This window comes from uncultured Jatrophihabitans sp., assembly GCF_964246335.1.
GTDB lineage: Bacteria > Actinomycetota > Actinomycetes > Mycobacteriales > Jatrophihabitantaceae > Jatrophihabitans.
Genome location: NZ_CAXTQF010000031.1, coordinates 1 through 41,130, shown reverse-complemented (window position 1 = coordinate 41,130; position 41,130 = coordinate 1). Strand labels below are relative to the sequence as shown.

Annotated in this window: 40 protein-coding genes and 4 pseudogenes; 21 read left to right on the top strand and 23 right to left on the bottom strand. The window is 68.9% G+C overall.

Annotated elements, in window-relative coordinates:
* From ACFFCN_RS10715 to nudC, 3 genes are all read left to right on the top strand, one after another.
* On the top strand, nt 1-1,052 hold a 1,052-nt coding region (locus ACFFCN_RS10715; RefSeq protein ID WP_375491433.1), incomplete at its 5' end, for a M16 family metallopeptidase.
* Nucleotides 1,049-2,374 carry a M16 family metallopeptidase gene (locus tag ACFFCN_RS10710; protein WP_375491431.1) on the top strand — a complete coding sequence of 442 codons (1,326 nt, stop codon included), beginning with the start codon at nt 1,049-1,051 and terminating at the stop codon, nt 2,372-2,374. The genes ACFFCN_RS10715 and ACFFCN_RS10710, both read left to right, overlap by 4 nt.
* 9 nt (nt 2,375-2,383) lie before the next feature.
* The gene (nudC, locus tag ACFFCN_RS10705) at nt 2,384-3,295 is read left to right on the top strand and encodes an NAD(+) diphosphatase (protein ID WP_375491429.1); all 912 of its coding nucleotides are present in this window, start codon (nt 2,384-2,386) and stop codon (nt 3,293-3,295) included.
* Between the two features lie 50 nt (nt 3,296-3,345).
* On the opposite strand, the gene ACFFCN_RS10700 is transcribed toward nudC, so the two are convergent.
* The 4 genes and pseudogenes from ACFFCN_RS10700 to ACFFCN_RS10685 all read right to left on the bottom strand — a co-directional run bounded on the left by ACFFCN_RS10700 (nt 3,346) and on the right by ACFFCN_RS10685 (nt 6,113).
* A complete protein-coding gene (locus ACFFCN_RS10700; RefSeq protein WP_375491438.1) occupies nt 3,346-3,573 on the bottom strand; it encodes a DUF2283 domain-containing protein in 228 nt (75 codons plus the stop codon).
* Between the two features lie 32 nt (nt 3,574-3,605).
* A pseudogene (locus tag ACFFCN_RS10695) lies at nt 3,606-4,616 on the bottom strand (IS110 family transposase); the annotation flags it as partial.
* 468 nt (nt 4,617-5,084) lie between these two features.
* On the bottom strand, nt 5,085-5,546 hold the full coding sequence (locus ACFFCN_RS10690) for a hypothetical protein (protein ID WP_375491427.1): 462 nt from the start codon (nt 5,544-5,546) through the stop codon (nt 5,085-5,087).
* A gap of 69 nt (nt 5,547-5,615) precedes the next feature.
* Complete coding sequence (locus ACFFCN_RS10685) at nt 5,616-6,113, bottom strand: DUF4265 domain-containing protein (RefSeq protein ID WP_375491426.1); 498 nt, start codon at nt 6,111-6,113, stop codon at nt 5,616-5,618.
* 521 nt (nt 6,114-6,634) lie between these two features.
* Here ACFFCN_RS10685 and ACFFCN_RS10680 point away from each other — a divergent pair.
* Complete coding sequence (locus ACFFCN_RS10680) at nt 6,635-8,488, top strand: putative bifunctional diguanylate cyclase/phosphodiesterase (protein ID WP_375491425.1); 1,854 nt, start codon at nt 6,635-6,637, stop codon at nt 8,486-8,488.
* Between the two features lie 68 nt (nt 8,489-8,556).
* Here the strand turns inward: ACFFCN_RS10680 and ACFFCN_RS10675 are convergent, their stop codons facing one another.
* Nucleotides 8,557-9,405: an alpha/beta fold hydrolase gene (locus ACFFCN_RS10675; protein WP_375491424.1), complete on the bottom strand. Its 849-nt coding sequence runs from the start codon at nt 9,403-9,405 to the stop codon at nt 8,557-8,559.
* A gap of 238 nt (nt 9,406-9,643) precedes the next feature.
* On the opposite strand from ACFFCN_RS10675, the gene ACFFCN_RS10670 reads away from it, so the two are divergent.
* Nucleotides 9,644-11,161: an MFS transporter gene (locus ACFFCN_RS10670; protein ID WP_375491422.1), complete on the top strand. Its 1,518-nt coding sequence runs from the start codon at nt 9,644-9,646 to the stop codon at nt 11,159-11,161.
* A 71-nt stretch (nt 11,162-11,232) separates the two neighbouring features.
* Here the strand turns inward: ACFFCN_RS10670 and ACFFCN_RS10665 are convergent, their stop codons facing one another.
* The 3 genes and pseudogenes from ACFFCN_RS10665 to ACFFCN_RS10655 form a co-directional block, all read right to left on the bottom strand.
* Entirely contained in the window at nt 11,233-12,165 is a 933-nt protein-coding gene (locus ACFFCN_RS10665) for an SDR family oxidoreductase (protein ID WP_375491420.1), read from the bottom strand.
* A gap of 103 nt (nt 12,166-12,268) precedes the next feature.
* Nucleotides 12,269-12,622 (bottom strand): nuclear transport factor 2 family protein, encoded by a 354-nt coding sequence (locus ACFFCN_RS10660; RefSeq protein ID WP_375491437.1) that lies wholly within the window; start codon nt 12,620-12,622, stop codon nt 12,269-12,271.
* 9 nt (nt 12,623-12,631) lie between these two features.
* Nucleotides 12,632-13,246 (bottom strand): annotated as a pseudogene (locus tag ACFFCN_RS10655) (NADPH-dependent F420 reductase); the annotation flags it as partial.
* A 127-nt stretch (nt 13,247-13,373) separates the two neighbouring features.
* On the opposite strand from ACFFCN_RS10655, the gene ACFFCN_RS10650 reads away from it, so the two are divergent.
* Nucleotides 13,374-14,282, top strand: a complete 909-nt coding sequence (locus tag ACFFCN_RS10650; protein ID WP_375491418.1) for a LysR family transcriptional regulator — start codon at nt 13,374-13,376, stop codon at nt 14,280-14,282.
* Between the two features lie 121 nt (nt 14,283-14,403).
* Nucleotides 14,404-14,775, top strand: coding sequence for a VOC family protein (locus ACFFCN_RS10645; protein WP_375491416.1), 372 nt, complete (start codon nt 14,404-14,406; stop codon nt 14,773-14,775).
* A gap of 93 nt (nt 14,776-14,868) precedes the next feature.
* On the opposite strand, the gene ACFFCN_RS10640 is transcribed toward ACFFCN_RS10645, so the two are convergent.
* On the bottom strand, nt 14,869-15,441 hold the full coding sequence (locus ACFFCN_RS10640; RefSeq protein ID WP_375491415.1) for a TetR/AcrR family transcriptional regulator: 573 nt from the start codon (nt 15,439-15,441) through the stop codon (nt 14,869-14,871).
* A 143-nt stretch (nt 15,442-15,584) separates the two neighbouring features.
* Here ACFFCN_RS10640 and ACFFCN_RS10635 point away from each other — a divergent pair.
* From ACFFCN_RS10635 to ACFFCN_RS10625, 3 genes and pseudogenes are all read left to right on the top strand, one after another.
* A pseudogene (locus ACFFCN_RS10635) lies at nt 15,585-16,318 on the top strand (SDR family NAD(P)-dependent oxidoreductase).
* Nucleotides 16,319-16,403: 85 nt separating this feature from the next.
* Nucleotides 16,404-17,027 (top strand): NADPH-dependent F420 reductase, encoded by a 624-nt coding sequence (locus tag ACFFCN_RS10630; protein ID WP_375491413.1) that lies wholly within the window; start codon nt 16,404-16,406, stop codon nt 17,025-17,027.
* Between the two features lie 595 nt (nt 17,028-17,622).
* Nucleotides 17,623-19,755: a DEAD/DEAH box helicase gene (locus ACFFCN_RS10625; RefSeq protein ID WP_375491435.1), complete on the top strand. Its 2,133-nt coding sequence runs from the start codon at nt 17,623-17,625 to the stop codon at nt 19,753-19,755.
* A gap of 74 nt (nt 19,756-19,829) precedes the next feature.
* Here the strand turns inward: ACFFCN_RS10625 and ACFFCN_RS10620 are convergent, their stop codons facing one another.
* From ACFFCN_RS10620 to ACFFCN_RS10610, 3 genes are all read right to left on the bottom strand, one after another.
* Nucleotides 19,830-20,249, bottom strand: a complete 420-nt coding sequence (locus ACFFCN_RS10620; RefSeq protein ID WP_375491412.1) for a DoxX family protein — start codon at nt 20,247-20,249, stop codon at nt 19,830-19,832.
* A gap of 108 nt (nt 20,250-20,357) precedes the next feature.
* A complete protein-coding gene (locus tag ACFFCN_RS10615; RefSeq protein ID WP_375491411.1) occupies nt 20,358-21,053 on the bottom strand; it encodes a dienelactone hydrolase family protein in 696 nt (231 codons plus the stop codon).
* Between the two features lie 48 nt (nt 21,054-21,101).
* On the bottom strand, nt 21,102-22,085 hold the full coding sequence (locus ACFFCN_RS10610; protein ID WP_375491409.1) for an LLM class F420-dependent oxidoreductase: 984 nt from the start codon (nt 22,083-22,085) through the stop codon (nt 21,102-21,104).
* Nucleotides 22,086-22,266: 181 nt separating this feature from the next.
* Here ACFFCN_RS10610 and ACFFCN_RS10605 point away from each other — a divergent pair, with 181 nt between their 5' ends.
* Nucleotides 22,267-24,117, top strand: coding sequence for a family 43 glycosylhydrolase (locus ACFFCN_RS10605; protein WP_375491407.1), 1,851 nt, complete (start codon nt 22,267-22,269; stop codon nt 24,115-24,117).
* 27 nt (nt 24,118-24,144) lie between these two features.
* On the opposite strand, the gene ACFFCN_RS10600 is transcribed toward ACFFCN_RS10605, so the two are convergent.
* Entirely contained in the window at nt 24,145-25,656 is a 1,512-nt protein-coding gene (locus tag ACFFCN_RS10600) for an MFS transporter (protein WP_375491405.1), read from the bottom strand.
* A gap of 172 nt (nt 25,657-25,828) precedes the next feature.
* On the opposite strand from ACFFCN_RS10600, the gene ACFFCN_RS10595 reads away from it, so the two are divergent.
* Nucleotides 25,829-26,320: a MarR family winged helix-turn-helix transcriptional regulator gene (locus ACFFCN_RS10595; protein ID WP_375491403.1), complete on the top strand. Its 492-nt coding sequence runs from the start codon at nt 25,829-25,831 to the stop codon at nt 26,318-26,320.
* A gap of 18 nt (nt 26,321-26,338) precedes the next feature.
* Here ACFFCN_RS10595 and ACFFCN_RS10590 read toward each other — a convergent pair whose 3' ends face one another.
* The 4 genes from ACFFCN_RS10590 to ACFFCN_RS10575 all read right to left on the bottom strand — a co-directional run bounded on the left by ACFFCN_RS10590 (nt 26,339) and on the right by ACFFCN_RS10575 (nt 32,273).
* On the bottom strand, nt 26,339-27,094 hold the full coding sequence (locus ACFFCN_RS10590) for a YqjF family protein (protein WP_375491401.1): 756 nt from the start codon (nt 27,092-27,094) through the stop codon (nt 26,339-26,341).
* A gap of 33 nt (nt 27,095-27,127) precedes the next feature.
* Nucleotides 27,128-28,531 carry a pyridoxal phosphate-dependent decarboxylase family protein gene (locus ACFFCN_RS10585; protein WP_375491399.1) on the bottom strand — a complete coding sequence of 468 codons (1,404 nt, stop codon included), beginning with the start codon at nt 28,529-28,531 and terminating at the stop codon, nt 27,128-27,130.
* Between the two features lie 6 nt (nt 28,532-28,537).
* Nucleotides 28,538-29,587 carry a class I SAM-dependent methyltransferase gene (locus ACFFCN_RS10580; protein WP_375491397.1) on the bottom strand — a complete coding sequence of 350 codons (1,050 nt, stop codon included), beginning with the start codon at nt 29,585-29,587 and terminating at the stop codon, nt 28,538-28,540.
* Nucleotides 29,588-29,666: 79 nt separating this feature from the next.
* Entirely contained in the window at nt 29,667-32,273 is a 2,607-nt protein-coding gene (locus tag ACFFCN_RS10575; RefSeq protein ID WP_375491396.1) for an AAA family ATPase, read from the bottom strand.
* Between the two features lie 104 nt (nt 32,274-32,377).
* Between ACFFCN_RS10575 and ACFFCN_RS10570 the strand changes: the two genes are divergently transcribed.
* The 4 genes from ACFFCN_RS10570 (at nt 32,378) to ACFFCN_RS10555 (ending at nt 35,060) form a co-directional block, all read left to right on the top strand.
* Nucleotides 32,378-33,370: a Gfo/Idh/MocA family protein gene (locus ACFFCN_RS10570; protein WP_375491395.1), complete on the top strand. Its 993-nt coding sequence runs from the start codon at nt 32,378-32,380 to the stop codon at nt 33,368-33,370.
* A gap of 92 nt (nt 33,371-33,462) precedes the next feature.
* Entirely contained in the window at nt 33,463-33,837 is a 375-nt protein-coding gene (locus ACFFCN_RS10565) for an iron chaperone (RefSeq protein ID WP_375491393.1), read from the top strand.
* Between the two features lie 63 nt (nt 33,838-33,900).
* Nucleotides 33,901-34,626 (top strand): SDR family NAD(P)-dependent oxidoreductase, encoded by a 726-nt coding sequence (locus tag ACFFCN_RS10560; RefSeq protein ID WP_375491391.1) that lies wholly within the window; start codon nt 33,901-33,903, stop codon nt 34,624-34,626.
* Nucleotides 34,623-35,060: a MarR family winged helix-turn-helix transcriptional regulator gene (locus ACFFCN_RS10555; RefSeq protein ID WP_375491390.1), complete on the top strand. Its 438-nt coding sequence runs from the start codon at nt 34,623-34,625 to the stop codon at nt 35,058-35,060. The genes ACFFCN_RS10560 and ACFFCN_RS10555 overlap by 4 nt, the downstream gene beginning before the upstream one ends.
* On the opposite strand, the gene ACFFCN_RS10550 is transcribed toward ACFFCN_RS10555, so the two are convergent.
* Nucleotides 35,057-35,887: a hypothetical protein gene (locus ACFFCN_RS10550; protein WP_375491389.1), complete on the bottom strand. Its 831-nt coding sequence runs from the start codon at nt 35,885-35,887 to the stop codon at nt 35,057-35,059. The genes ACFFCN_RS10555 and ACFFCN_RS10550 overlap by 4 nt on opposite strands.
* A gap of 82 nt (nt 35,888-35,969) precedes the next feature.
* Nucleotides 35,970-36,461, bottom strand: coding sequence for a LuxR C-terminal-related transcriptional regulator (locus ACFFCN_RS10545; RefSeq protein ID WP_375491387.1), 492 nt, complete (start codon nt 36,459-36,461; stop codon nt 35,970-35,972).
* On the opposite strand from ACFFCN_RS10545, the gene ACFFCN_RS10540 reads away from it, so the two are divergent.
* Nucleotides 36,414-36,713, top strand: a complete 300-nt coding sequence (locus tag ACFFCN_RS10540) for a hypothetical protein (protein WP_375491386.1) — start codon at nt 36,414-36,416, stop codon at nt 36,711-36,713. The two genes, ACFFCN_RS10545 and ACFFCN_RS10540, sit on opposite strands and share 48 nt — an antisense overlap.
* A 20-nt stretch (nt 36,714-36,733) precedes the next feature.
* Here ACFFCN_RS10540 and ACFFCN_RS10535 read toward each other — a convergent pair whose 3' ends face one another.
* Both ACFFCN_RS10535 and ACFFCN_RS10530 read right to left on the bottom strand, forming a co-directional pair.
* Nucleotides 36,734-36,970 (bottom strand): hypothetical protein, encoded by a 237-nt coding sequence (locus ACFFCN_RS10535; protein ID WP_375491384.1) that lies wholly within the window; start codon nt 36,968-36,970, stop codon nt 36,734-36,736.
* Between the two features lie 79 nt (nt 36,971-37,049).
* Complete coding sequence (locus ACFFCN_RS10530; RefSeq protein ID WP_375491383.1) at nt 37,050-37,880, bottom strand: helix-turn-helix domain-containing protein; 831 nt, start codon at nt 37,878-37,880, stop codon at nt 37,050-37,052.
* Between the two features lie 86 nt (nt 37,881-37,966).
* Between ACFFCN_RS10530 and ACFFCN_RS10525 the strand changes: the two genes are divergently transcribed.
* Both ACFFCN_RS10525 and ACFFCN_RS10520 read left to right on the top strand, forming a co-directional pair.
* A complete protein-coding gene (locus tag ACFFCN_RS10525) occupies nt 37,967-38,647 on the top strand; it encodes an SDR family NAD(P)-dependent oxidoreductase (protein WP_375491382.1) in 681 nt (226 codons plus the stop codon).
* A gap of 55 nt (nt 38,648-38,702) precedes the next feature.
* Complete coding sequence (locus ACFFCN_RS10520; protein ID WP_375491380.1) at nt 38,703-39,722, top strand: LLM class flavin-dependent oxidoreductase; 1,020 nt, start codon at nt 38,703-38,705, stop codon at nt 39,720-39,722.
* Between the two features lie 107 nt (nt 39,723-39,829).
* On the opposite strand, the pseudogene ACFFCN_RS10515 reads toward ACFFCN_RS10520, so the two are convergent.
* Nucleotides 39,830-39,973: pseudogene (locus ACFFCN_RS10515) on the bottom strand (phophatidylserine decarboxylase associated domain-containing protein); the annotation flags it as partial.
* A gap of 20 nt (nt 39,974-39,993) precedes the next feature.
* Here ACFFCN_RS10515 and ACFFCN_RS10510 point away from each other — a divergent pair.
* On the top strand, nt 39,994-40,146 hold the full coding sequence (locus tag ACFFCN_RS10510; protein ID WP_375491378.1) for a hypothetical protein: 153 nt from the start codon (nt 39,994-39,996) through the stop codon (nt 40,144-40,146).
* 5 nt (nt 40,147-40,151) lie between these two features.
* The gene (locus ACFFCN_RS10505; protein WP_375491377.1) at nt 40,152-40,814 is read left to right on the top strand and encodes a haloacid dehalogenase type II; all 663 of its coding nucleotides are present in this window, start codon (nt 40,152-40,154) and stop codon (nt 40,812-40,814) included.
* Here the strand turns inward: ACFFCN_RS10505 and ACFFCN_RS10500 are convergent.
* Nucleotides 40,811-41,130, bottom strand: a 320-nt coding sequence (locus tag ACFFCN_RS10500; protein ID WP_375491375.1) for a helix-turn-helix transcriptional regulator, incomplete at its 5' end; no start/stop codon positions are given. The genes ACFFCN_RS10505 and ACFFCN_RS10500 overlap by 4 nt on opposite strands.

Genomic DNA, 41,130 nt, shown 5'->3' with positions numbered 1-41,130 from the left:
CGTTCAACGGCAGCACGCACTTCGACTACACGAACTACTTCGAGGCGCTGCCGTCCAACGCCCTGGAGCGCGGGCTGTTCCTCGAGGCCGACCGCATGCTCAGCCCGCGGATCACCGAGGAGAACCTCGCCAACCAGCTCGACGTCGTGAAGAACGAGATCCGGGTCAACGTGCTCAACCGGCCGTACGGCGGCTTCCCGTGGATCTACCTGCCGTCGGTGCTGTTCGACACGTTCGCCAACTCGCACAACGGTTACGGCGGCTTCGAGGACCTGGAGAGCGCGACCACCGACGACGCCAAGGACTTCTTCCACCGTTACTACGCACCGGCCAACGCGGTGCTCGCGCTCGCCGGCGACTTCGAGGTCGACGACGCCGTGAAACTCGTCGAGCAGCACTTCGCCGGCATCGAGAAGCGGCCGGCGCCGCAGCGGCCCAGCTTCGCCGAACCGGCACTGGAAGCGGAACGGCACGACACGCACCAGGACGCGCACGCGCCCATCCCCGCCGTCGCGATCGGCTACCGCGTCGCCGACCCGGTGACGTCGCTCGACGTGCTGCTGGCCAAGCTGCTGCTCGCCGAGGTGCTCAGCGACGGCGACGCGTCGCGGCTGCAACGCCGGCTCGTGCAACGCGACCAACTCGTCACCGACGTCGGTGCCTACATCGGTGAGTTCGGTGATCCGTTCGACGAGCGTGACCCCACGACGCTCACCATCACCGCGCACTACCCGGACGCCGCGTCGCTGCCCGCCATCCTGCGCGGCGTCGACGAGGAGATCGCGCGCATCGCCGAGGAGGGACTGGCGCGCGGCGAACTCGACCGCGTACGCACCCGGCTGGTCAGCGTGCTGCTGCGCGAGTGCGACGCCGTCATCTCCCGCACGTTGGAACTCGCGAAGTTCGAGCTGATCCACGGCCGCGCCGAGCTGCTCGCCGAACTGCCCGACCGGCTGGCGGCGGTCAGCGTCGACGACGTGCGTGCCGCGGCCGGTGCGCTCGCGCCGCAGCGACGAGCCGTACTCGAACTCGTGGCAGGGGGTGCGAAATGACGACGCCGACGGCGCTGCCCGCGCTCACCAAGGCGCGCACCGCACGCAAGCTGCGCAGCGAGCAGACCGTCCTCGACAACGGGCTGCAGGTCGTCGCGGTGCGCAAGCCCGGCATCCCGATCGTCGAGATGCGCCTGCGGGTGCCGTTCCTGTCCGCTAAGGCCGGCCATCCGGCACGCGCGAACCTGCTCGCCGAGACGTTGCCGACCGGCACCGAAGAACTCGATCGCGTCGCCATCGCGGAGACCGTGCAGGGCCTCGGCGCCTCGTTGTCGTCCTCGGTGGACGCCGACCGACTCGTGCTCAGCGGCAACGTGCTCGCTACGAATCTCGCCAAGCTGCTCGACGTCGTCGCCGGCCTCGTGACGCAGCCGGCGTATGCCAAGGACGAGGTCGCGATCGAGCGCGACCGGCTCGTCGAGCAGCTCGGCATGGCCCGCGCCCGGCCCGGCGTGCTCGCCGCGGAGGCGCTGGACCACCGCATGTGGGGCGAGCACCCCTACGCGCTCGACCTGCCGACACCCGAGGCGGTTGCTGCGGTGACACCGGCGCAGCTGTGCGCGCTGCACCGCGATCTGGTGCAGCCCGACCGTGCCGTGCTCGTGCTGGTCGGCGACCTGCCTCCCGCGCGGCTGGTCGAGCGGGCCGCGACCGCGTTGGCCGGCTGGACCGGCACGGCGAAGCACCCACGGGTGCCGGCGTTGCCCACGCCGCCCGGCGGTGCCCCGCTGCTCGTCGACCGACCGGGCTCGGTGCAGACGTCGGTGCGCATGGCCGGTGTGGGCCTGCGCCGCGAGGACGCGGGGTACCCGGCGCTGCAGCTCGCGAACCTGATCTTCGGTGGGTACTTCTCCTCGCGCTGGACGGAGAACATCCGCGAGGACAAGGGCTACACGTACGGCCCGCACAGTCGGGTCGATCACCACGTGCTCGGCTCGACGGTGTCGCTGGACGTCGAGGTCGCCACCGAGGTCACCGCGCCCGCACTGCTGGAGACGGTCTACGAGCTGGGCCGTATCGCCTCGCTGCCGGTCACGCAGACTGAGGTGGACTCCGTGCGCCAGTACGCCATCGGCGCGCTGGCGCTCTCGACCGCGACCCAGGCCGGGCTCGCGTCGACGCTGTCCGCACTGTCGGCGTTCGGGCTCGGCCTCGACTGGATCCGCGACCACCCGGCCCGGCTGCTGGCCACGTCGGTCGAGGACGTCAGCGCCGCGGCGACGCAGTTCTTCGCGCCGTCCGCGTTCACGTCCGTGCTGGTCGGCGACGCAGCGTCGGTCGCGGCGCCGCTGGCCGTGCTCGGCCCGCTCGAACGCGGGTAGGCCTCATACATGGTCGACGAGCCGCCGCTGTCCGGCACGCACTACGACCGCGCGGCGCTGCATCGCACCGACGACGCGTGGCTGGCCGACGCGTGGACGCGCGCGCAGGTCGTGCTGGTCACCCCGGACTCGAAGACGCCGGTTGTCGACGGGCGGCTGGCCGTGCGTACCGCCGGCGACGCGCCGGACGGTCCGCGGCGCTTCCTCGGGCTGGTCGGCGAGGTGCCGTATTTCGCGGTGACGGCGGCCGAGCCCGACTCGGACGGCTGGCAGACACCACGCGAGTTCGGCGCCCGCGCGGACGACCTGGACGCCAGCCTGATGATCAGCGCCGTCGCGCTCGAGCAGTGGCACCAGCGGCACGGGCACTGCCCGCGCTGCGGTGCGCCCGCCGAGCAGACGCAGGCCGGCTGGACGCGCACCTGCACCCGCGACGGGTCAGTGCACTTCCCGCGCACCGACCCGGCCGTGATCATGCTGATCACCAGCGAGGACGACGGGCAGGATCTCGCGCTGCTCGGGCGTGGTCAGCAGTGGGGACCCGGCCGGTTCTCGACGCTCGCCGGCTTCGTCGAGCCGGGGGAGTCGCTGGAGGCTGCGGTCGCGCGCGAGGTGTTCGAGGAGGTCGGTGTCGGCGTGCGCGACGTGCGCTACCTGGCCTCGCAGCCGTGGCCGTTCCCTGCGTCGCTGATGCTTGGCTTCGTGGCGCGGCTGGATGGCGATCCGTCGATCGTGCTGGACCCGGTGGAGATGGCTGAGGCCGGCTGGTTCACCCGCGACGACGTGCGCCGCGCCGCGGACTGGACGGACGAGCTCGTCGAACCCCAGCCGGGCGACGACAGCGTGCGCCTGCGCGGCATCCCGCCGCACTTCTCGATCTCCCGGTACCTGATCGACCGCTGGCTCGCGCACGACGTCTGACTTCACCCGAACGCAGAACGGCTCCTCTCTGTCAATGGCGAGGGCCTGACTTAGCCGTCGGCGATGTCTTCGGCCTGGTCGAGGAGATCTTGGTGAATGGCGTCCCTGGCGTCGAGGATTTCGATGCCGACGAGGCGGCCGTCTTTCCAGTCGAGGAAGACTTCGCAGGTTGCGTCATCGGGGACTTCGACGTCGATGGTGTCGCGACCGGGGGCGAGCCTGGCATCGGTGAGGTAGATGTAGGCGGCGTCAGCTTCGCGGTCGTAGGTGATTCGCACGTGGTGATTGTGCTCGCGCGGTCGGCGCGCAGCTGGCGATAGACCACGTCTGAGAGTCGGCGTTTGAGGCAGCGCAACGCTTCTTTGGGTGTCTTGCCCTCGAGCCGTTTGCGTTCGTAGTAGCCACGACCGGGACTGCCCGGCTGGCGGATCTGGGTCACAGCCATCATGTGCAGCGCGTGATTGAGGCGTCGGTTCCCTGCGCGCGAGAGCCGGTGGCGGATCTGGTCTCCGGAGGAGGCGTCGAGCGGTGCGGTGCCGTTGTAGGACGCGAAGTGGTCTTTGGTCGGGAACCGGCCGACGGTCTCGACCTCAGCAAGGATGCGGCCGGCGATCACCGGTCCGATGCCGTAGAGGTTGGTGAGACCGGTGCCGTTGTCGGCGACCAAGGTCCCGATCTGTCGAACAACAGTCTTGATCTTCGCGTCGAGCACGTGGATGTCTGCGATGTGCTCGTGCGCTAGCTGGACCCGTACCAGGTCGACCGCGCTGTCAGGGCGCAGCAACGCTAATGCTTGCTGGGCTTTGTCGGCTTGCAGTTTGCGGCGCATCCCGCCCGGAGTGAGCTCGACGAGCAACCGGTGCAAACGACAAACAGCTTGGGTGCGCAGCGCGACGAGCTCGGACCGCCGATCGGACAACAGCCGCAAGCTGACCAGCGCGTCGTCGACGTGCACCCGCGCGACGCCATCACCGAACAGCGCCGCCGTGCCGACCGAGACCGCGTCGGCGAGATCGGTCTTGCGGCCGTGACCTTGGGAGTAAACCCGCACTCGGGCGGCGAGCTTGGCCGGCACGTCCAGCACAATCTCACCACCGGCTACGAGCCGCTGAGCCAACGAGCGACCGGCGCCGTGACAGCCCTCAACCGCCCACCGACGTTCGCTCCACTGCTCGGCGAACGCGTGCAGCTCGCCATAGCCGTCCATGGTGTTGGCGAACCGTCTACTCGCGAGCACCACCCGAGTAGCTGGATCCATCACCGCGAGCGTGTTACTCGCCTTGTGCGGATCGACCCCTATCAACACGTCACTACCTTGCATCGCATCTCCCTGCTCGCGAGCGGACAACGGCAGACGAGGAGGGCAATGCAACTACCGGCAGCGCAGACCTCTCTTGAGCCACACCCTCGCCGGGTGGACCGGCAGGACCGCAGGCCGTTCGTGAGCCAGAACGCCACCAGGACGACGGCAGCCGATTCGCGAGCGAACCCGACCAAGTCCAACGCCCGAGCATCGTGCACCCGAGCTCCCAGCGTCGAGTCAAACAAGTTGCCGACTATGGGCGCTGACCGGCATAGAGCCGCCGTTGAAGCGTGCGCCGATATGCGCTGGGCTCACGTCAGCACCTGGCGGTGGAGCCCGGCGAGTGTCACCGGATGCTGCAGCAGCCTCTATTGCGAAACGTCGTGCAGTCGCGTTGAGATGCGCTCGTGCTCACCCGTCGCGTGGCGCTCCAAGCGACGTGTACCACGGGCCGGGGGATAAGGCGGGGCAAACGATCTACGGTACTCAGGCAATTGCTAGAGACTCCAGCTCCCCGAGTGCGTCGAGTGGAAATTCGTGTTCGCCCCAGAGCTCCCTGTATCCGTCTACGCCGTGCGCCAAGTAAGCCTGACGGGTTCCTTGCGCAACAGCCAACATCAAGTCTTCGACCCGACAGGTGGCGTCAAACACGACCGCGCCCCAAGCATCCGGCGCTATGCCGTTGTCCCAGTGCTCGAAGCGGCGGACCGCAACGGTGGCCTGCTGGTTTTCACGCGTGATGATCCAGCGATGCTCGGCTGGTTCTTCGATCCAGCTCAAGCGCACCCGCTCCGAACCGCGACCCATCGCCAGCACAGCGCGTAGTAGATCTCCCAGGGCGTCGCTGAGGTATGACGCGGTCAACCTCACCCTTGCGTCGCCGATCTGGAGGGTGCCCTCGGCCCAACCGCTACCGGTCAACTCGTAATAGAACCCGACATCGCTCACTCAGTAAGTATCGCCGCGCGCAAACATATCGACGGGTAGGTGCGCACTCGTCGCGGCGTGAGGGCGCGCTCAGCGCGCGGTCTCGTAAAGCAATCGGCCTGCTCGCTCGTCCGTTGCCAGAGCGTTGGCGACCTGTTGAGCTAACACAGAAGGGCACGACAGCCCGACGAGTTGGTTGCTGTAGCCCTCGATGAAGCAACCCATGTTGCCGTACGTCCGAACGATGTCAGCGAGTGAGGCGCTCGCGTTCTTCAGCCAGACGCGGAACCCGTAGTGGTCCCCCCGTTCAACGATGGCCGTGGCGACCAGCGGTCCCTCAGCCGAAGCGATTACGGATACGCGATCGCCATATCCCAGTCCGTACGCAAATAGAGGGACTGATCGGACGATGACCTGGTCCTGCCCTGCGGATTGGGCTGACAGACCCTCCCAAATGGCTTGCTCACCGTCGGGCGGGAGCGCGAACCACACGACGGTGTCTGCTTCGGCAGCGTCCGATACGGGAATCAGCTCGCCGTCGCGCATCTGACCAGTAGGGGACGGGTGCCCACGGTAAACATTCTCCACGTCACCGACCCTAGATTCATACACGCCCACGCTCATCGGCATGAGCGGTTGTTCAGTGCTAGCAGAACGAACTTTCTGCGCGCGGCCGGTCAGCCTGAGCCGGCGCGCATACCGACCGCTCTCGAGCGTGTGGCGGGCGGATGGGGCTGTTTCGATGGACCCAGGTCAGAAAGTGTGAGGCGACATCCGCTGGTGCGCTCTCGTCGGTCGGGTTGAGGTCAACGACGTACATCCAGCGGCTACCGCGAGCTCGATCGCGGCGGGCGCTCCGGTGCGCTCGGGGGCGGCGGCGGCCAATAGCCGTCGTGACCTCAAGTCCGAGGCTGCGATGCCGATGAAGAGGGAGCGAGGGCGCGGGGCTCTGCTTGGAGGCGTCAACAGTGCGAATGCGACCTCTTGCGCCAACTATGCTTCGACGACACAGGAAGCGCTCATTTATACCGCTCCTCCCGCTTTCGGACACGGCGCTCGCGCCGGCGAGTGGGGAACCTACCGCCGGTGCCCACGTCGCTGTTACGGACGTGCACGAAGAGTTGCAGTTGTTACGTCAGGAATGCGCGGAACTTGCGGCGGCCAATCGTCATCAGCAAGCGGTAATCGAGGCAACCCCGGATGCGATCCACGTGTATGACGTGGCGAGCGGCTCGTTGGTCCGCGGTAACCGCTCGGGGACGCCGCTGATCGGGTTCACCGAACCCATCGTCCGAGTGCTGAGTGGAACTGATGTAGAGGTGTTGGTGCCCGTCGAGGATCGTGCTGCTATGACGGGATTCTTCGCGGATGCGTCCGGCTTGGCGGACGGTGGCGTCGCCAAGATGCGACACCGCGTTCACCACGAAGGCGGGCGCGTTCGGTGGGTATCGCGGCGCGTGACACCGTTCACGCGCGACAGTCGCGGGGCCATCCGTGAACTGTTGGTCATCAGCCGCGATGTCACCGATGTAGTCGCCGTCGAGGAACAGCTTGAGCACGCTGCGCTGCACGACGAGCTGACCGGTCTGGCGAACAGGCGGTTGGCTCACGATCGGCTCGACCACTCGCTTCTGCGTGCGTCGCGTGGCGGTCAGGTTGCGGTGTTGGTCTGCGATCTTGACGGCTTCAAACGCATCAACGACACCTACGGTCATCACATCGGTGACGTGGTCTTGGTCGAGACAGCGGCGCGCATGAGCAGCTCGATCAGACCCGCGGACACCGTGGCGCGTGCTGGCGGCGACGCGTCCGCGCTAACCGACACGATCGCGCGCATGGGCGGCGATGAATTCACCGTCATCCTTGACATCCCACAACATGCGGACTCGGCATCGGTGGCCGCGCACGTCGCTCAACGTATCGCCGACTCGCTTGCGGAACCGTTCCGGGTCGAAGGGCGTGAACATCGGCTGTCCGCGAGCATCGGAATCGCCCTCGCCGGCGATCATTCTTGCGCCGAGACGTTGCTCAGTGATGCGGACGCGGCGATGTATCACATCAAGATCTGCGGCGGCAACGGTCACGCATTCTTCCAGCCGAGCCACCGCCTCGAAGACGCCGGGACAGACTACCTGGAACGACAGATTCGACACGCCCTCGACGTCGACGGCATCGAGGTCTATTACCAGCCGATTGTCGACCCACGCACTGACGTCATCCATGGAGTCGAGGCGCTGCTGCGGATACGCGGCGACAACGGGAATTTCCTGGATACCAGTCAGGTCGTGCGTGTGGCAGAGCGCACCGGTCTTATCGCCGCTATCGATTCCGAGGTGCTCGCGCAGGCATGCGTACAAGCAGCGGCATGGCGCCGCGAGCCGGCCTACGCCGATCTCATCTTGAAGGTGAACCGCAGTGTTCGTGACATCACCCGGCCCGGCTTTCACCAGCGCATCATCAACGCCCTAGATACAAGTGGTCTCAGCCCAGAAGCACTTACTCTGGAGATCACCGAGACTGTCTTGTTGGATGCCGCTCCGGCCGACCTCGCGGATCTGCGAGCGCTCAACGCGCTGGGCGTTGGTTTGGCCATCGACGACTTCGGCACCGGCTACGCGTCGCTTCGCTACCTCGCCGAACTGCCGATCACCTGCATCAAGATCGACCGAAGCTTCACCCGCGAGCTACCTATCGACCCCAAGGCGATGACCCTTGTCAAGACCACCATCAACCTCGCCGAACAGCTCGGCATCAACTGCATCGTCGAAGGCGTCGAGACGCAGCACCAGCTCGCTGCTTTGCCCGATGAGGCTCGAGTGCTGATTCAGGGTTACTTCTACGCCGAGCCCCAACCAGCCACCCGGGCTTTGACAATCATCGCTTCTAGAACTGCTGCTTCACGAGCCCAGTCCGCGCGCCGCGGCGACGAGGCGCACGGTCTTCTGCAGTCCACGGGCACATGAAGAGCTGCCGGCGGTGGACGCGCTCGGGGCGATGCCTGATTCTCCGGCATGCCGGGTTGCAAGACTGCTCAACTTTTCAACAGTGCGGCGGTGAGTTGCGCGGGGGCGTCTTCTTGTAGGAGGTGTCCGGCGTTGTCGATCCAGGTCAGGCTCTGGTGTCTGACGTGGTCGGCGAGCCATCGACCAAACGGTGGGGGCACGATGCGGTCTTCGCGTCCCCATAACAGACGCACCGGGATGTCGATGTCGGCAAGCAGATGGGCGTAGTCGTCGGTGTCGGCTTGGGCCAGCTGGCGGTACTGCCGGTAGAAGGCTGCTTGCCCGTCCTCGCCGAGCCAGGGCTGAAGGTAGGCCTCCATGACTCCTGGCCGATACCCGGCATGGGTGGCGTTGCGAAGATGACTGGAAACAAGCGCCTGATGCGCGTAGCCCGGCAGCTGGGCGAAGACCTCCGGGTTGTTGCGGATCTGGGCGAATAGACCGACCTCCCACTCGCCCCCGCTGACGCAGTCGAACAGGGTCAGGTTGCTGAAGCGCGCCCCCTCGACAAGCATGGCGCGCAGCGTGATTGCGCCACCGATGTCGTTGGCAGCAACGCTGACCGGGCCGAGGTCCCAGTGACGCAGCAGCTCTGCGAGACGGCGGGCTTGTGCGGCGATGGTCAGGTCCTGCCCGGCGCGCATGTCGGACTGTCCGTATCCGAGGTGGTCGAAGACGAACACTCGCCGCGTCGCCGCCAGAGCGGGCGCAATGTCGCGCCAGAGCAATGACGAGTATGGCGTGCCGTGCACCAGGACGATCGGCGCACCTTGATCTCCGAGCTGCCGCCACTTCACGTCACCGTCGTCGACGGTGTGGGTCTGGTCGAGCACCCAGGAGCCGGCGACCCCTGCGGCAGCCGCGTCGGGAGCAGTCATCGCACCACCGTATTGCGCAACGCCCAGGTGGACCGCCGGCACGGCGCGAACCCCAACGGCAAGCCACGTGGACGGACGGTCGCCGTACGAAATCGTCACCGGCCGGAGCTGGCTTTTATGCCCCAGAACGTGAACGTGTGAGAAAGCAAACGATGCAGCCGCGGACCCAAAACGCGGCCTGCGTTCATGGCACGGTTGAGGCTTCAGCTACGGGGCGTCCTCGCCCGTGAAAGGTGCCATGAACATCCCCAGCGGACCGCTCGCCGGGCGCTACCCCGCCGTGGCCACCATGGCGTTGCTGGCCCTCGTGCCCTACCTTGCGTTGTCGTCCGCGCTCTCGCCGTTGACGCCGATTATTTCGAAGGATTTGGGCATGGGCGCGCAGACCCTGTCGCTCGGGCTCGGCCTCGCGAACGCGGGCTACGCGGTGGGCACTGTCCTAGCAGTCGTGTTCGCCCAACACCTGCCGCAGCGCGTCATGCTCGTCGCCTACGCCACGGCGTCGGTGATCGGTTCGGTGTTGCTGGCGGCGGCGCAGGACCCGGCCATGTTCCTCGTCGGGCACATCCTGCAGGGCTTGTGCACCAGCCTGTTGTTGATCGCGGCCGTGCCGCCCCTCGCGCTCGGGTTCGGCCGCGAGAAGCTGGAACGCACGGCAGTGACGATGAGTCTTTGCATCTTCGGTGCGGTGGCGCTGGGCCCGGTCATCGGCGGCATCCAGGCCGACTTCCACCAATGGCGGCCATTGCTGTGGATCGTGGCCGGAGTGGCCGCGGCCGCCCTGCTGCTGACGGTCCTGACCTACGACCACACCCCGCCGGCCAACCGCAACGCGCCGAAGGACCCGCTCGCCATCTTGCTCGCGGCTGTCGGGTCCATCGCCGCGTTTTTCGGCGCCTCCGAGCTGACCTCGCACAAATTCCTGTCGTTCTGGACCGTGCTCCCGCTCGTCGGCGGTCTGGCGATCATCGTGGTGCTCATCGTGTACCAGACGCGCAGCCGTAATCCGTTGTTGCCGCTCGGCCCGTTGCTGCGCAGCACGCTGCCGGTCACCGGGATCACGATCGCGCTGTGCGCAGCGGCAGCGTCGGTCTCGGTAAGCGACCTGACCTTGAACCTGGTCACCGAGCGGTACGGCGCCCTGCGGGCCGGCGTGCTCTATCTGCCTGAACTCGTCGGCGCTCTGCTCGCCGCGGTGGCCCTGGGCAAGGTCATCGAGCGCAGGTCGCTGCAGTACCTGCCGGTCGTGGGCATGGCGTTTCTCGCTGCCGGGATCGCGGTGTTCCTCGTCAAGGTTCCCGCGAGCCAACCGTTCGCGCTCGTCGGCTCCGGTCTCACCGGCATCGGGCTGGGCGCGACCGTGGCGCCGGCGCTGTTCGCCGCGGGATTCTCCCTGCCGTCCATGACCCTGCAACGGGTGTTCGCGATGGTCGAGTTACTGCGCGCGGTCGCAGCCTTCATGGTCGCGCCGATCTTCGTGCACCTGGCGACGAGCGTCGGTTCGCCGGCGCACGGCACGCGGGTCGCGTTGTGGATCAGCCTTGCGATCGTCGTGGGCGGCACCACCGTGGCCGGGCTGCTCTACGCCAGCGGCGGCGCGCGACCGCACACGCCGCAGATCGGCACCTTCCTGGACGGCGAAGAACCAGCCTGGCCCTCGCCGCCGCTGTTCGACCGCCTGCGCTCCCGCGGTCGGCACGAGTTCACCTCCGACGAGGACGTCGACGTGCCCACCCTGGTCGATTCCTTCGACTGAAGCTCGCCAACCGTGTCCGCGGGGGTTTCCGGACCCCGTGAGTTGCTGAGCACGACACATGGGTTCTGTCCTCACGCGGCGGGAAAGTAGTGGCCGTTGTCGAGGTCTGCGAGCAGACGCGGCTGCGTCGGTTCCCAGCTGAGGGTTCGGCGGGTGATGAGGTTGGACGCCGGGTAGCTCTTCGTGACGACGTTCGCAAGGAACCCGAAGTAGCCCGGCACCATCAGTTCGTCGAGGGGGATGCTCACCGCGGGCAGGCCCAGATGGTTGCCGATCGCCTCGGCGATGTCACGGAACGAGGTGCCGTCGTCTTCGACGGCGTGCCAGTAGCGGCCGGCCGGCCCCTTCTCCAGCGCGAGGCGGAACAGCGTGGCGACGTCGCGGACGTGCACGGCGTTCCACAGGTTCGCACCGTCCCCGGGGTAACCGGCGAAGCGCTTCTCCTGTGCGAGTGCGATCAGCATCGGCAGGAAGCCGACATCGGTGGTGCTGTGCATGATGTTGGCGATTCGCACGACCGAGGAACGCACGCCCTGCTCGGCCAGGTCGAGGACGGCGGCCTCCACGACATTGCGGACGTGGAGAGTGCCCCGGTGCTCGTCGCCGACGGCCAGGGCCAGGTCCGCCTCGGTGGCCGGCCGGCCCAGCTGCCCGGGCGAGCCGATGCTGCCCGCCGCGACGAGCGGTTTGCCGGTTCCTGCCAGCGCCTCGCCGAACGCGAGCATGATCGGCAACTCAGCGAGGGCGACGGCGTCCATCCCGCCGGTCGGTAGCAGGTCCTGCCGGTGCGCGACGTGGATGACGCCGTCGGACTCCCGTGCCGCCGCCTTGAGCCCGTCCAGGTCCGCGAGCTCGCCGCGGCGAACCGTCGCGCCGAGCGCGGATAGCGCCGCCGCGGCCTCGTCCGACCGGGCCAGACCGGTGACCTCGTGCCCGGCGGCGATCAGCTCGGGAACGATGTGGGAACCGGAGTGGCCGGTCCCGCCGGTGACGAAGACGCGCATGTACTTCCTCCTCGTGGCCGACATGGCAAGAGATGGTGCGAAGACGTGCGCGAGCTACGCGGGCGACCTGGCGGTCTCGCAGCGCGGCTGCGTCGGAACGGTCCTAATAGGTCCGCAGGGACGTGATCTTGGCGTCCTTGTCGAAAGTCATCACGTCGATGACGTCGACGCGCTGGCCCGAGGCGCTGACCTGCACGTGCACGGCTGCTTCTCCGCCGGCCACCTTCAGCGAGACCACATCGACCTCCTGCTCCCGGCCGTCCCACAACGCGTGATAGGCGCTGCGGATCGCCTCGGTTCCGCGATGGACGCCGCCGCCGCTCTCGAAGACGGCGTCGTCGGCGAACAGGCCAGCCACCTCGTCGGCACTCCTGCTTCCCTCGGCGCTCCCGTGTCCCGCCAACTCGAAATACGATCGGACGACCTGGGTGATCTTGTCGGTGCTCAGCTCCGGCACGTCGTCGATGACGTCGATGCCGAGGGCGATGTCGAAGCCCGCACCGTGGCCGGCCAGCCCCATCATCAGCAGACCCGTCCCTTCCAGCCAGTGCGCCATCGCCAAACCGCCGACATCCAGCGGGCGCAGCCCGAGGCTCCGGATGAACGCCGACACGCTCGCCTTCGCCCGCTCGTCGTCGCCGGCGACGAGCACGTCCAGCGGGCCGCCGCGGGCCAGGATGTGGCCGAAAACGGTGTTGAACGCCTTCACGACGCGCGCTGTCGCCGGGACGGCCTTGGCGATCTCCTGCGCACCGGACGAGCCGGACGGAGTGACCAGTTCGGTGTCGTCGGGTGCGGTGAAGGTGTTGGAGATGTCGATGACGACCTTGCCGTTCAGCGCGTCCCCGTACTGGTCGACGACGCTCACGGCGCCGGTGTAGGGCACGGCGAGGATGACGAGGTCACCGGCCGGGATGTCGCCGAACGTGCCGACCGTGGCGCCCGCGCCCAACGCGGCGGCCAGGTCCTCGGCCTTGGCCGTGTCGCGGCCGACGACCTCGACCCGGTGGCCGCTCTCGAGCGCGCGGGCGCCCAGAGCGCGGGCCATGCCGCCCACGCCGATAATGCTGATGCTGCTCATGGAGTGCCTCTTTCCTCGAAGTCGGATCAGACGCTCGACTCCCATCGTGGCCACGGTGACGAGCCCGCGTCCAAGACCTCTTTCGGCTGCGGCGATAGCCTGAGGGCATCGCCGATCAGGAGGCTCCATGGATTTGGACCTGCGCAAGGTGCGGTACTTCATCGCTGTCGCCGACACGTTGCACTTCGGCCGCGCCGCCGACGACCTGCTTATCGCGCAGCCGGTGCTCAGCCGCCAGATCCGCGCGCTGGAGAAGGAACTGGGCACCCCGCTGCTGACCAGGGACAGCCACGGCGTGGCGCTGACCGACGCCGGTCGCCAGCTGTTGAGCGACGCCGGCCCGCTGCTGGCCGCCGCGCAGGCGGCCCGCCATCGGGTGTCCGTGGCCGCGCGAGGGAGCCAACGGTTGACGGTCGGCTTCCGCGCAGGCATCGCGGTCGCCCCGGCCGTGCAGCTCTTCGCCGCTCAGCACCCGGATGTCCCGGTCGACGTGCAGCGGATCGAAGGCGACGAGCAGGCCCAGATGCTGCTCGACGGCCGCATCGACCTCGGCTACGTACGGTTGCCCGTCGACGAGACCGGCCTGCGCATCGCGCCGCTCTACACCGAGTCGCGAGTGGCGGTGCTGCCCCTCAGCCACCGCCTGGCCGGCAAGGAAGAAGTCACCGAGGCCGACCTGGCCGGTGAGTTGCTGGTCTGGAACGCCGACCTTCCACAACCCACCGCCCGCCGGCACCCCAACGCCGGATACCGCGTGCGCGGCGTCGACGAAACGCTCGAACATGTCGCAGCCGGCCGGGGCATCTCGTTCCTGGCCCGCTCGGCGACGGTGTTCTACTCGCACCCGGACGTGGTCTATGTGCCTGTGCCGGACGTGGCGCCGGAACAGGTGTGCCTCGCCGTTGCGCAGTCTCGTGTCTCGCCGCTGGTCGACGCCTTCTTCACCGCGGCCCAATCAGCGGCCGAGGTCACCGCAGAATGCGGAAACTACGACATGTGGCAGCTTGGCGGCCCCGACGCATCGGGACGCGACTGACCGCTGGATCTCCGGCCGGCGGGCCGGCGTGCGTAAGCAGGCGTTCGCCGGCGACGTCGATGCGGCGCTGCGGGACGCACCCGCCCAGGTGAGCGCGACAAAAGGAATGGAGACAGAGCCCATGACGCTGCTCGACCACGTTGTCCTGCAGGTCGACGAACTCAACGCTGTTGGCGACTGGTATGACCAGGTCGTCAACCTGATCGGAGGTGCGCGAACCTTCGACACACCGACCGTGATCGGATACGCCCTACCGGGCCAGCCGACCCAGCTGTTGTTCTCCCTGGCGACCGACCCCGATGGTCGCCAGACCCACATCGCGCTCAGAGTCGAAGACGAGGCGACCGTCCGACGTGCCTACGAGCTCGCCGTTGCACTCGGCACCGAGATCCTGCACGAGCCTCGGTTGTGGCCGGAGTACGCGCCGGACTACTACGCGGTGTTCGTCCGAGACCCGGCCGGAAACAACCTCGAATTCAAGTACCAACCCTGAGCGGCACGGATCGCCGCAGCTGTAGGTGACGGTTCGAGCGCGATCCGCTCGGTCCGTCAGGCCATCGGCAAGTAGCCGACTCCGAGAACTGGATCAACCGGGAATGGCGTCGTCGATCAGCACGGCGGCGATGGCGGCGGCGGTGGAGAACGATTCGCTGTTGAGAACTCGGGTACGGGCCGAGGCGCCGTCGATGAGCAGCGCCAGTTGTTCGCCGAGCTGTTCTGGATCGGTGGCGCCGGCATCGCGGGCTGTCTCGGTGAGCCGGGCGGCGATCGTGTTCTTGTAGTCGCGCGCGAACAGCGAGGCCGGGTGTTGGGGGTTGTGCAGTTCGACGGCTGCGCCGATGAACGGGCACAGGGGCGTCGTGTCGGGCATGTCGAACGCGGCGAGGAGTCGTTCGCGCGGCGTGATGTCAGTGCGGTCGAACACGCCGGGCATGACGTCGGGATCGAACCGGCGCAGGTACTCGGCCACGAGTTCGTCCTTACTGGCGAAGTGCTGGTAGGCCGTGCGCTTGGACACCTGCGCCACGGCGCAGAGCTGGTCCATACCGGTGCGGTTGATCCCCTGATTGCGGAACAGCAGCTGTGCGGCGCTGAGGATGCGCTCGCGTGCGCCCCTGCCACGTCGCACGCCCAGAGGACCTTTCTCGAACTCGGACATGTGATCAATGTACGCCTCGTTGGTACCGATCGGTGTGGGTAACTTGCGCAGCTTCGAGCCGCGGGGTTACGTTACATACACAGATCGGTGTGCATACGGTCCGATCAGGGACCCGGCACCGTCGCAACCACTGAGGAGTGATCGTGGGAAAGCTCGATGGGAGGACCGCAGTGATCACCGGCGCATCCACCGGCATGGCACTGGCCGGCGCCAAGTTGTTCGTTGACGAAGGGGCGCACGTCTTCATCCAGGCCCGGCGCAAAAACGTCCTGGACGAAGCCGTCGCGAAGATCGGACACAACGTCACCGCAGTGCAGGGCGACGCATCCGACCTGGCCGATCTCGACCGGCTGTACGACACGGTCAAGCAGGAAAAGGGCTCGATCGACGTGCTGTGGGCCAGCGCCGGAATGGGCGAGCCCGGCGCCCTCGGCGAAATCACCGAAGACCAGTACGAGCGCGCCTTCGGGCTCAACGTGCGGGGCACGCTGTTCACCGTGCAGAAGGCACTGCCGTTGCTGAACGACGGCGCCTCGATCTTCATGACCGGCTCCAACGCTTCCCTCGGCGCCTTTCCCGGCTGGAGCCTCTACGCCGGAAGCAAGGCCGTCCAGCAGGCCTGGGCCCGCGTGTGGCTCAACGAACTGCGTGACCGCAAGATCCGGGTCAACGTCCTGACCCCGGCCAGGTCGCCACCGCCAAGCAAGAAGAACTATTCGACGAGGACACCATCGCCGCGTTCGAGTCCCTCATCCCGCGCAAGAAGATGGGCCGACCCGAAGAGATCGCCTCTATTGCCCTGTTCCTCGCCTCCGACGACTCCAGCTACGTCAACGGCCTGGAACTGGTCGCCGACGGCGGCGCTACCGCCCTGTAGCGCATCTGTTCGGCGGGAGCCGACAGCAACCCGACCGACAACACCCCAACGAGTGGCAACACCACTACAAGACGGAGAGGACACCATGAGCAACGTCACTCTGATCGGCACAGGAAACATGGCCCGCACCATCGGCACCCTGGCCGTGGCAGGCGGCAACACCGTCGAGGTCATGGGCCGCGACCACTCCAAAGCCGACGACCTGGCCGCGGCGCTGGGCGGCGGCACGACCACCGGTACGTGGGGTGCCGTCCCGGCCGGCGACATCGTCATCACGGCCCTGTTGTACGACGGCGTCGTTCCGGTCGTCGCTGAGTACGGAGACTCACTGGCCGACAAGATCGTCGTCGATATCAGCAACCCCTTCAACGCCACCGGCGACGGACTGGCCTACAACGGTGAGACCTCGATCGCGCAGGAAGTCGCGAAGGTCGCCCCGGCCAGCGCTCGCGTGATCAAGGCGTTCAACACGATCTTCCGCGGTGTTCTGGAGAACGGCCGGCCCAACGTCTTCTTCGCCGGCGACGATGCGCAGGCCAAGGCAGCTTTGGCTGCCTTCATCGAGAGCATCGGCCTGCGCCCACTTGACGTCGGCGGCTTGAAGATGGCGCACTGGGTCGAGGGAATGGGTCTGGTGACGATGGGCCTCGCCGCGAACGGTGTCGGCCACTGGGACTTCGCCCTCGGCGTCGACGAATTCACCGGCTGAGCCCATTCCGCAGCCGCACGCGCCGCCGACGTCCGCGGAGGTCGTCGGATCCGGTAGGACCCGCCCGGATCATCGTGCGAGCGAGTGCCAAGGAAGGCTCGACGGACCGTGCCCAGCCGCAGCCATTGACCGCGGCAGCGAGTGCGCTGCCGACTATGACCACGCGCACCATTGCGTCGCCCGGCGGAGAGTGCGCGATATCGACGGCTGTCAAGCGCCTCGATGGGGCTGCTGGCTACCCGCTATCGACGGTTCATCAGGTTTGGTGCCGAGTCGCCTCGCGGCGCGGATGCCATCAAGGCTCCAGGTCTGGCTGCACGCTTGGAGGACGGCGCTGCCGGCTAGGTACCATAAGTTGCGACATCCAGGCGAGCGGAAACTCGCCGGGTAGCGACGCCGTCCGGCATCGGCCGCCGATTCGTCGGCTACGTCGAAAGCGGCCCTTTCCTATGCGGCCGCGGCAACGTGCCGGAGTCAGTTGCTCGCGGCGTTGCCGATCAGACGGTCGGCGGGTTCTGGCGGACGTGGTCACTGGTTCGCCGTACGTGTGCGCGGCCGCGCCTGGACACCGATCCTGGCGTGTAGAGGAGGGTTCGTGGCTCGATCAGGCCCGCGTCGGTCAGGCGCTCGCCGCACCGCTTCGCGACCGCAGCGTCGCGCGTCAGGTCCGGAAGACCTCATCTCGGTCCTGGCGCGCGCCGTCCGGGCGGTGGAGGTCGCCGTCGAGCACGGCCGCGTGACGCCTGCCGTGCGCACGAGGTTCCAGGCCGTGGCCGTCCTGGTGCGCGAGGAGCATGCCCGGGTGCAGGGGGAGCAGACCGGTGCACAAGGGCGTCGGGCCAACCAGCTGAAGCGCCTGGACGGGATCGCCACGATCCTCGCCAAGACGGCCGTCCGCGACTCGAAGCTGCTCGCGCTGCTGTCCGAGGACGCCGCCGTCTCGGACGCGGTCACATCGTCAATGCACGTCATGCTGAAGTCGGCGGGTATCGAGCCGGCCGTCGTCCAGGAGGCAGTGCCGACGGAGCCTGCGGAGGTTCCCGCCGGCAGCGAGCGTCGGGTCGTGCCTCAGTCGGTGGCGACTCGACAGCTCACCACCTCGTTCCTCGCCCCTGATTTTTCGGCGGCCCGACCGGACTCGGTCGGACCGCGTCGCCTGGCCGGCTGGGAATTGCTCAAGCCGCTGTTCACCTCGTTCGAGCGGGCCGACAGCGGAGCCCCGGCGTGCATGGCCCTGCCGGCGCCGGCGGCCGTGCGCGGCCTGGGGGACCAGGAGCTGATGCCCCACCAGGCGCGGTTGGTCGCCGCCGCGGCGGCCGGCCACCGAACCTTCTTGCTCGCCGACGAGCCGGGCCTGGGCAAGACGGCCCAGGCGCTGCTCGCGGCGCAGGCTGCGAACGCCTATCCGTTGCTGGTGGTGGTCCCCAGTGTGGTGAAGATCAACTGGGTCCGCGAGGTCGGCCTGTGGACTCCGAACCGCTCGGTCACCGCGGTCTACGGCGACGGCGAGACGGTCGACGGCTACGCCGACATCGTGGTGGTCAACTACGAGGTCCTCGACCGTCACGTGGGGTGGTTCGGCACCTTCGGTTTCCGTGGCATGGTCGTCGACGAGGCGCACTTCATCAAGAACATGAATTCCCAACGCTCACGGCACGTGCTGGAACTCTCCAAACGGATCCGGTCCGGCCCGGCGCGTCCGTTGTTGATGGCCCTCACCGGCACCCCGCTGATCAACGACATCGACGACTTCCGCGCGATCTGGCGGTTCCTCGGCTGGATCGACGAGACCGAGCCGCTCGCCGATCTGATGGCATCTCTCGAGTCCGTGGGCCTGACGCCCGCGGATCCCGGGTTCTCCTCCGCCGCTCGCCAGTGCGTGATCGATCTCGGCATCGTCCGGCGTCGCAAGGTCGACGTGGTTGCCGACATCCCTGCGCGCCGCACCGCGGACGTACCGGTTGAGCTGGACGAGAAGCTGGCCCGTTCCATCAGCGCGGCCGAACGCGACCTCGCCCGCCGGATGGTCGACCAGTACGAGACCGCGCTCGCGAACCGTCGGACCGGCATCGTCGATGGCATCGACCACGAACTCGTGCGCAAGGTGGCGGCGTCGGAGCAGAAGGATACGAGCTCGACGACCGGTGAGAACGTGTTCGGCATGATGCGGCGCATCGGTCAGGCCAAGGCCGGCCTCGCCGCCGACTACACGGCGCAGCTCGCACGCAGCGCGGGCAAAGTGGTCTTCTTTGCCCGGCATGTCGACGTCTTGGACGTCGCAGAGGAGGTCTTTGCCAAACAGGGAATGCGCTTCTCGTCGATCCGAGGCGGTCAGACTCCGTTATCGCGGCAGCGCAACATCGATGCCTTCGTGAACGACTCCGAGGTCGTCATCGCGGTTTGCTCGCTCACCGCTGCCGGTGTCGGTCTCAATCTGCAGGTCGCCTCCAACGTCGTGCTGGCCGAGTTGTCCTGGACCGACGCGGAGCAGACACAAGCCATCGATCGCAGCCACCGCATCGGGCAGACGGAACCTGTGACCGCATGGCGCATCATCGCCGCGCGGACCATCGACAGCAGGATTGCCGAGCTGATCGACAGCAAAGCAGGGCTCGCCGCGAGAGCGCTGGATGGCTCCGACGAAGACGTATGGTCCTCAGCCGACGTGCAGCACGAAGCGTTGGTCGCGTTGTTGACCGACGCGCTGTCCACGCGCCACGCGACATGAGCGGGCAACCACCGACGCGCCCGTGATGATGCGTTACGAGACGGCGTGAGGCCCCGTTGTTGCGCTGACGTCACTCAAATCTCGCGTACGGCCCGACGCGGCCACAGCGTTCGGACGCCGGCCCAGTTGCCTCGAGCGATGTAGAGCGCCCAGATGACCAGCGGGATCTGAAGTGGCAGTCGTCCGAATGCGATGACCTTGCTGCCGTGGCCTTGCCACGCTTGGACGGCCATGTCGATATTGGCCGGGAAGACGACGACGAACAATGCGGCTGCGGCCCATCCCGCCATGCGACGGGTTCGTGGGATCAACAGCCCGACGGCGCAACCCAGCTCGAGCACACCACTGGCCCGCACCCAGAAAGCGCGCGAACCGAGGAAGCGCGGCACGATCGACTCAAACCCACTCGGCGAGGCAAAGTGCCAGGTCCCCGTCGTCAGCAGTACCGCGGCCAGTGCGACAGCGGCCACCGGGACACCGGTTCGCAGGCTCATTGCCTCATGGTGCCTCCCGTACCGAGGCAACTGCCGCGTGAACGCCCGGTGACTGCCGCCGGCGGTGAGCCGCGACGGGACGCGTGTGCATCCCGTCGCGGGACAGGGTCACTGCACCGTGGAACGCAGGAACTCGAGGGTGCGTGACCAGGCCTGCTCGGCGAGTTCGGGCTTGTGGGTGCCCATCTTGTCGTCCGGATTCATGAAGGCGTGGCCGGCGTCGTAGTAGAAGAACTGGACCTCGGCGCCGGATTCGGAGCGGATCTGCTCCTCGGTCTTACGGGCGTCATCGGCCGGCATCATCTGGTCCTGCGTGCCGTAATGCCCCTGCACCGCGGCGGTGATCCCGGCGTAGCTCTCGGGCGTTCCCGGGCCGACGCCGTAATAGGACACCGACGCCGAAACGCGGTTGCCTTGCTGAGCGGCGAGGAGCAACGCGAAAGCTCCGCCCATGCAGTAGCCGACCACTCCGACGGTGGCAGAGCTGACCGCTTCGTGGCCGAGCAGGAAGTCGACACCGCCGGCGAGGTCTTTGGTCGCCTGCTCGACAGGCAACGACGACAGCATCTGCCCCGCCTCGTCCGAATCGTGGGCCACGCGACCGCCGAACAGGTCCGGCGCGAGAGCGACGAACCCCTCGGCGGCGAAACGGTCGACGACCTTCTTGAGGCTGTCGTCGAGCCCCCACCATTCCTGAATGACGATGAGGCCGGGCCCGGACCCGCCTTCCGGCACGGCGAGATAGCCGTGGGCCGTTCCACCGTTGCTGGCGAAGGTGACGTTCTGGAAGGGCTGCTCGGTCATGAAACTCCTTGAGGTCGTGGTGGCACGGGAGGTATCGCCCGTACGCGGTCAGCCGGCGAGTGCTGCCGACACTGCTGCACCGGCAAGTTCGATGGTGCCCGGCTGGTGGCCGTTGCCGACGAGGTTGAGCAGGACGCCGTCCACGCCCACGTCGAGGACGCGGGTGCGCAGCTGCTCGGCGACCTGGTCCGGCGTGCCGACGAAATGCCGCGCGGTCGCCTGCGCACGCTGTTCCTCGGACAACGTGTCGAGATCGGTGCCGCTGTTGAGCACGATCTCGCGCTGCAACCTGCGGGCGTTCTGCTCGTCCTCGTCGACGATGACGAAGGTCAGGAAACTGGTCTCGAGCGTGGCGCGGTCGCGGCCGGCTTCGTCGCAGCGCGCGGCGAGCGCGTCGAGCTTGCGCGGCAGGTCCGCCGGGTCGCAGATGATGTTGAGGTGGTCGGCGTATCTCGCCGCCAGCCCGAACGTCTTCTTCTCGCCACCGCCGCCGAGCATGATCGGCAGGTTGTCGCGAACACGCGGTTCGTTGAACGCGTCGTCGGTGCGGTACCGGGCGCCGTCGTGCGTGGAGTGCTCGCCGTGCAGCATCGACGCGATGATGTCGAGTGCCTCGGCGAGCCGGTCGAAGCGGTCGGTGAACGTGCCGAACTCCAGACCGAACGCGTTGTGCTCGAGTGCGTACCAGCCTGCACCGATGCCGAGCACCGCGCGGCCGCCGCTGACGACGTCGAGCGTGGTCACCGTTTTGGCCAGGATCGCCGGATTGCGGTACGTGTTGCCGGTGACGAGCGCGGACAGCTGCACGCGCTCCGTGGCAGTGGCCAGGGCCCCGAGCGCGGTGTAGCACTCCAGCATCGGCTCGTCCGGCTTGCCGATGCCCGGCAGTTGATAGAAGTGGTCCATGAGCAACACCGTGTCGAAGCCCGCGGCCTCGGCCGCGCGGGCCTGCGCGATGACCGTCGGGAAGATCTGTGCCGGGCCGCCCGGGTAGCTGAAGTTGGGGATCTGGTACCCCATACGAATCGTCACACCCTCGACGCTAACCCCGCCCGCAAAACCGCGCGCGGTCGCGATACGAGTCCGGCCACACAAGAGGTTGCGGAGCAGTACGGGCCGACCTCGGGTGTCCGGTTGGCTGTAGATTTTCGGCTTTCGATCAATATGTGATCATTCGTTGACATCGACAACGGACGAACCGTGCAATGACGCCATGACGCAGCGAAGGCGGTTCACGCGAATGGTCCTCGTCGGCTTGCTGATCGGCGGGCTCGCTGCGACGACAGCGCCGGCGTCAGCGCGTCCGGCACCACGCCCTGACCGCAAGTCCACGCATGCGATCAAGCCGGTCATCGATGCCAACTTCGCCGACCCGGACGTGCTGCGCGTCGGCCGGGAGTACCACGCTTACGCGACGAACTCCGGTGGCCAGAACATCCAGCACCGCACGTCCACCGACCTCGTGCACTGGCGTAAGCGCGGCGACGTGCTGCCGCAGCTCGGCGCGTGGGTCGGGCCGTGCACGTTCACCCCCGGCGGCGCGACCGACCACTGTGTGTGGGCGCCGCAGGTGACGCGCGTGGCGGGCGGCTACGTCCTCTATTACACGGCCCGCGACGCGCTCGCCCCGCGCCAGTGCATCGGTGCGGCGTTCGCGAGCTCGGCGAACGGCCCGTTCGCGCCGATCGGCAGCGCGCCGCTGGTATGCCCGGACGGGCAGCGTGGCACCACCGATCTGGGCGGCGCCATCGACGCCACCACCTACCGCGAGAACGGGCAGCTCTATCTGCTGTGGAAGACCGACGGCAACTGCTGCGCGCAACCCGCGCGGATCTTCATCCAGCCGCTGACCCGCAACGGCCGGACGCTCACCGGCTCGGCGACCGAGCTGATCCACAACGATCAACACTTCGAGGGCGCCGTCGTCGAGGCACCGAACCTCGTCGAGCACAACGGCAGGTACTACCTCTTCTACTCGGCGAACGACTTCGGCGGCGGCAACTACCGCACCGGCTACGCCACCGCGCGCAACCTCACCGGTCCCTATACGAAGTCGTCGACCGAGCTCATGACCACCGACCAGTTTCACGACACGGTCATCGGTCCGGGCGGTGAGGCAATCTTCACCACGCCGTCCGGGCAGACCGAGATCGCCTTCCACGGTTGGGATCCGACGTACACCTACCGCGCGATGTACGTCAGCAGGCTGCAGTGGTCGGCGCCCGGGCTGCCGGCCGGGCCGCATGTCGCAGCGGCCGACCGCCGCTACCAGGCCGAGGACGGCGTCGTGCGCGATGCCAAGGTCGTCGCCGACGACACCGCCTCCAACGAGGCAAAGGTCGGCAACCTCGACAACGCGGACAGCTCGGTCAGCCGCCGGGTGTGGGCGGACCACACCGGCCGCTCGACACTCGGTATCCGCTACGACAACGGATCGCGCGACGCGGACATCGGCGTGCCGGCCACCGACACGGTGTCGATCAACGGCCGGCCGGCCGGCGTGCTCACGCTGCCCAACACGGCGTGGGGCAATTGGCAGACTGCGGAGTACCGCGTGCGCATGCACCACGGGTGGAACACCGTCAGGCTCGCCAAGCAGACCTGGTACGCGGAGATCGACGCGATCGACGTCTACGACACCCGACCCGCGCCGCCGCCGGCGCCGTTGCCGACCGGTCCCGCCACCCGCTACGAGGCGGAGAACGGCGTCATCACCGACGCACGCGTGGTCGACGACCCGCTCGCGTCGAACGGCGCCAAGGTCGGCGGGCTCGACCACCCGGACAGCGCGGTCACGCTCACTGTCACGGCGCCGAGAGCCCGTCTGGCGGCGCTCGGCATCCGCTACGGCAACGGATCGCTGGACAACAGCGGCTATGCCGTCGCGGCGACCGACGTCGTCACGGTGAACGGTCGCAGCGCCGGCACGATCACGTTCCGCAACACGACGTGGGACAACTGGCAGGTCACGCCGTACCGCGTGCGGCTGCACCGCGGCACCAACACGATCACGTTCACGAAGAAGACGTTCTACACCGAGCTCGACGCCGTCGACGTCTACTGATCGTCGACGGCGCCGGGCCGGTCGGGACTAGCGGATCCCGTCGAGCACCTCGGCCTGCTCGAAGGCGGTGGGCTCGGTGGTGGAGCTCGTGTCGCTGCTGCCTGGCGCTGCTGCCTGGCGCTGCTTGCTGACCAGCACGATCGACAGGACGGTTGCCAGGATCAGTGCGCCGAGGCCCCAGGTGAACGCGACCGTGTAACCGTGGACGACGCCGGTGGCGGCAGCGCGCGGGCCGTGATCGGTGAGGTAGTGCGCGGTCGCGGTCGCCGCGATCGTGTTCAGCAGCGCGGTCCCGAGCGAGCCGCCGACCTGCTGGGTGGTGTTGACCAGCGCGCTGGCCACGCCGGCGTCACGCGCATCGACACCGATCAGTGCGGTGCTCGAGAGGGCGACGAAGGCGAAGCCCATGCCGAGGCTCATCACGATCTCGGCGGGGAGCACGTGGCTCGCGTAGCTCGCATGTAAGCCGATCTGGGTGAACAGAGCCATGCCCACCGCCGCGGCAGCGGTGCCGCCGGCCATCAGCGGGCGCGGTCCGATGCGCGGCAGCAGGTTGCTGGCCGCGGCGGCGGCCACCACGATGCCGGCGCTGAAGGGCAGGAACGCCAGCCCGGACTTCACGGCCGAGTACCGCAGCGTGCCCTGCAGGTAATAGACGAGGAACAAGAACATGCCGAACAACGCGAGACCGATGAGCAGTGACACCAGGAACGCGCCGGCGCGGTTGCGTTCGCTGAACACGCGCGGCGGCAGCAGCGGCTCGGCGGTGCGGCTCTCGATCACCATGAAGGCGGCGAGCAGCACCACTGCGGCGATCAGCAGCGTGACTGTGGAACCGGCGGACCAGCCGCTCTCGTTCGCCTTGGTGAACCCGTAGACGAGCGCGACGAGGCCGAGCGTGCTGGTGATGACGCCCGGGATGTCGTAGTGCGGCTTGCCCTCCGCGCGGCTCTCGCGCACCACGAGGAATCCGCCGACGGCGGTGGCGATGGCGATCGGGGTGTTGACCAGCAGCGTCCAGCGCCACGACGCGTATTCGGTCAGGACGCCGCCCAGGATCAGGCCGAGCGCCGCGCCGCCGCCGGAGATGCCGCCGTAGACGGCGAACGCCTTGGCCCGCTCCCGCGGCTCGGTGAACGTGATGGTGATCAGCGACAGGGCGGCCGGGGCCATCAGCGCGGCGAACGCTCCTTGCAGCCCGCGCGCGGCGAAGAGCTCGCCCTGGTTCTGTGCGATGCCGCCGATCGCGGACGCCACGCCGAAGCCGACGAGGCCGATGACGAACGCACGTTTGCGCCCGATGAAGTCGGCGATCCGGCCGCCGAGCAGCAGCAGGCCGCCGAAGGCCAGCGCATAGGCCGTGATGACCCACTGCCGGTTGGCGTCGGAGATGCCGAGCGAGCGCTGCGCAGAGGGCAGCGCGATGTTCACGATGCTGGCGTCGAGCACCACCATCAGTTGCGCGATCGCGATCAGACCCAGTGCCAGCCAGCGCCGGGGGTCGGCGTCGGTCGTCGGCTCGGTGAGCGACATGGACATTGCGAGGTACCTCTTCCCCAGGTGGATCGGCCCGTGCGGACCGCGGACCACGTTACGAACCTAGATGGTCCGAGTCAAGACGATCTGTTTCGCATTCATCCGGGGTTGTCCGATCGGCCATGGGGCCGTAGGATGCGGACGCATGGGAGCGCGTCAGCCTGCAGTGGCAGCGGTGGCGCAATCCGACTGCTTCGCGCCGCTGTGGCCGGCCGATCTCACCCTGCTGCTGCACGCCGCGGCGGACCGGATGGTCGTCGAGCTGGACCGCGCCGCCGTCGAGCTCGGACTCAACGATGTGCGTGACTGGATGGTGTTGGCCGCCCTCGACGACGAGGTAGCGCGCACCCAGCTCGAGCTGAGTCGGATGATCTGCATCGACAAGACGACGCTGATCACCGTCCTGGACCGGCTGGAGAAGCAGGAACTGGTGGTGCGGGCGGGCGACCCGACCGCCCGCCGGGTCCGTATCCCGCGCATCACCGCCGCCGGCCGCCGGGCACACGCCAAGTTCGCGACGGCCCGTGACGCCGCCGAGAAGCGCGCGCTCGACGGCGTCGACACCGACCAGCGAGCCGTGTTGTTCGACCTGCTCGCCCGCATCGCCGACCGCAACACCGCCGACCAGACCGTCGAGTCGGCCGCGCGCGGACGAGCCACGGTCTGATCCGCTCGCATCGGCCGGTCAGGTCGAGACCGGCACCACCTGCGGCCAGGAGAATCGGGCACGGACGCCGGGGGACCACAGCGCGCGCAGTGGCGCGCCCGCCATCGGTACGCCCGCCGCGTCCACGAGACCGTCGGCGAGCTGCACGATGTCGGCGGCGTACAGCGGCCAGCGTCCGTGCCGGTTCGGCACCCAGATGGTCCGGCCGGCGAACGTCGAGTGCATGCCCCACCGCGAGACGAGAAACGACTCCAGCGGCGTCGGTTCGGTCGGCTCGCCGACGCGTAGGCGCAGCGACGACGTGATCGACCTACGCGCGAGGCGCCGCATCTGCCAGCTGACCTCGCCGCCGTTGGATCGCGACGCGCTGATGCGCGCCCAGCGGTAGGGCACGCCGCCGGCGTTGGCCAGTGCGACGACCGGCAAGCGGGTGGCGTCGAGGGACCGGAACACGACGCCGTGCCGCCCGGCATCGTCGACCGAGTACAGACGCACGTTCCACTCGAGGAACGACCCGAAATACGGCAGCGGCATGTTCGGGCCGAAGCCGGCACGGCGCATCCGGAACGGCACCAGCCCGACGTAGGTCATCCCGTCGCGCCAGACGTCGACGCGGACTCCCGGCGGCATGAACTGTTCGACGTCCCGAGGTCGGACCGGCCAGTGCACGAACACGAGGTCGCGCCATTCCTGGTCGAACACGACGCGTCCCGGCAGCGCGGGCGCGTCGAGCGGCGGCCCCGGCGCCGCTGCGACGTCGTGCTGCTCGCTCATCACCTGCAACGCTAGCGCCCGGCGCGCCGGCCGTCATGATCGGCCGGCGGGACGGCGCTGCGTCTCGACGTCCACGTCGGCGATCACTGCACGCAGCGCTTCGAGGCTGCGCCGCACGTCGTCCGGGCCGGTGGACCAGTTGCTCACGGACACGCGGAGCACGGCTTGCCCGCGCCACCTCGAACCGGAGATCCACGTCGTCCCGTCGGCCATCAACCGCCGACCGACCTCGGCCGTACGGTCGTCGGATCCCAGGCTCAGGCAGACCTGCGTGTACACGACGTCGTTGAGCACGCGTACGCCGGGCAGCTCGCCCGCGGCAGCGGCGAACGCCGCCGCGTTCGCGTGCAGGCGGTCGAGCAGTTCGGCGCATCCCTGCCGCCCGAGCGAGCGGAGCACTGCCCATACCGGCACGCCTCGCGCGCGTCGGGAGAACTCCGGGGTGCGGTCCGTCGGATCCCCTGCGCCGCGAATGAGGTAGGCACCATGCTTGCCGAGTGCGTTGTTCAACGCCGCGGCGTCGCGCACGATCGTGATGCCGCAGTCGTAGGGCACATTCAGCGTCTTGTGCGCGTCCGACGTCCACGAGTCGGCGAGCTCCATTCCGGCGGTCAGCTGCCGCAGAGCCGGCGAGCACGCCGCGAACAGCCCGAACGCGCCGTCGACGTGCACCCACGCGCCGACCCTGCGCGCCGCTGCGATCGCCTCGGGGAACGGATCGAACGCGCCGGAATGCACGTTGCCGGCCTGCAGGACGACGATCGTCGGCACTCCCGGGTCGAGCGCGGCGGCGAGTGCGACGGGATCGATGCGGCCCTGCGCGTCGGCGGCGACCCGGCGCGGCTCGCCGAGACCGAGATACGACAGCGCGAACAGCACGCTCTCGTGCACCTCGGTCCCGGCGAGCACCCGAACCCGCGGGCCGCCGGTCAACCCCCGCTGCGCGACATCCCACCCGGCTGTCCGCAGCACCGCGTCGCGAGCGGCCGCGAGGCACGACCAGTTCGACATGGTTGCGCCGGTCGGGAAGCCCACCGCGGCGTCGGACGGTAAGCCCAACAACTCGAGCAGCCAACTCCCGGCGAGCTGCTCCGCTGCCGTCGCCGTCGGGGCCAGCACACCCAGGCCGGCGTTCTGGTCCCACGCGCTGACCAGCCAGTCGGCGCCGAGCGCGGCAGGGTGCGTACCGCCCACCACCATTCCGAAGAACCGGCCCGACGGGCTGGCCACCAGCCCCGGCCCGCCGCGGGTCGCGAGCAGGTCGACGACCTCGGCGGGGTCGGTGGGCTCGTCCGGCAGCCGGGTGCCGAGTGCCGACATCATCTGCTCCGCAGTCGCCCGCGCGGGCACGTCGCGCGTGTCCAGCGACGTGATCCAGTCGTCGGCGTGCCGGTGAGCGGTTCGCAGGCTTTCCAGGGTGGGGACGCGGTCATTCATCGCTGCTCAGGGCCGCACTTCGTAGACGGCGTTGAACGGCGTCTCGGCCACCTGGCGGAAGCGGCCGAAACCGGCCTCTTCGATCACTGCTCGGATCGCCGCCGGCCCGGCCTGCGCACCGAGCGTGCGGGTACCGCCCTGGGCCACGGCGTTCGGCACGCACAGGAACGTGGAGAACGAGTAGTAGACGCGGCCCACCGGGTTCAGATTCGCCTCCACGGTGTCGCCGGCGATCGGCTCCACGATCATCCAGGTGCCGTCGTCGGCCAGCCGCTCACGGACGTGCTGCGCGGCGCGCACGGGATCGCCCATGTCGTGCAGGCAGTCCATCGTGGTGACGAGGTCGTACGGCCCGCCCGGGATGGCATCGGCCGTCGCGGTCTCGAACGAGACCCGGTGGGTCAGCCCCGCCTCTGCGGCACGCTTGCGCGCCAGCAGGATCGACGCGTCGTGGCCGTCCGATCCGATGAAGGTCGACTCGGGGTACGCCTGCGCCATCAGGATCGTGCTCGCCCCGAGACCACAGCCGATGTCGGCCACCACTGCGCCGGCGCGCAGCTTGGCGTCCACGCCGTCGAGCGCAGGCAGCCACGACGACACCAGGTTGCCGACGTAACCCGGCCGGAAGAAGCGTTCGCAGCCGATGAACACGTTCTCGTCCTGATCGCCCCACGCAAGCCCCTCGCCGGAGCGGAAGGCGTCGACCATTCGCGGTACCGCGGCCAGCGTGCCGAGCGCGAGCTGGAACGCGCCCGGCAGGAACAGCGGGCCGGTCGGGTCGGTGAGCGCGAACGCCTGCTCGTCCGACAACGAGTACGTCCCGCTCGCGGCGTTGTAGCGCACGTATCCGCCCGCCGCCTGACCACGCAGCCACTCCTCGACGTACCGCGGCGCGGTGTCGGTGGCCGCCGCCAACTCCTCCGGCCGCTGCGGGCCCGTCGCGAGCGCGCGGTACAGCCCCAGCGCATCACCGATCACGACGGCCCCCGCCGCCACCGTCGCCCCGAGGTCGCCGACGAAGCGACCCACGAATTCCATCAGGACGTTCTCGTCCATCACCGTTCCTCCGATCGGAGCCCCGTGCTCCACGCAGCGAAGGTTGCCGGCTGCGCGGCGCAGCCCGCTTCGGCGACGGCTACCGAGATCGGTTCGGTTGGTTACCGAGGTCAGGCGTCGATACCCGGTCGTGCTGCACGGCAGCAGCTTCGCGACGGGTCGAGACGCCGAGCTTGACGAAGATCGCCGCCACGTGGCTGTCGACGGTGCGGACGGAAAGCACCAGACGCTCGGCGATCTCGCCGTTCGTCAGCCCGTCGGCGAGCAGTGCCAGCACGGTTTGCTGCCGTCCCGTGAGCCCGGCCGGGTCGCTGCGCGAATCGCGCGACGGTCCGCGCGGCACCCGTACCTCCCCGAGGTCGCGCAGCCGGCGGCGTACCCGCTGCGTCAGTGGTGTTGCGCCGAGCCGGTCGGCGATGTCCAGCGCGGTGAGCAGGTCGTCGATGTCCGTACTGCACGCCAGAGCCTCGGCCTGTTGGTAGGGCCAGCCCAGCCCGGCCCACTGGGCCGCTGCGTCCTGCCAGCGGCCCTGGAGCATCGACGCGTACGGCAGATGTGCCGCCGACTCCAGCGGTGGCGGGTTCGCCCCATGTGCGGCGAGCCGGTAGGTCAGCTCGTCGGCGTACTTACCGTTGTCGGCCGCCCGCGCGGCCGGCAGCAGCGCAGCGGCATCGACGACGGGGTCGGTGCCCGTGAGCGTGGCCGCCTCGAGCGCCAGGCACGCCAACTGCGCCGTGCGCTGCATTTCGTCCAGACGCACCGCCAGTTCCCAACCGTCGCGGATCAATTGCGTGGCCTCGGGGTCACCACGGCGTACGGCCATGGCGGCGCGCATGGTCAGGCTGATGCACCAGGCCGGCAGCACCTGCGGTGTCACCCGCTCGAGCAGCGTCGTGACCTCGTCCCATCGACCGCGGGCGAGCGCGATGCGTGAGCGCAACGCGAGCAGGTACTGGTGGAACACCACGAACTCGGCCTTCTCGGCGTGTTCGACGCCGGCCAGCGCGAACGGTTCCGCGTCGTCGAGCCGACCGAAGTCGATCAACGACGAACTCAGGTTGACGTAGCCGCGGCACGCGTCCTCGTGGTCGTCAATGGCCAGGGCGACGTCGATGGCCTCCTGCAGGGCCTCGCGTGCGGCCGGGTTGTCGCCGTGCAGGTTGAACAATGCGCTGCCCAGGTTGGTCAGCGCATGTGAGAGCACCGCGTCGTCACCGATCCGGCGGGCTATCTCGATGGCCTGGCGCGCAAGCGGCAGGGACCGTGCGGCGTCGTCGCCGAGCATCGCGAGCTGCGCCTCGTTGCTCAACGCGAGCGCCAGCACGCCGTCGTCGTCTCCGCTGCGGGCGACCACGGTTGCTTCGGCTGCCGCATCGCGTGCCGCATCCGGGAAGCCGCCCGTCCAGCAGAAGCGCGAGAGCCAGCGCAGGCTGCGCGCGAGAGCCGACGCGTCGTGCAGGCCACGCCACAGGGAGACGGCCCGCTCGCCGGCCGGGACGCCGGCGGTGTCGTCGCCGATCGTGTACAGCTCGACGGCGTAGGCCTCCCACAACCTGGCCTGCTGCAGCAATGCGAATCGGCCCTCGTGCTCGAGCACGGTGCCGTAATGGCTGGCTGCCTCCCGGTGCGCGCCTGACGCCGCCGCCTCGCGGGCCGCGCCCGGGCCGTGGCGCACGACAGCGTCGTCGTCGCCGGCTTCCACCGCGTGGTGGACGAGCTGGCTGACGTCGGCCCAGGACTGGCCCTCGAGCACGCGTAGCGCGACGCGGTTGAGTTCGACGCGCCGACTGCCGGACAGGGAATCGACCACCGCGCGTCGCGTCAGCTCGTGCCGGAATGTGACAGTGCCACCCGTTGTCGTCAGCAGCCCGCGCGCCTCCGCCTGATCGAGTTGCTGCCAGGCGTCCGGGACGAGCGCGTCGGTCAACGTGCGGTCGGCCGCTCCGGGCAGCACGGCCAGTTGCTCGACGACGTCCTGCACCGGCGCCGGAAGGAGACGTAGCCGGCCGAGCACGCCGTCGACCACCGTCGCCGGAGTGGTGCCGGTGTCGGTGGTCGACGCGATCAGCTCGGTGACGAGGTACGGGTTGCCGTCACTCAGGTCGAAGACACTGCGGGCGTCGAGCTGTTGCCCGGCGACGAGTTCGGCGACGGCCGCCGGCGACAGGCGACGCAGCGGCAGCCGCACGACGTCCGAGCGGTGCCCCAGATCACCAAGCATGGCGGTGAGCGGGTGGTCCCGATCGAGCTCGTCGCGGTAGGTGAGCACGAGCAGGACGGGCAGGGTGTCGATGCGCCGAGCCAGGAAGCGCAACGTGTCCAAGGTGGCCTCGTCGGCCCAGTGGACATCCTCGACGACGAGCACCGTCGGTGCGCCGGAGGCCAGCGCGCCGTGCAGCGCCGTCATCACCGCGTCGCGCTGGCCTGCGGACACCGCGTCGAGGACGTCACCGCCGAGCGCATGCGCCGTGTCCTTGAAGGGGCCGAGCGTGCGCGGCGTGCTGAGCGCGTCGCAGTAACCGACCAGCAACCGGGCCTCGGCCGGGAAGGCGGTGCGCAGCGCGCGCACCACGGTCGACTTGCCGATGCCCGCCTCGCCGAAGACCAGCGCGATCGAACCGGTGCCGCGCGCGGCTGCGCGCGCGGCGGCACCGAGCGCCGCGAGCTCCCCGGATCGCTCGAGCACAGGCACATCCTTGCGCCGCCGCGCCCCATGGACAACGCCCAATCCGGACACGTCGGCATGATGGTGCTATGCCGACATTGCCTGCCACACGCATACCCGACCCGATGGACGCACCGGCCATCCGATGGGGTGTGCTCGGACCGGGCGGCATCGCCCGTGACTGGACGGCCGCGCTGCACGCGACCACGGCGTCGCGGGTGACGGCCATCGGCTCGCGCTCGCTCGACCGCGCGCAGGCGTTCGCCGCGGACTTCGGTGTCGAGCGGTCTCACGGCAGCTACGCCGAGCTCGTCGCCGACGACGGCATCGACGCGGTCTACGTGGCGAGCCCGCACTCCGAGCATCGCGAGCATGCGTTGCTCGCACTCGCCGCCGGCAAGCCCGTCCTGGTCGAGAAGGCCTTCACCCGCAACGCCGCGGAGGCGGCCGACGTCATCGACTCGGCGCGCGAGCGCGGCCTGCTCGCGGTCGAGGCCATGTGGACACGGTTCCTGCCGCACATCGACGTCGTGCGCCGTTGCCTCGAGGACGGCGTGCTCGGTGACATCCGCGCGGTCGAGGCCGACCACGGGCAGCTGCTGTACCCGGACGGCCCGCGGCGACTCGCCGCTCCGGAACTGGCCGGCGGTGCCCTGCTCGACCTCGCGATCTACCCGATCTCGTTCGCGTACTTCGTGCTCGGCGGATTCGCGGCGGTGCAGGCGACGGGCACGCTCACCGAGACCGGTGTCGACGCGGGCGAGACCGTTGCCGTCGTCGGGCCGCGGGACGCGATCGGCACACTCGGCTCGACGATGCTGGCCAAGACGCCGTGTGCGGCGTCGGTATCCGGTACCGCGGGCCGCCTCGAGATCGACGGTTGGTTCTACCAGCCGAACACCGTGCGGCTGATCGACACCGACGACCGCGAGCTCGACCGGTACGACTCGCCGAGCCGTGAGCACGGACTGGCCTACGAGGCCGCCGAATTCGCGCGGTTGCTGACTGCGGGCAAGTCCGAATCCGACCTGCTGCCGCTGGACGAGACGCTGCGGATCATGCAGATCCTCGACGACATCCGCGCACAGCTCGGCGTCGCCTTCCCGGGTGAGGGCTGACGCTCAGGCGGGCACCCGTCACAGCGGCGGCGGCGTTCGGCGCCGGCGGTTCGGCGCCCCAGCGGCGCAGTGCACGCGGGTAGCTTGTTGCCATGCCGATGCCGAAGCGGTCCAGTGTCGAGGACTTCTTCGCGCAGCTGACCGACGAACAGCGGCAGCATCTCGAAGCGTTGCGGGCGCTGAGCCGCAAGGTCGACGCGGATGCCCGCGAGGAGCTGAAGTACAACCTGCCGGTCTACGTCCGCGGCGAAAAGGCCAACCTGTGGACGCTGCAGAACTTCAAGCACCACTGCTCACTGCGATTCACGCCTGCGTTCTTCGGCGCACACAAGGCCGCGGTCGAGGCCGAGGGCTACGAAGCGGGCGCAGGTTTCGTGAAGCTGCCCTACGAACGCGAGCTGCCCACCGAGCTGCTCACGTCGTTGATGCGCGCCCGCATCGACGACTACGAGAAAACCGGGGACTAGCCAGATCTCGCCCCAACTCGGCCGACTTGCCTCCCGATACTTGTATCGGCTATAACAGTTGCTATGACTACAACTAACGAGGAAGCGTCGCATGCGCCGGACGCAGGGCGGGTATTGCTGATCGGGGCGTCCCGGGGCCTGGGCCTCGCGCTCGCCGAGGAATGGGCGCAGGGTGGCTGGCAGGTCATTGCCACCGCACGCAGTGCGAACAGCCCCGAGCTGCAGGACCTCGCCGACCGGTATCCGGGTCAGCTGGAGATCGAGACCGTCGACGTCACCGAGCCCGAGCAGATCGCCGCCTTGCGCGATCGCCTCGTCGGGCGCAGTTTCGACCTGCTCTTCGTCAACGCCGGGGTCACCAACGAGCCCGAGGGCACGGTGGCCGAGACCTCCACCGACGAGTTCGTGCGCGTCATGGTCACCAACGCCCTGGGGCCGTTGCGCGTCATCGAGGCACTGGCGGACAACGTCACGGCGACCGGGACGATCGGCGCCATGTCCTCCGGCCAGGGCAGCGTGGCCAACAACGAGCGCGGCGGCCACGAGGTCTACCGCGGCAGCAAGGCAGCGCTCAACACCTTCATGCGCAGCTATGCGGCGCGCCACGAGGGGGAGCGGCGCAGCCTGATCCTGATGGCTCCCGGCTGGGTGCAGACCGGGCTGGGCGGCCCGGGTGCCCGGCTGCGCATCGAGGACAGCATCCCGAACGTGGTCAAGACGATCGATGCGCTTCGCGGCCACCCGGGGCTGCGCTACGTGGACTACCGCGGTGAGACAGTGCCCTGGTGAAGAGCACGCCTGCCGAGCACGTGTGGCTGCTCATGCAGCAGTTCGTCGACGCACACAGTCGGCACGGCGACATCGCCGACGCGCTGGGCTTCCGTCTCGGTGCCGGGCGCGGACAGGTGCTCTTCCAGTTGCACGACGGGCCGCGCACGCTGTCCGAGCTCGCCGAGGCGAACAACTTCGACCCGCCGTACGCGACGCTGGTCGTCGACAAGCTCGAGGCCCACGGCCTGGTCGAACGCCGCCCGCATCCCGATGACCGGCGTCGCAAGCTGGTAGCGCTCACCGACGCCGGCCGCGCCGCCGTCACGACTGCGGAGGAGATCAGGCGCCGGCCGCCCGGAGCGGTCAGTGCCCTGCGCGCGGACGACCGGCGGCAACTCACCGCTGTCCTGCAGCGCCTGATCGATGCGGACGCGGAGGGCGCCGCAAGCTAGCTACTGTCGTCCGCCTTCTGGTCGGTCGCCTCCTCCCGGTTCTGCCGGATTCTGACCAGCCCGTAGACGCCGGCCCCGATCGCGCAGGTGCCGACGGTCAGCCCGATGATCCACGACCGCTCCGTCCAGTCGCGGGCGGCGACGAGGGGTGCCCAGCCGGCCACGAGAACAGCGACCGACACGACGAAGCCGAAGAAGACGGTGCGCGTGTTCTGCAGGTCGCGGTCCTGTTCCAGGCCGAAGGTCCGGCGGCTGACGTCCGCGATCTCCGACATCACCTCGACCAGCTCGACCTGATCGCTGATGCGCTGTTCGAGATCGGAAACAGTTCCCGTCGAGTCGTCGGTGCTCTGCGCCGTGTCCCCGGAGTCGGCCGGGACGTCCGTCGGCGCCGCGCTGTCAGCCTGCGGCGCCGCTGTGTCGTCCGGCGGCTGGGTCGGCTGCGCGAACGACCAGTCGACCCCCGGCGCGAGCGCCTCGGCCACGTCGATCTGCTGCCCGATCCGACGGGCGATGCGATCGAGCTGCTTGTCCGCGCCACTCGACGCGCGACCGCTCCGCGCACCTCGGGCGGACCGCTTGCGTTGCCTCGCCGACCAGTCGGCGTTGGTGAACTGCCGCGATACCCGTTGCGCAGCGGCGCCCATGACTTCGTGAACGGCTCTGTCGAAAGCCTGCTGTTCTTCCTCGTTCAGGACTCCGTTGCGGCGATCGGCCAGCCGCCGCAGGGTCGCGAGCGGCAGGTCACGCACCGTGTCGACGGTGAACTCATCGGGCAGGTCGGCGCGGGTGAGCGCGGACCGTCGGCCGGGACGTGGTTCGGACATGGCATGTTTCTACCGCCAATCCAAGGCGGTGCAGGAGATGCGGTCGACGGAGTGAGCAATGCCGGAGATCGCCGTCGACGGTTCAGTGTTCCCCGGGGCGGATGAGGCCGGTTTCGTAGGCGGCGATCACAGCCTGGACGCGGTCACGTGCAGGGAGCTTCGCGAGCAGGTTGGCAAGATGCGTCTTCACCGTGGCCTGCCCGATGTGCAACTGGGCCGCGATCTCGGCGTTCGACCTGCCGGTGGCCAGCAGCCGCAGCACGTCGAGTTCTCGCTCACTGAGTTCGGCGAGCGCCGCAGGTCTGCCGTTGGCGACCGGCTCCGGCGCGGCCGTGAAGCGGGCGGTGATGAACGCCGACAGTTCCGGCGAAATCGGTGCCTCCCCGCGAGCCGCAGCATGGACGGCGTGGACGAGCCGCTCGCGCGGGGTGTCCTTGAGCAGGTAGCCACAGGCTCCGGCGCGCAGCGCCTCCCAGACGCTGTGCTCCGCGCTGAAGGTCGTCAGTACGACGACCCGGGCGCGGGGATGCCGCTCGGTGGCACCCTGCACGCCCGACTGCGCGACGCCGGCCACCCGCGCGGCGCGGTCGTCGGCGGCGTCGAACTCGAGCTGCAGACGACCTCCACGGACTACCCGTCGACCATCCTCGAGTCGGGCACGATCCAGCTGCCACAGGGCGTGCTCGCCGTGCAGGGCGTGCAGAGCGAGGACACCCCGAGCGCGCCGCTCGCGATCACCGGGGCGACCGGCCGGTACCTCACCCACCAAGGCACCGTCACCATCGGCGACGACGGCACCCTGACGATTCGCCTCACGCGTCGCTGACTCGCGCGCCCGGCACCGGGCTATCGCCGGCGCAGCTCGGTCTCGGCTTCGTTTCGCGCTCTGCAGTGCAGCAGACCCGTCGCGGCACTGACAGTCAGGCCGAGCGCCGTCAGGATCGCGATCTCCACGAAGCGGTGCACGCCGAGTGGATGACACAGCTCGCCGACCGTAGGAGCAACTCCGTTACCAACGCCCGAGCTGTAGGAGATTGCGTGGAATGCGTTGCCGCAATCGATGTCGGTCCCGGACGGCGTCATGTGCCGAAAACTGATCCAGCAGGCCAACAGGACCGTTGCCAGCGCGATCCAACGGCCGATCCCACGCCGACGAGGCAACTCAGGTCAACGCCTGGACGCCGGCGACGCGCAACAGATCCATGCGCGACGCGTCGGGGGAGCCGGGCAGCGTCGTGTAGACGACGATGCGCAGATCGGTGCCCGGGGCGGTGAGCACGTCGCAGTCGACGGTGATCGGCCCGACGGGCGTGTTCGTCGCGGTCTTCGTGCTGGCCCGGTGCCGGGCCACGTGCGCCGCGCCCCACCGGCGGGCGAAGTCCGGTGACTCGGTACGCAGCCGGGTGATCAGGGTGGCCAGCGCCGGGTCGTCCGGGTAGCGGCCGGACGCCTCGCGCAGGTCGGCGGCCAGATCGTCGCTGAACTCCTCGGCGTGCCGATCGTCGAAGTCGATGGCGCTCGGCGACGTCATGAAGTGCCGCCAGGCGACGTTTCGCTCGATGCCCTCCAGGTGCGTCGGATCGCCGGTCAACGCCACCCACAGCGGGTTGCACCACAGCAGGTCCCACGCCGCGGAGTGCACGCCCAGCGGCACGTCGCCGAGCCGGTCGATGACGCGCTGGACGCCGGGTGCGATGTGCCGTGGCACCACACCTGTCGAGGGCACCGCTGCGCCCGCGACGCGGTAGAGGTGATCACGCTCGTCGTCGGTGAGGCGCAGCGCGCGAGCGAGCGCGCCGAGCAATTGGGCGGACGGATGCTTGGCCCGCCCCTGCTCGAGGCGGACGAGATACTCCACGCTGACGCCGGCGAGCGCGGCAAGCTCCTCGCGGCGCAGCCCGGGCGCGCGGCGTCCAGACCCGGCGGGCAGACCGACCTCCCGCGGGCCGAGCCGGTCGCGCCACGCGCGCAGCACCTCGGCGAACTCGTCCACCCGTCCAGGATGCCCGGTCCACCCGCGCGGTGCCTGGTACCGGCAGTGCCTACCCACGTCGGTGCCGGGCGGCGCACGGTGGAGGCATGACCACGACACTGATCACCGGAGCCAATCGCAGCCTCGGTCTCGAGACCGCCCGCCGGCTCATCGACGCGGGGCACACCGTCTACGCCGGAATGCGCGACCCGGACACCGGCGATGCCGCACGTCAGCTGGGCGCGCGGGTCGTCCGGCTCGACGTCACCGATCAGGCATCGGTCGACGCGGCCGTCGAGGAATTGACCGAACTGGACGTCCTCGTCAACAACGCCGGCATCCTCGGTGCGGCATTCGGCGTCGAGGATCTGGACGCCGCCGCGATGACCGACGTCCTGGACACGAACGTCGTCGGCATCGTGCGCATGACCCAGGCGGCGCTGCCGCTGCTGCGCCGCTCGGCCAGCCCGGTGATTGTCAACGTGGCGTCCGGCGTGGGCTGGCCGCGCTATCTCGTGGATCCGACGCACGACGAGTACCCGGTCCAGGGCGTGCCGTACGCGGCGTCCAAGGCAGCGGTCATCGCGCTGACCGTGCAATACGCGAAGAACCTGCCCGACATGCGGGTCAATGTGTCCGATCCCGGCTACACCGCGACGGACTTCAACCGGCACAGCGGCCACCAGACCGTCACGGAGGGGACGGACGCCACGGTGGCGCTGGCGACGCTTCGCCCGGACGGCCCGACCGGCGAATTCCACGACCGCACCGGCCGCGTCGCCTACTGACGTCGCGTGCCTCGCCCGCGGGAAGAGCCGGGGACGACGCAGTGTTGAGCCGGGCATGAAGCGCATCGGGTTCCTGTCCTTCGGCCACTGGTCGCCGTCGCCGTACTCGCAGGCACGGTCGGGGTCCGACGTGTTGACGCAGTCGATCGATCTCGCGGTGGCGGCCGAGGAGCTGGGCGCCGACGGCGCCTACTTCCGCGTCCATCACTTCGCCAACCAGCTCGCGTCGCCGTTCCCGCTGCTCGCGGCGGTCGGCGCGCGTACTCGGCGCATCGAGATCGGCACCGGCGTCATCGACATGCGCTACGAGAACCCGCTGTACATGGCCGAGGACGCCGGGTCTGCCGATCTGATCTCCGGCGGCCGGCTGCAGCTCGGTATCAGTCGCGGGTCACCCGAGCAGGTCATCGAGGGTTACCGCTACTTCGGCTACGAGCCGGGGAACGGCGGTACCGACGCCGACATGGCCCGCGAGCACACCCGCGTGTTCCTCGACGTCCTTCGCGGCGAAGGTTTCGCCGAACCCAATCCGCGCCCGATGTTCGCCAACCCGCCCGGCCTGCTCCGCGTGGAGCCGCACTCGCCGGGTCTGCGCGAGCGCATCTGGTGGGGCGCCGGCACCCGCGCGACCGCCGAGTGGACGGCCGAGCAGGGCATGAACCTGATGAGTTCGACGCTGCTCAGCGAGGACACCGGCGTGCCGTTTCACCAGCTGCAGGCCGAGCAGATCGAACGCTTCCGCAAGGCCTGGGCCGACGCCGGACACAGCCACGAACCGCGTGTGTCGGTCAGCCGCAGCATCTTCCCGATCGTGAACGACCTCGACCGCGCCTACTTCGGTGCCGAGGGCAGCTCGCAGGACCAGGTCGGCTTCCTCGACGGCGGCAAGGCGCGCTTCGGCAAGACCTACGCCGGTGAGCCGGACAAGCTGGTCGCCGCCCTGGCCGAGGACGAGGCCGTCGCGGCCGCCGATACGTTGCTGCTGACCATTCCGAACCAGTTGGGCGTGGACTACTGCGCACATGTGCTGGAAGCTGTGGTGCAGGACGTCGCGCCGGAGCTGGGCTGGCGCTGACCCGTACTGCGCGATCGCGCCCGTGACGAAGTGACTCACCGCGCCGGGTTCGAACACTGCAGCTGGTCCTGCAGCCAGCTGTTCACCCGCGGATCGCGGTAGACCGCTTAGCCCGCGGGCGTCGACATCGTCCAGCCCGGGATCGCTGCGAGCGGCAGCATCACCATCGTGCTCTCGCCGTACTCCGGCGCCACCTGGAGAACACCGTTGACGAGCCGCAGCAACTCGTCGACGTCGCATGCGCGCGGGCGGCTGCGGGTACGACGAGGACATGGAGCAAACCGATCCCGACGAGCGCACCCCGGACAACGACGCTGTCACCGCTGCTGAGCAGATGAACGATCCGGACGGCGCCCAACCCGGCGTCGTCGAGGAAGCGCCCGACCCGCAGAGCGACGAGCCACTACCCGAGCAGATGCCCTGACCCACGTGCTCGTCTTCGACGTCAACGACACGCTCACCGATCAGAGCCTGTTCGCTCGGCGCCTCGAGCAGGTCGGCGCCCCGGGACACATTGCGCACACCTGGTACGCGTCGACGCTGCGTGACGGCATCGCCCTGACGTTGCTCGACGCCGCGCGGCCGTACGCCGACGTAGCGGGAGACGTGTTGCGTGGCCTGCTGCATCACGCCCAGGACCTCGACCGTGATGTCGCCGATGCCGCGGCGTATGTGCTGGACGGGTTCGCGCAGGTGCCGGCACATCCGGACGTCGCGCCGGGTCTGCGTCTCCTGGCCGACGCCGGCCACCGCCTGGTGACCCTGTCGAACGGCAGTGTCGACGTCGCGCACGGCATGCTCGAGCGCGCCGGCGTCATCGACACGGTCGAGCTGCTGCTCAGCGCCGAGGACGCCGGTGCGTGGAAGCCGGACCCGCGGGCATATCGCTACGCCGCGGAGCGCACCGGGGTGCCGCTTGCCGACCTCGTCATGGTGGCGGCGCATCCCTGGGACCTCGCCGGCGCCGCGGCACTCGGCATGCGGACCGCCTTCGTGGACCGGACGGGCGCGCCGTGGCCGGACGTGTTCCGCCGCCCGGACCTGCACGTCGGCTCGGTCGGTGAGCTCGATGCGGCGTTGCGTAGGCCCTAACCGGCGCTCGCGCCGTCCACCAGGACGAGCTGCGCGATCATCTCGCGCCTGCTGCGCACGCCGAGCTTCGCGAAGATCGACTTCAGGTGATCCTGCACGGTGTGCGGCGACAGGTGCAGCGTCGCGGCGATGGCCTTGGTCGAAGCACCCTGCAGGACCAGCTGTGCGACGTCCTGCTCGCGGACGGTCAGGCCACGGGCGGCCAGCGCCAGCTGCCCGATCGACGTCGGGCTCGCGGCGTCGACGGTCAGCACCACCGCCCGCCGCCCGTCCGCGCCGTCCAGCGGCATGGCCTGGACCGCCAGCCATCGGCCGG

Bases quoted from the DNA above. Each gene is read 5' to 3' on its own strand.
- ACFFCN_RS10510 (WP_375491378.1), top strand. From the start codon at position 39,994: ATGGAGCAAACCGATCCCGACGAGCGCACCCCGGACAACGACGCTGTC.
- ACFFCN_RS10560 (WP_375491391.1), top strand. From the start codon at position 33,901: ATGACTACAACTAACGAGGAAGCGTCGCATGCGCCGGACGCAGGGCGG.
- ACFFCN_RS10600 (WP_375491405.1), bottom strand. From the start codon at position 25,656: ATGTCCATGTCGCTCACCGAGCCGACGACCGACGCCGACCCCCGGCGC.
- ACFFCN_RS10520 (WP_375491380.1), top strand. From the start codon at position 38,703: ATGAAGCGCATCGGGTTCCTGTCCTTCGGCCACTGGTCGCCGTCGCCG.
- ACFFCN_RS10615 (WP_375491411.1), bottom strand. From the start codon at position 21,053: ATGACCGAGCAGCCCTTCCAGAACGTCACCTTCGCCAGCAACGGTGGA.
- ACFFCN_RS10630 (WP_375491413.1), top strand. From the start codon at position 16,404: ATGAGCAACGTCACTCTGATCGGCACAGGAAACATGGCCCGCACCATC.
- ACFFCN_RS10650 (WP_375491418.1), top strand. From the start codon at position 13,374: ATGGATTTGGACCTGCGCAAGGTGCGGTACTTCATCGCTGTCGCCGAC.
- ACFFCN_RS10620 (WP_375491412.1), bottom strand. From the start codon at position 20,249: ATGAGCCTGCGAACCGGTGTCCCGGTGGCCGCTGTCGCACTGGCCGCG.
- ACFFCN_RS10525 (WP_375491382.1), top strand. From the start codon at position 37,967: ATGACCACGACACTGATCACCGGAGCCAATCGCAGCCTCGGTCTCGAG.
- ACFFCN_RS10570 (WP_375491395.1), top strand. From the start codon at position 32,378: ATGGACGCACCGGCCATCCGATGGGGTGTGCTCGGACCGGGCGGCATC.
- ACFFCN_RS10535 (WP_375491384.1), bottom strand. From the start codon at position 36,970: ATGACGCCGTCCGGGACCGACATCGATTGCGGCAACGCATTCCACGCA.
- ACFFCN_RS10640 (WP_375491415.1), bottom strand. From the start codon at position 15,441: ATGTCCGAGTTCGAGAAAGGTCCTCTGGGCGTGCGACGTGGCAGGGGC.
- ACFFCN_RS10605 (WP_375491407.1), top strand. From the start codon at position 22,267: ATGACGCAGCGAAGGCGGTTCACGCGAATGGTCCTCGTCGGCTTGCTG.
- ACFFCN_RS10565 (WP_375491393.1), top strand. From the start codon at position 33,463: ATGCCGATGCCGAAGCGGTCCAGTGTCGAGGACTTCTTCGCGCAGCTG.
- ACFFCN_RS10710 (WP_375491431.1), top strand. From the start codon at position 1,049: ATGACGACGCCGACGGCGCTGCCCGCGCTCACCAAGGCGCGCACCGCA.
- ACFFCN_RS10540 (WP_375491386.1), top strand. From the start codon at position 36,414: ATGCCGCTCGGTGGCACCCTGCACGCCCGACTGCGCGACGCCGGCCAC.
- ACFFCN_RS10645 (WP_375491416.1), top strand. From the start codon at position 14,404: ATGACGCTGCTCGACCACGTTGTCCTGCAGGTCGACGAACTCAACGCT.
- ACFFCN_RS10550 (WP_375491389.1), bottom strand. From the start codon at position 35,887: ATGTCCGAACCACGTCCCGGCCGACGGTCCGCGCTCACCCGCGCCGAC.
- ACFFCN_RS10670 (WP_375491422.1), top strand. From the start codon at position 9,644: ATGAACATCCCCAGCGGACCGCTCGCCGGGCGCTACCCCGCCGTGGCC.
- ACFFCN_RS10675 (WP_375491424.1), bottom strand. From the start codon at position 9,405: ATGACTGCTCCCGACGCGGCTGCCGCAGGGGTCGCCGGCTCCTGGGTG.
- nudC (WP_375491429.1), top strand. From the start codon at position 2,384: ATGGTCGACGAGCCGCCGCTGTCCGGCACGCACTACGACCGCGCGGCG.
- ACFFCN_RS10580 (WP_375491397.1), bottom strand. From the start codon at position 29,587: ATGGACGAGAACGTCCTGATGGAATTCGTGGGTCGCTTCGTCGGCGAC.
- ACFFCN_RS10585 (WP_375491399.1), bottom strand. From the start codon at position 28,531: ATGAATGACCGCGTCCCCACCCTGGAAAGCCTGCGAACCGCTCACCGG.
- ACFFCN_RS10665 (WP_375491420.1), bottom strand. From the start codon at position 12,165: ATGCGCGTCTTCGTCACCGGCGGGACCGGCCACTCCGGTTCCCACATC.
- ACFFCN_RS10590 (WP_375491401.1), bottom strand. From the start codon at position 27,094: ATGAGCGAGCAGCACGACGTCGCAGCGGCGCCGGGGCCGCCGCTCGAC.